This is a genomic window from Arthrospiribacter ruber, assembly GCF_019343195.1.
Lineage (GTDB): Bacteria > Bacteroidota > Bacteroidia > Cytophagales > Cyclobacteriaceae > Arthrospiribacter > Arthrospiribacter ruber.
Genome location: NZ_RPHB01000006.1, coordinates 230,687 through 288,357 on the forward strand (window position 1 = coordinate 230,687; position 57,671 = coordinate 288,357).

The following is a 57,671-nucleotide window of genomic DNA, read 5'->3' on the forward strand; positions in this document are numbered from 1 at the left end:
GGCAATTCCTATTCCCACCACATAGGCCCTGCAGTCGGTCGGGAATAAGGTTTGAGGCCTAAACACAAACTCAAGCCTTTCTGGATGAATGTAGGTTTCCAATGAAATCTCATCAGAAGCAAAGAAATATCCCAATGGTGTATCTTCCGGATCATCCAAATTGATCAGATTCCCTCTGATATTGGCTGGGGGCGGATCAAATACACTACCTGTAAGTCCCACTTGTTGTCCTATCAATGTTAAATGCCTATAAGCATTTTGGGAAACAGAAAGATGCTGAATTTTTACTTTGTAAATTCCTTTGAACCTTAATCCATTGTCCCGGATATAGGCGATTGGTATATTTTGGTAAAGGCCATTGAAATCCGAATCTTCTGCTGTATTGACATTTGGTGGACTCGGTCTTTCGCTGAAATAGCATATCCTACAGCACTCCAGAGGGTTTGGACAGCGGGGACATGTTGGGTGAAAAGGGCTGTTCAAATTCAATTCCGGTTCCGCTACCAATTGAAAATCAGACGGAAGCATATTCCAGAAATAATAATTTTGCTGATCTGGAGGGTCTTGAAAATGGGCAAATATCCTCACCCCAACTTCATCTACAAATGAATTTTCAGAAGCCGTCCTAACCGCTATGTAGCTCAATGAATCCACCAAAGGAGCAGGAGCAACTGTTTCGGGCCGGGAAATAAAGCGACGGCCATCATTACGGATTATTTCAAGATTGTAGGTTTTGCCTACTTCAGCCGCAAAATTTTCTTGGGTCAAGTAGACCCCTGCTGTGGATTCGGTCAACACCTCCACATTACCAAGATTGTCTTTGATAAGAACCTTGGCTAAGGTCTCAGGTCGATTGAGCCCATTAAAATCAGGTGAAAACCTATCCGCTCGCGATAGACGGATGCGATGCACTTTTGGAATGGTTGTGATATACCCTTCTAATGCAAGGATAGGCTCAGGCCTTTCATTTTCGAAAGGAAAAACATCTATACAAGCATAAATCAAGAACAATGAAAACAGAATCAATATGTAGGACGAAAGCTTTTTCATTAGTCTCTTGGAGGATTCCAATCAGAAGGCGGTGTGGTCGGAACCAAAGGGGCCACATAACCTGTCCTAGGGTCTTGGTAAAGAAAATGTATGCAGCATCTGGGCACAATTGTTTGGGGTCTTCTAAAAAACTCCAATTTGCTTTTTTGAATGTAAACTTGAACTTGTTCTATGTCCACTGCAAAAAACTGCCCCAATACCAACTCATCCGGATCATCCAAACTGATCATGTTTCCTCTAATATTCGCTGGTGGAGGGTCAAAAACAGAGCCTGTCAACCTAAGTTGTTGATCTATTAATTGAAGATAACGCTGAGTTTCCTGGGTCACAGACATGTGCTGCAACTCTAATCTATAAGTATCTTTGAACCGTAAACCGTTATCCTCAACAAATGCTATAACCCTGCTTTGGTACAAACCATCAAATTCAGTGTCATCTACAGTAAAAATGTTTCCTGGTTTAGGAAGGTCTTTGTGGTAACAAATTTTTTCACAACATGGAGGACAGGGGGGAAGTCCAGCGGGACCACCACCAATATTTTCTAAATCCGGTTCTGCTATTAACACAAAATCTGATTCCATAGTCCTCCAAAAATAATAATTATCTTGTCCTTTGGGATCTTGAAAATGCCCCAATACCTGAACACCATAATCATCATTTAGCAGGTCAGTACTAGGTATTCTAACAGCCCTATAAGTTACTGAATCAAGCTTTGGTACTTCCCTTACCAACTCGGCTTTTGAAATGTAGCGTTTTTTATTTTGTGTAATAATTTCCAGATTATAGCTTCTCCCTGTTTCTGCGGCAAATATTTCTTCTGTAAGATACAGACCTCTCTGCTCCTGCTCCACCAATCTTGTCACCCTTCCCAGGTCATCTTTGATGAGCACTGTAGCCAAACCTTCAGGCCTATTTATCCCGATATAGTCAGGACCGAAGACTTCTGCCCTCCTCAATCTTATTTCTTGATGGCCGGGAATGGTTGTAATATATCCTTCAACAGCAAGTGCCTGCTCACCTAATTCTGCATTGAAGCCATAAGGGTCAATGCAAGTGCTCAAAAGCACAAGCAATACAAACGGAAAAAAAAATCTTTTCATCTAAACTAAGTCACTTCCGAAAAGCAATATAATTTTTTTACACACAAACTACCTCATCAAATCAAATAAATCACTGATTACCATACAATGTCCTTTGGATAAGACAACAAGTTGAATTTAAACTTTTCCAAAGTTGGATTAAAAGTAAAACAAACATTGTTTACAAATCTGAACTTTGGAAAAGTTAAACTAAACGACATTGGATTACCATATCTCATTAGCTTTTCAAAGTAATAAAAAATAGTTTGAAGGATCTCAAAATGTTAAAAATTACAATACATACGAAAATAATCGTACAAATTCTTGCCTTAAAATATTCCTATGTTAACTTTGTACGAAATAAATCGTATTAAAGATCATGAACGCTAAACCTACTGAATCCGAACTGGAAATTTTGTCCCTCCTCTGGCAGCTAAAAAAAGCCACAGTCAGGGAGATCCACGAAAAGCTTGCAGAATCAAAAGACACGGGCTACACCACCACACTTAAGCTCATGCAAATCATGCATGCTAAGGGCTTGGTCTCACGGGATGACGCAAGCAGGACACATATTTATTACCCATCAGTGGATGAAAAAGCAACGCAAAAGGGCTTAGTCAACAATTTCATGCATGCTGCATTCGGTGGCTCTGCCAAAAACCTGGTCATGCAGGCTTTGGGTCAGGGCAACCCTTCCAAGGAAGAAATAGAAGAAATTCGCGCTTTTCTGGATCAACTTGAAAATGAAAAATAATGGAATGGCTCAATCAATTGCTTTCTGAAAAGTACCTCTTTGCTTTAGGGTGGGTACTGCTTCATGCACTATGGCAAATTGCCGGAGTAGGACTTTTGCTATGGGCAATGCTGAAAATCCAACAAAACAAATCCTCTGCCTACAAATACAGGGCAGGAATGCTTGCGTTACTGATGATCCCTTTATTAGGTATCGCGACGTTCAACTACGAATTGCATCAACAGGGACAGACATCCGCTGCAGCACTAATTCCCATCCATGATTCTGATGAACTACTGTCATTTATTGAGTCCGGTACATCCGTTCCCCTACAAAATGACTTGAAAGCAACATTAAAACCCTACTTACCACAATTGGTCAACTTTTGGTTTGTCGGCGCCATTCTCTTTTTGATCAGGTTGGCAGCAGGGCTATCAGATATCAACCGGCTTAGAAGAAAAACACATGAGCCATTCGATGTAGATTTCGAGGATTTTTTGGTGAAAAAATCAAAGCAACTTAAAATAGATAAAGTTGTAAAACTCTTACACAGTACGCATGTGGACATGCCGGTTACGTTTGGGATCTGGAAACCCATCATCCTTATTCCCACAAGCCTGATCCTTCAGATAAGCCCTCAGCAGCTGGAGGCCATTATAAGCCACGAACTGGCACATATCAAAAGGAACGATTACCTGTTCAACATGATCCAAAGGTACCTTGAGGTCTTCTATTTTTTCCATCCTGTATTTTGGTGGATTAATTCGGAAATCAGAAAATACCGAGAAATGGCCTGCGATGAACTGGCCATCAGCCATGGAACCGAACCAAAAGCTTTAGCTTACGGATTGGCCAATGTGCTCAACCATGCCAAAAACAGCAGTCCTGAATTGGCTTTGGCTGCAGCCAAAAAAGACCCGCCCACACTCATGAGAATTAAAACCATCATGGGAATCAAAACCGACTATTCACAACCAACTTCTTTAACCAGTATTACCATGATAATTACACTATTGATTGGTGCCACACTAATGGTGAGCGCCGAAAGAGAAACCTTCAGCCAAGCTGATGAGCTGGAGCCACAGGTCAGTGCTTCTGACACTACTAAGAATCAGAAAAACATTATTACTGATGAAGGATTGATTTTGCAAATAGACGACCATGGCAACCTCGCGATCATAGATACCACCAAAACCAAAGGCGGCAAAAAACTTTATTTGGACTCATTGTTTGCAGAAAAGCACCAATTGACCCCTGAAGAACTGGAAAGAATTCAAAAAAGCTTCAAATCTGAAGGAGACTGGTTCATTCCTTTCAAGGATCTAGATTTTGAAGCGGAATTTTTTAGCAATATGCCAAGATTGAAACTGGAAGACCTTCCAAAACTTGAGTTGGGAGAGATTCCCCATTTTGACTTTGATGCAGAGGCATTTGAAAAAATGCTTCCAGGTCCGGAGTTTTATGAGAACATGCCAAGATTACTGATACCAGGAGATTCTTCCATGCGAATTTACCGCATGCCTACTTGGCCTTTTGAGGGAGATACCACCAGGCTGGATAGAGAAAAACTCGATCAGATCAGAAAAGAAGCACGTGAAAGGTCCGCCGCATTAAGAATCGCTATTCAAGCCCAAAATGAAGAACGCAAAGCAAAAATAGCAGAGTGGAGAATCGCTCATGAGGAAGAATTGGCCGAATGGAGGGAAAAACAACAGGAGTGGAGGGAAAAGCAGCAAGAGTGGAGGGAACAAAATCTTGCCCAGGTAAGAGAATGGAGGAATCAAAACCAGCCTATGTTGGAGAAGTACAAAATTGAAATCAAAAAATGGGAAGAAGAAAACGGCCCTCAAATGGAGGCTTACAAAAAAGAAATGGAAGAGTGGAAAAAGAACTATGAAGCAGAAATGCTGGAACTCAAAAAACAACTCCAGGAAATGCAGATGAAGCTCAAAGAGCAGTCAGAGAACCAGTAAAAACCACATTGATTTTTAAAACAAAAACGGCCCAATTCTCTGAAAAGCCGTTTTTGCTGGTTTCAGACCTGTCAGATTTTGAAAATCTGACAGGTCTAATCTTATTGTTATGATAATTTCTTCAATAAGTGCTCCTTAAACTGACTATAATCATTACCTAGAGAGCCCGCTTTTTTCTCCCCTTTCATAAACTCCTTCAACCTCTCTGGCAATTCAAGGTCAATTCCTAAAACCCTATCTACGGTGGATTTAAACTTCCCGGGATGGGCTGTCTCCAAAAATACTCCTATATATTCCTCAGGAAACATCCTCATCAGATTCCTAAGTCCCAAATAGCCTACTGCACCATGAGGATCCATGATGTAATTTGTACGGTCCTTAATACTTTGCATCGCTCTGGAAGTATCGGCATCATCGAAATAAAAACCCTTGACCTTTTGCCTAAAAACTGTCTCGTCATTTCCATACAATGCCAGCAACCTATAAAAATTACTTGGATTGCCTACATCCATAGAATTGCTGATCGTAGAAACAGAAGCCTTGGCCTGAAATGCATTTCCATGAAGAAAATCCGGGACAACTTTATTGACATTGGTACTTGCCACAAAAATATCTATAGGCAAACCCATCCTCTCCGCTAAAATGCCGGCGCCCAAATTACCGAAATTTCCACTGGGAACGGAAAAAGCCAGTTTTTTATCACTTTTAGGAAGTCTGGAATAGGCATAAAAATAATACAGACACTGCGGAATCCATCTGGCTATGTTGATGGAGTTGGCAGAAGTGAGTAACATTTCCCTATTAAGTTCTTCATCTAAAAAAGCCTGCTTTACCAAGCTTTGGCAATCGTCAAAGACACCATCCACCTCAAGGCAACTGATGTTTTCACCCAAAGTTGTAAATTGCTTCTCCTGCAGTTCTGACACTTTTCCCTTTGGATACAAAATCACAACCTCCACACCTGGCACTTTATAAAAGCCATTGGCAACCGCAGAACCTGTATCACCTGAAGTAGCTACCAATACCCGCACTTTCCTACTCTCTCCCTCCATCAGCATGGACATCAGCTTGGAGCAAAACCTTGCCCCAAAATCCTTAAATGCCAAAGTAGGTCCATGAAACAATTCAAGACTATAAATATCATCCTCCACCTTTACCAAGGGTGCATCGAAAGCCAAAGTATGATCCACAAGTTGTTTCACTTGCGCCTCGCTCAGGTCATCTCCGAAAATTGCAGAAATGACTTGATAACCAATATCTGCAAAGCTCATCTCTGGAAGACGGCTATAAAAACTTTCCGTCAATACTGGAATAATCTCTGGCATGTAGAGCCCTTGGTCCGGCGCCAAACCTTTGATCACGGCTTCCTTAAGCGGTACTTTATGAGAAGGGTTGTTGGTACTGTAAAAATTCATTTTGATGACGATTAGATTTGATCTTCCAATAAATAAGCTCCTTTGTTGTTGACTTCAGAAATATACACGTCTACTTCCAGACCTATCTTTTCGAACACATCTTCTGCTGCTTTTCCTGCCATAATGGCGATTTCCTTATCTGGGGCAAGCACGAAAATGGTTGGTCCGGAGCCTGAAATACCGGAACCTAAAGCACCTATAGAGCGGATTTCTTCCCTCAGTTCATAAAACCCCGGAATCAACAAAGCACGGGAAGGTTCGGCAATAACATCCCTGAGGGACCTGCTGATCAGCTGAAAATCACCCAAAAACAAGCCTGAAATAAGCCCTGCAATATTTCCCGACTGTACGGTAGAATCTTTGAGCGATATTTCCTTTCTCAGGACTGACCGGGAGTCTGAGGTCTTAAGTTCCAAATGAGGATGCAAAAGTGTGCAGTGTAGGCCAGCCGGTACCGGAAGCTTGACAAGATCCAAGGGATAGTAATCCCTGATCAATACGAAGCCTCCCATCAAACTAGGCGCTACATTGTCTGCATGCCCTGCACCGCAGGCAATCTTTTCTGCTTCCATAGCAAAAGGAACCAATTCTTCTTTAGAGTATGGCGCTCCCAGCAACTCATTGGCTGCCACAAGCGCTGCAGCTGCACTGGCGGCAGAAGAGCCCATCCCTGAGCCTAGGGGAAGTCCTTTTTCCAGCACAATATCAAAACCCTGATCTGATCCGAGATGACTCAGCATGGCCTGAATCGCCACTGAGCAGGTGTTTTTATCGGCTTCCATAGGCAACTTGCCTCCGTCACCTGATATAGACTTCACTTCCAACCTACCGGAGTCATTAGACATAATACTGACCTTGTCTCCCAATTCATCAATGGCAAAACCCAGAATATCAAATCCACAGGACACGTTGGCTACAGTAGCCGGAGCAAATGCAGTTACCTTTTTCATCATCTAGAAAAATTACCCAAACGGATCACATCTGCGAAAACTCCTGCTGCTGTCACATCAGCACCTGCACCTGGCCCGCGAATAATCATCGGGAAGTCATGGTACCTTTCTGTAGTAAACAGAATCATATTGTCACTGCCTTTCAGTTGATAGAAAGGATGGCTTGAATCCAAGGAATTAAGCCCGACTTTGGCTTTCCCATTTTCCAAGGTTGCCATAAACCTCATCTTTTCACCCTTGGATTTGGCTTCCTCCAGGATCGCTTCGAAATCTTTGTCATGAGACTTAAGCTTTTCAAAAAACTCTTCTACATCCTTGGTCTCCACACAGTCCTCAGGAACCATACTCTGAATACTGATGTCCTCAAAATGCAGTTCCTGCTCAGCTTCTCTTCCCAAAATCAGGATCTTCCTACCTACGTCCATTCCGCTCAGGTCATCCCTCGGATCCGGTTCTGTATACCCTTTATCCTTAGCCTGTCTTACTACTTCACTGAAGGGAAGTCCTTTTTCAAACTCAGAAAAAATATAATTCATAGACCCACTGAGGACCGCTTCTATCCTGATCACTTTGTCTCCACTCAACATAAGGTCCTGCAAGGTATTGATTACTGGAAGCCCTGCAGCTACATTCGTTTCATAAAGGAACTTGACACCTCGCTTGTACGCAAGTTTTTTCAATTGTCGGTATTTTTCCAAAGAGCTTGAATTTGCCTTTTTGTTTGGAGTGACAATAGCCACCTTGGCTTCCAAAATCCTCTCATAAGCATCTGCCACATCCTGACTGGCTGTGCAATCCACAAAAACGGTGTTGGAAAAATTCATCAACTCCATCTGATGAAGAAACTTTTCCAAGTCCATGGCCTCTGCTTCCGGAGCATCTTCCGGTGCAGGGCAGTTTTTCAGGTCAAAACCATCTTCATGGAAGGCCATGAACCTACTGTTGGCGATACCATGAATCTGAATATCAAGATCATTTTCACGTTGGAGCTTTTCTCTTTGGTTGGCGATCATTTTGATCAGAGCTTTACCTATCAGACCCACCCCTACCAAAAACAGGTGAAGCACCTTGTTGTCTGAGAGGAAAAAGGCTTCATGGAGTGCATTCAGGGCCTTTTGGAGATCTGCTTGTGATACTACCGCCGAAATATTCAACTCCGAGCTTCCCTGAGCGATGGCAAATACGTTGACGTTGTTGCGTCCAAGGGCCTGAAACATCCTACCGCTGGCACCCGGATTGTGTTTCATGTTTTCTCCAACTGCGGCTACTACTGCCATTTCTGACACAACTGCCACCGGATCCATTTCACCATTTCTGATCTCATAGATAAATTCCCGCTCTATGGCTTCTTTGGCAAGCCCTGCTTCTGTGGTTCTAATGGCCACACATATACTGTGCTCAGAAGAAGCCTGACTGATCAGGATCACATTGACCCCGGCATCTGCCAGTGCACCAAATACCCTTCGGCTGACCCCTACCACTTCAATCAGTCCTGCTCCTTCCACGTTGAGAAGAGAGATTCCTGACATGGAGGAGATTCCTTTAATGATCTTACCATTAGGCGCATCGTTGTTTATGAGCGTTCCTTCATTTTCCGGTTCAAAGGTATTTTTGATGTAAATGGGAATACCTTTTTTCATAGCCGGCTGCATAGTCGCCGGGAAAATGACTTTTGCACCAAAATGTGACAGCTCCATGGCTTCAGCATAACTCAGCTGTGGGATCGTAAAAGCTGTATATACCATTCGGGGATCCGAAGTCATCACTCCTGATACATCTGTCCAGATTTCCAAAGAAGTCGCTTGAAGTGCTGAAGCAAAAATAGCCGCTGTGTAATCAGAACCACTTCGTCCAAGTGTTGTAGTTTCTCCTTTAGCTGTAGAAGCAATAAATCCTGTGATTACTTTCAAACCTGGATTTTGGTGGAAAAAATCCTGTATGAGGTCATTGGTAATGGAAAAATCCACCTTGGCATTCCCGAACCTGTCATTGGTCCGGACCACCTCTCTGGCATCCAAATAAATCGCAGGAAAACCTTCCAGCCTCAACAGCTCAGATAAGATATATGCCGAGAGCCTTTCTCCAAAACTCCCTACATAATCCAAGGTTCTGGCTGAGCATTCTTTGATCAAAAATATCCCATGAAACAGGTCCTCAAGTTCATTGAACCTCAGCTTGATGTATGTCAGTACAGGAGACTGCAGCTTGACAGGGATCATGGACTTTACTACTTCAAAATGCTTATCTTCCAGCAATTTGATATCTTCCACATAAGACTTATCTCCAAGCTTGGCTTTTTCGGCAGATTTCAACAACACTTCCGTAACACCGCCAAAAGCTGAAAATACTACCGCAACTTCTCCTTCTTTACTTCTCTGGTGAAGGATTTCAAAAACCTTTTTGATATTGGTGGGGTTGGCGACGGATGAACCTCCAAACTTGATTATTTTCATGGTTATTTTTGATAAATGAGCGTATGGTTAAAGCATTACAAGGTCCACATGGTGGACTTAAATATACCGGGCTATATGATTGGATAGACGGGATTACCCCGTAATGGTGGTGGTAAAAAAAGACACACCTGTCATCATCATAGCAGAACAACCCGCCATTGAAGCAGGGAGTAGGTAAAGAGAAAATCCAGAGACTGCTAAAGAATTCATTTTCCTGATTTTGACAGGACAATCTTACTCACAAAAAAGGATAAACCAAAAGAGATTTATGGTTTTTTTAAGGTTTGCGAATCTTTATTAATAATAAGGCAAATAAATACCCTAAAAATTAACCGAAAATTAATTCAATGGCTTGAACTTTCAACAAATCATCTGCAGACTTCTGCCCATATTTTAATCGGCCCAAATACATACCTTAAAAATTTAATAATCCTACTTTGTCAAATTAGCAGATTAGGTCAAACCTGCCAGGTTTATAAGCCAAAACAGATTTATTTTTTTCCTTTAGAAAGAAACTTGGCAGGTTTTTTCTTGCCATTTCCTAACCTGACAAAGTAGTACTAATTGTTAACACCAATAAAAGCCCAGTACTTTCTATAAGGTGACAATGCAGTGGTTTTTAGAATTAATTCACTAAATTGATTAAGTCAAAACCTGTACGAGAAGTGATTGACCTGTCACTTACTCTTATGGGGAAAAACAAACACTTTTAATTAAACCCATACAGTCATGAAAAAACTAACAAAAATACTCAGCTTGGTCGCTTTACTGAGCTTCGCTTCCTGTGGAGCAGCGGGGAATTTTAATCCGCTCAGCCTCTTGACAGGTAACAATTGGGTACTATCTACCCTTATGGGAAAAAGTCTTGACGGCAACCTATTTTCATCTGGACTGCCTTTTCTCAATTTCATGGATGAAGGTAGGCTAGCAGGATTTACCGGATGCAATAATTTCAATGGAAGCTTCAATCTTGAAAGTGCAGGAATAAGCTTGGATCCAGGAGCGATGACCAGAAAAGCATGCCCTGGAAATGGTGAGGATCAATTCATAGACGCCTTGAAAAAAGTCAACAATTACAAAGTCTCCAAAAATAAACTAACCCTTTTGGATAAGGGTTCTGAAATAATGAGTCTGGTACCGCAGAGATAAACAATTTACCAAAATTCTATTTGACTTTTAATTATACAAAGTTTTGTATCCTTGTGCCTTCAAGACATTTTCTAATCACGAAAGCACAAGGTACATTTGATTACTCCAGTTAAAGACAATTGTCCTTTCTTCTGGTATCAATCACGTAAGTGATTTTCCAGCCTTCATTTGCACGGATCAATTGAAAAGAATTCACACCGCAATGACTCAGTGACTCATTTACATAAAATTGGTAAGGGGTCCAGGCAGATGCCATATCACCATCAATTTTGATCTGATAATCCAAAATTCTTTCGTCCAAAACCGTGTTGACAGGGGTTGTAGCTATCCTATTGATAAAATCAGCCACGGAGTTCCCTTGCAAGGTTGAAGCTTCTTCACCCTTTACCACAGTGTGCATAATGGCTTTTGGATGGAAAGCATTTTCGAGAAGGGCAGCATCTTTATTTTTCATGCCTTCGAAAAGTGAGGCAATTACTGCTTCGATATCTTTTTCCTCCTGAGCAAAAACATTACTAGCCATAGCCAGAAAAAGAGCAGTCACAAGAATTAGACTTTTCATCTTTTCTGAATACTTCCTCCCGTAGAAGATTTTACCTCCATGCTGCTTGGCGTCCCGCCATAATAAATTTTAGCCGCTGTAGCGGCAGAGCCGGTGATAGATCCAGTAGTATTGAAATGTACCGTAGCAGCTGTATTTGCCAACACATCTACATCAGAAGCCTCCAGTCTTTTTCCATCTATTTCTGCATTGGTGTAAGCCTTGATATTGAGCTCATCCACTTCGCCACTTACCACCACCTTAGAGCTGGTAGCTGCTTCGATATGCAAAACTTCACTGGTAATATCTGCCTCAATGTATCCATTGGTTGCCGCAAAAAGATAAGCTTCAGCTGCTTCAATTGGGTCTTTTGCCACCACACTAGCACTGGTAGTGGCTTCTATTCCCTGAATGTCCCTGTAAGTGATCACCACGTTTACAGTATGGTTTCTAAAGTTACCCCTACCTAGTTTGACTTCTAGTGTCCGGTCTGAAATGTTGGACTCGATTTTATCAAGGTCAATCCCAGTGGCTTTGATTTCGATTTTGTTTTCGCTGCCTTGAACCAATTCTGCCTTGATAGAAGTACTTACTTTTACTGCGTTGAAATTTCCCAACCTTCTTGTTTCATTGCTGGTCTGGGAAAAAACCGTTCCCGCGCTTAAGAAAAACACAAGAAGGGTAAGGTTAAAGAAACTTTTCATATTGTTAAATATTTGGTTTACACTCCTCCATAAAGCTTGAAGGTCATATTCCTTAATGCGGGGTTGTTAACCGCATAATGCATGGCCTCTGCGATTTCTGCCGGTGATACCCATTGGGAGAAATCTTCATTAGGCATGGACTCCCTATTTTCTGGGGTATCTATGACGCTTGGTACAAAGACATGTGACCTCACATTAGTGTCTTTGGCCTCCTCAGCCACATAATCTGCAAGCTCTATGACCATCCTTTTACTCAAAGCGTATGCCACAACACCTTTTCCATCCGAAGGCTGCAGGGCTGGACGGGCACCTACAAAGAGAAAACACCCCGAATCCAGCTTTTTAAGCATGGGAAGGAAGCTTTTAACCATATTATAGGCTGAATAAAAATTGAGGGTAACCATCTTATGGATTTGATCAAGGCTGGTATCTTCAATATTCCCCATTGCAAAACCGCCCACCAATAGTCCGATAGCGTCCACTTCTCCATATTGCAACTGGTATTCCTTGGCAAATTCAGTGACAGATTTTTCATCGGTCACGTCTACTTCATATACATCATCAGCTTCCTCCACCTCTTCATTCGAATCGGGTAAAATAGTAGCGATTACCCTGTATCCTTCTCTCTTGAATTTCTCTACAACTGCCTTTCCCAAGTTACCGGCAGCACCGGTTACAATAATATTTCTTTCCATATTGTTACATTTGTTTAGTTTTAATTCTTCACTATCAAAATTCACATGTCTCAGTCCAAATCTGTTTTTAGAATTGCTGAAAACCGCAAGTTGAGGATATTTATCCTTAAAATCTTCTTATACGGGCTTGTTTTTTATTTGGTCAAGATTTCCCCCACATTCCATCAATGGGGATCCGACTTTAGCGCTATTCCCGATATAATGGGTGCTTTGCTTTTCTTGTTAGGGGGCAATATCATCATCTCCCTCGCCAGAATGATCACTGCCAGACTTTATTTAAGAAAGCAATCGGACGAAAATCTACACGGAAATTTCCTTTTAGGGATCACTTGGATTTCCAATATACTAAATTCAGTGATATTCCTCTCCGCTTTGATCATGGCTTTTGGTTTCAGGCCATTTGAATTTCTCACCAGCCTTACCATAGTCGCGGCTGCCATTGCCATCATTTCCAAAGAGTACATCACCAATACCATCAATGGTCTGATCATCATGTTTACGGACCAGTTTTCTTTAGGGGACACCATCAAAATCAACGAGCAGAAAGGCATTATCAAAGACATCACCTTACTTAATACCGTACTAAAGAGGGATGATGGACTTACTATGATGATCCCCAATAACCTCATGCTGAGCACCCATGTCATCAATTACCGTTTTACAGACAGAAAGGATGTAGAATTTATCTTTGAAATTCCCGTAGAGACACAAATGAGTCTCAAAGAAATAAGAGAGAAAATAGAACCACGGCTTACCCGACGCTTGGCATCCAGAGAAATATCGAAATTCATTGTAGGACTCAGTGGTATTTTCAAAGAAAAGATTGCTTTTAAGATAATTGTAGGAATAGCACCGGAAAAGGAGCCAGAGATCCGGGAAGAGTTTGATGAAATTTTATTGGAAATACTCTATGACAAAAAATAAAGAAAACCACTTTGATCTTGTATATCAAGTGGTAAGGCTTATTCCTGAAGGAAAAGTCACTTCATACGGAGCTATTGCCAACTACCTCGGCTTGAAAAGTGGCGCAAGAATGGTCGGATATGCAATGAACGCTTCCCACACCCAAGAAGACATCCCCGCACACAGGGTAGTCAATAGAAATGGGGTCCTGACCGGAAAGCATCATTTTAGCCATCCCGAAGAAATGCAGAAAAAACTCGAAGCTGAAGGTGTCAAAGTCGAAGGTGACCAAATCCAAAACTTCCAAGCCCACTTTTGGGACCCCAACTCACTGGAATTATGAAATAAACAACCATTTTTTGGTATTTTTTATACAAAATCAATTTTTTATCACTTTTTTTTTGCGCAATGGGGCAAATGTGTATGCTTTTTGCAAAGATTTGTTAAAACAGTAAAAAATATGGATACAGCCCTAAAAAGTAACATCGCAGAAAACCTCAGAAAACACAGAGTATTAAGAGGTTACACGCAGGAATATATTGCGGAGTATTTAGGAAAAAAAGACTATACGGCCTATTCCAGATACGAACAAGGTCGATCCAACCTCAAAATGGAAGATGCTATAAAGTTGTCTGAACTTTATGAAGTGGATGTCCAAGAACTTATTTCTGTAGCTCCTACAGTAAATCATTCTTATGATTTTTCAAAAAAAGCGAATGGGAATCACCAAAACGGGAACGGAAATGGACATGTTTCCGTGTTGGTTGATCTTGATGGTTCGTCTTCGAGCTTGGAGAGCAACATTATCAGATTAAAGAAAATAAACGAGCTGATCGCAAGGCAGGAGCTGTAAGCGATCAGCTTTTTTCTCTCACCAAGTATAGAGCTAAAAACATCAAGAGTCCGTTTAAGATCAATACTTCAAAGCCGAATTTATAGCCCCAAAAAAGCCTTTCGGAGTTTTGACTGATCAAAAATGCCAGCACTGGGGCGCTTATACCTAGGTATGGCACAAACTTATCTTTCACTTTCCATTTGGTAAACAGACCAAAGGAATATAATCCTAGCAGTGGTCCATAGGTATATCCTGCAATGATGAATACCGCATTTATTACAGATTGGTCATTGATCCATCGAAAAAGGAGAATGACCAAAAACATTAGCGCGGTAAACGCCAGGTGAACCTGCTTTCTTACTTTTACCTGATCTTCTTTTTCATACTTTTTTTCTATTTCCAGAAAATCGTAGCAAAATGAAGTAGTGAGTGCAGTCAAGGTGGAGTCAGCACTGGAGTACGCTGCTGCAGTTATCCCTAGTACAAAAACTATCCCTGCAAATGCTGTGAATTCCTGAGTGGCCAAAAGTGGATACAAGTCATCTGTCCTAACAGGAATACTGATACCCTTAGCTTCAGAATAAAGGTAAAGAAGTACACCAAGGCACAGGAAGAGCAGGTTGACAACTACCAGGATTATAGTAAACCAAAACATGTTTTTTTGGGCATCTCCTATGCTTTTGCAAGTAAGGTTTTTTTGCATCATGTCCTGATCCAATCCCGTCATGACTATGGTAATAAATGCTCCTGAAGCAAATTGTTTGAAAAAATTGGTACCTGATTGCCAATCCCAGTTGAAAATCTCAGATCTGGCATCAGAAGATATAGTTTCCACAAAATCTCCAAACCCAAGGATTCCCAAATCTTTGCTGACCAAATAAATGCTTACCCCTACAGCAAGGAGCATAAAAAATGTCTGTAGAGTATCCGTCCAAACCACAGTCTTGATACCTCCTCTGTGGGTATATAACCATATCAGGGAAACAGTAATCAATACCGAAACCCAAAATGGTATCCCCCATTGATCAAATAATATCAACTGAAGTACTCCGGCTACCAAAAAAACCCGCATTGAGGAACCTAATGTCCTGGAGAGAATGAAGAAAAAAGCCCCAGTCTTGTAAGACCAAAATCCAAACCGGTCTTCGAGGTAGGCATAAATAGATACAAGGTTTAGACGGTAATACAAAGGCAAAAGCACCTTTGCGATGGTCAAATATCCCACTGTATATCCCAACACAACTTGGAAATAATGGAAGCTGGTATTGCCCACTTCTCCAGGCACAGAGATAAAAGTAACCCCTGACAATGAGGCGCCTATCATTCCGAAAGCTACCAAAAACCAAGGTGACTGTCGATCTCCAGTAAAAAAAGTATCCTTGGACACATTTCGGGAAGTCAGCCAGGAAATCAAAAACAACAGCCCAAAATATGATGTTATTACGATTAAAACTAAATTTGAATTCATAAGGTATCTGCGGTCAATTTCGCTAAATTGTTGATAATAATTAAATTTGCAAAATGAACAACCAAACACAAGCTTATCCCCATTTGGAAGAAGTTGAGGTATTACTGGAGGAGTTGATAGATACAGATGAGTGTGAACTGGTCGTATACAACGATGATATCAACACCTTTGAACATGTCACCAAAATTCTCATAAAGGTGTGCCAACACACTCCTGAACAGGCAGAACAATGCACTTTGATCATTCATTACAAGGGCAAATGTACCGTCAAAAAAGGAAGCCGAAATAAGTTAAAGCCAATGTGCCAGGCCATTTTGGATGCAGGAATTCAAGCCGCAATTATCTAAATACATCCTGTGAATTTTCCTTCCAAATTGATAGAAAATGCGGTAAATGAAATCAGCCGCTTGCCTGGAATAGGCAAAAAAACAGCGCTAAGGCTTGTTTTGCACCTTCTCAAACAAAATGTGCCCGTAACTGAAGAATTGAGCAATGCACTCCTCAGTCTCAGAAAGGAAATCAAATATTGTAAAAAGTGCCACAATGTCTCCGATACAGACATTTGTAACATCTGTTCAGGTATCCGGCGCGACAAAAGCATAATTTGCGTGGTAGAGGACATTCCTGATGTATTGGCCATAGAAAACACTGCTCAGTACACTGGACTCTACCATGTCTTGGGCGGGGTGATTTCTCCTATTCAAGGAATAGGACCGGACGAACTCAAGATCGAATCACTTATCAAGAGGATAGAAGATTCGAGGACAGAAGATAAAATAGAAGAGGTAATTCTGGCATTACCTGCGACGATGGAGGGAGATACCACTTCATTTTTTATCACCCGAAAACTTAAAGAACTGAATATCAAAGTAAGTACCATCGCAAGAGGCATCCCAATAGGGGGTGAATTGGAATATACGGATGAAGTGACTTTGGGAAGAAGTATTCTTACCCGTGTAAATTATTCGATAGATTGATAAAAAAGATTTGTCCTAAAAAAAACCCTTTCTATATTTGCAGACCTTAAAGGGGGATTAGCTCAGCTGGCTAGAGCGCTACACTGGCAGTGTAGAGGTCATCGGTTCGACTCCGTTATCCTCCACAATAGATACAAGGCTTGCAGAAATGCAGGCCTTTTTTTGACCCCTTGATTAGCTCAGCTGGCTAGAGCGTCCCGACGCAGGTCGGGAAGATCATCGGTTCGACTCCGTTATCCTCCACAATAAACTATAAGACTTGCAGATTTGCAGGTCTTTTTTTTTGGCCTATTTATTAGCTCAGCTGGCCAGAGCGTCCCGACACAGGTCGGGAAGATCATCGGTTCGACTCCGTTATCCTCCACCTAGGTTTACAAAAAATTGCAAACCTTTTTTATTTTTAGGTATGTATACTGTCTATATTTTATATTCCTCCAAAACAAACAAATACTATATTGGATCCACAAATGACATTCAGGCTAGGATAAGACATCACAATTGTGGGGCAACTCCTTCTACTAAATCAGGAGCACCTTTGTGGGTGATAAAATATACTGAAATTCAACCTGATAAAAGTGCAGCAAGAAAAAGAGAATTAGAAATCAAGAATAAAAAATCGCGAAAGTACATTGAATTTCTGATTAGCTCAGCTGGCTAGAGCGTCCCGACGCAGGTCGGCTCTTTTCAAAGCCAAGATTTTTGATTTACCAATTACGAGGATCATTGATTTTCAATCATCTACACCATTTTTCAGCTCTTGTCTCTTGTCTCTTGTTTCTTGTCTCTTGTTTCTTGTCTCTTGTCTCTTGTTTCTTGTCTCTTGTTTCTTGTCTCTTGTTTCAAATCTCTCATCTCCCGTCCCCAATTTTCCAAAAACATGACTTTTATCAGGTTTTGATCAAATTCGCATCATCCTTTTTGAGAAAAAACCACTTCATCTTTGCATTCAAAGAAAATCATATGAATCAGCGCAAAGCTTCTCTGGTAGAAAAGTACAATATACCGGCACCAAGGTATACTTCTTATCCAACTGTTCCATTATGGTCCAATGATCTTAGTGGGGAGTCTTGGAACATCTTGGTAAAAAAAGCTTTTGATGACTTTAATGACTCAGAAGGGGTAACTCTTTACATACACCTGCCTTATTGTGAAAGTCTATGCACCTACTGTGGGTGTAACAAAAGGATCACTAAAAACCATCAGGTAGAAATTCCTTATATAGATGCTGTTATTGAAGAATGGAAACATTACCTGGAAATCTTCGGGAAAAACCCTAATCTATCAGGAATTCATTTAGGTGGAGGCACACCAACTTTTTTTTCGCCAGAATCCTTACAAAAACTTCTGGGGTTTATAAGAGATAGTGCAACTGTGCTACCTCATGCAGAATTCAGCTTTGAAGGCCATCCCAACAATACTACCAGAGAACATTTGCAGACCTTGTACAATTTAGGATTCAGGAGAGTTTCTTATGGAATTCAGGATTTTGACCTTGAGGTACAAAAAACCATTCATAGGATCCAAACCTTCGAAAAGGTGAAAGAGGCCACAGAGTTGGCCAGAGAAATCGGATACACTTCTGTCAATTTTGATTTGATCTACGGTCTACCTCATCAAAATATGGCCACCATTACTGACACTTTCTCTAAAGTTGCCTCCCTCAAACCTGATCGGATTGCCTATTACAGTTATGCCCATCTCCCTTCAGTATTCAAAGCCCAGAAAAGTTTTGAGGCTTTTCTCCCCAATGAAACGGAAAAAAGAAGACTGTATGAAAAAGGAAAGGAAATCCTATCGGATATGGGATATTTTGAAATAGGTATGGATCACTTTGCTGTAGAAAACGAGCCACTTTATGAAGCTAAGCTTGCCAAAAAGCTACATAGAAATTTCATGGGCTATACGACCTCCCCCTCTAGGGTTTTGATAGGCTTGGGCAACAGTTCTATTTCGGATATCTACTATGCTTATGGCCAGAATGACAAAAATATCGATACTTATAAGCAATCCGTTTTGCACAGTCAGTCTCCTATCCAAAAAGGCCATGTGATGTCCGAAACTGACCTCCATACCAAATCCCTGATCTTGGACTTGATTTGCAATCACAGTACAGATTGGTCATACGACTTTTTCACTTCTTTAAACTATCAACAGCTGGAAAAGCTCAATGAATATCAAATGGAAGGCTTGATCAATTACAGTCCGAAAGGCTTGGAAATCCTCAAAGAAGGAATACCTTTTATACGCATTATCTGCATGACATTTGACCAAAGGATGATGGCCAAGAGCGAAAAACAATTTGGATTCAGCAAAGCCATCTAAATCAACGGCACATGGTCATTTCTATTTTTTCATCACCATAATCAAATACCTGAAGCTTGGGGCTTACATAATGGATCCCCAAGCCCAATCCTCTGATGATAAACAATATCCCAATAAACATTGCGAAATAAGGCATTGTCTTGGTGAACTTATTTCTCCAATTGATGGAAACCAACTTCCCGGACAACATGACAACCATTAGCATGGGAATGGTTCCAAGTCCAAAAAAGGACATGTACAGTGCTCCCTGTATCGGACTCTGCAAGGCCATGGAAGCCACTAAAGCAAGGTAAACCATACCGCAAGGCAAAAGCCCGTTTAGCAAGCCTGTCACTACAAATGCAGAACTTCCACCTCTTTTGATGTATTTACCCAAGCTGGACTTCAAGCGGAAGACTGCTCCAAAAAAGCCGGATCCCGCTATTAACTTTTCTGATTTTTTGTAAAAAAAGGCCAGAAGAACTATCAGCGCTCCCATAGTCAATGAGAGCCACTGCTGCACACCTGCCAAAGCCAAAGTAAAACCCAAAAATCCTACTAATCCTCCCAGCAGGGAATAGGTAAATGTCCTTCCCAAGTTATATAGGAGCTTGTTTCTCAAAAAAGCCGAACTGTCTTTGGAAGAAATGGCCATAGCAATAGGACCGCACATTCCCAAACAATGGAATGAACCCAGAAATCCAAGAAGAAATGCTGTCCAAAGCATGGCTTAAATATTTATTTTCTTTTCAAGATAAAATTCCTTACCACCCTCCTTCCAGGTCATTTTCACCCTCCAATAGCCTTCCTTAAGACTTGAAAGATCTACAGAATTGGAGTTGATTTCCAAAATCTCAAAATCTATCTTTCTATCCAGCCGTGCATCTGATGGCCTAAAAAAGTGAAGCGTTCCCACTGAACCTACCTTTAGGTGAAGTGAAAGGGACTTTATCCCTTCATGATATTCAATCGCATTCATATCCAAATGACTTGCATTGATCATTCTGTCAATCTGCTCCTGGTACTTGATCTCCTGTTCGTAGTAATCATGGGTCACCAGGTGTATATCATCCTGCTTGACACAAATGGTTACCATGGTGATCATGATAGCTGCAAATGCTACCAAAGTGAGTGTAATACCTTTTCCCCAATCCATAGCTGTTTCGATTATTGGTTGTTGTGTTGTTTTTGGGGCAATGGCCCCATAAAACTTGTTTTTATTCTATCTATCACTTTTCCGTTTTGCGTGAGCAACAAGACTACCTTATCCTGTACTGACTGAATATCTTCCCCTTGTTTCACCAGAAAAAACCTACCTTCAAATTTACCCTGGGCATCTAAGGTCCAATTTTGGTCTCCTACTATTTCTATTCTATAGGAATCGTTTTCAGGAATGAGATTCACTTCCTGTTTTTCGAAAGTTTTGTTAATAAATGTCACCTCGTACAGGTTGCTGATATCTCCCGTATCCCTAGCTTGATAAGTCATCCCCCTGAAGCGTGTCACAGTAGCAGCCAGATCATCTCTAGTGCTCAGCAAGGCTACAAAGGCCCCAATCAGTACCAAAAGCAAAAATGAATACAGCCTTACTCTAGGAGTCATGAGTTTTTGTGTTTGCTGAAGGACACTATTATCTGAGGCATATCGGATTAATCCTGTAGGCCTGTCGACTTTGAGCATGACTTCATCACAGGCATCAATGCAGGCCGTACAATTGACACATTCCATCTGTACTCCATTTCTGATATCAATACCTGTGGGACACACCTGCACACAGAGTGTACAATCCACGCAATCCCCCTTAGGATCTTCTTCAACCTTGTTTTTTCGGATAGGACCGCGAGGCTCTCCCCTAACATGGTCATAGGTAACATTGATTGAATTGGCATCCAGCAATACTCCCTGAAGCCTACCATAGGGACATACTACAATACAGGCCTGCTCTCTGAACCAAGAGAATACAAAGAGAAATATTCCTGTGAAGGCCATCAATCCGATAAATCCGGCTAAATGCTCTGAAGGCGGTTGACTTACAATTTCCACTACCTGATCTACCCCTATCAGATACGCCATGACTGTATGGGAAATTAATAAGGAGATCAAAACAAAGATGAACATCTTTAGCCCCTTTTTCCTTAATTTTTCTCCATTCCAAGGCATGGCGTTCAACTTTCTTTGCTGATTGGCATCTCCTTCTATCCAATATTCTATTTTCCGGAAAACCATCTCCATAAACAAGGTCTGCGGACATGCCCACCCACAAAATACCCTACCGAATACTGCTGTGAAGAGAATGACAAACACAAAGAAGATCAGCAAAAGAAAAATCAACAGATGCGTATCCTGAGGCCAAAACGCAGCCCCAAAAATGATGAATTTTCTTTCGAATATATTGAACAGCATATAGGGCCTTCCATCGATTTTGATAAAAGGTCCAATAAACAAAATAGCCAGTAATACCCAAGAGAGGTAAGTCCTCCATTGGTAGAACTTGCCACTCACTTTCTTTGGGTAGATCCAGTTTCGTTTACCGTCTGCTTGGACTGTCCCCAAAGAATCCCTGAATGTATCAGGCTGAAGATTTGAGTATTTACTGGCCATTTTTATTTACTTTTCATTCTTTATTATCGACTGAGACTTGTCGTCATTCGGCCTCTTCTACACCTAGCTCTTCTTCACCCAACACATCGATAGGCTCTTCAATAGTAGGCTGATACTTTTCCCCTTGCGGTTCTTTAGGATTGGCAGGTGTAGTATTTGTCAAAGTCATGATGTAGCTGGAAACCTGTTGCATTTCTTCAGGGCTCAGCTGATCTTGCCATGGGATCATCCCCTTTTCAACGACACCATATTTGACCACCGTGAAAATATCCTGAATGCTGCCCCCATGGATCCAATATTCATCGGTAAGGTTAGGACCTACACCACCTCCACCATCCATGGCATGACAGGCAGCACAATTGGCATCATATATTTTCTTCCCTGTAGTCAAAGCTTCGCGCGTTGCATCAAAGACCACCGAGTTTTCATCGATTGAACTGGCAGCCTGTGCTTTATATGCCTCTATTTGAATAGATGCTATGCGAAGTTCTTCTTCATATTCTTCCACTTGTGTCTTTCCCAGACCCAACACGGAGAAATAGGTAAAGTATAACACCCCAAATGCAATGGTAATGTAAAACACATTGGCCAACCAAGGCGGCATGTGGTTGTCCAGCTCTACAATGCCATCATAACTGTGGTCCAACTCCAAATCCCTTTCTTCTTTACTTCCGGCAGGCTTAAGCCTACCGGTAATGTATTTGAGTTTGAATTCATCCCACCAGGATGGTTGATTCGCCAAAGCCGGATTTTGTCTTTTGAAGACTTCTGCCATAAAGCTCATCATGTACACCATCAGCACAAGAAGAATCAGGATAACGAGCAACACCACTCCTACGATAATCAGTAAGGTCAATTGACTGCTGTCCATTTTCCTGAGGTCCTCCACCCATTGCAATTCGCTGCTCTGGGCCATAGCCGGCATGCACATCAACATACCGGCCATCATCATCATTATGGATTTAAACTTTTTCATAGCTGCTGTTTTTTTTGATGTTCTTCGTCAAAAGGCAGATCCTTCATACGACTGATGTAATTTTTATCGGCTCTGATCACCCATATAAACATCCCCACAAAGAAGATCACAAAGATCAAAAGGGAAATGATGGGGTAGATTTCTATATTTTCTATCGAAGTCAAAATATCCTTTTTCATATCAATGAAGGTTATGGGTTAGTAGCTGTCGTTTTTTTGATATCAGTACCCAAGCGCTGCAAATATGCGATCAAGGCCACAATCTCTGAATCGGGCATCACTTCCACTCCCGAAGACTGCAGGTTGGAAACTATCTGTGCAGCTTGTGTATCCAGGTCCGAATTGGCTACCTGATCATATCCATCAGGGTATGGAACACCCAATTTTTGGAGGGTTCTGATTTTGGCCGGCACCTCCGAATGGTCCATGATATTGGTAGCCATCCAAGGATATGGTGGCATCAAGGATCCCGGAGACATACTTCTAGGATCTACCATATGGTGATAATGCCAGCTGTCGGGATATTTACCACCTACCCTATGCAAATCTGGCCCAGTACGCTTGGAGCCCCAAAGAAACGGTCGGTCATAGACAAATTCTCCTGCTTTGGAATATTCCCCATACCTTTCTGTTTCTGACCTGAAAGGTCTGATCATTTGGGAATGACACCCTACACAACCATGGGAAATGTAAAGATCTCTTCCCTGCAATTCTAGGGGAGTATAAGGTTCCACACTACTGATGGTCGGCACGTTGGACTTGACAAGCAATGTTGGGATGATTTCTACCGCACCACCTATCGCAATAGCTATCGTGGCAAGAATGGTGAAGAAAACAGGTTTTCTCTCCCATGCCCTGTGCCAAAACTCACCTTTTTCAGTCACATGGGCCTTGAGCGCAGGAGCTTCATCAGCCTCTTCGGCCATAAACTTACCCTGCTTGGCAGTTTTCACCATGTTATACACCATCAAGAATGCGCCTGAAAGGTATAGTAGGCCACCAAATGCCCTTAACATGTACATGGGTACAATTTGGATCACTGTCTCCAGGAAGTTGGGATATGCCAATCTACCAGCTTCTGTGAATTCTTTCCACATTAATGATTGAGTCAAAGCAGCCACATACATAGGCAATGCGTAGAAAAGGATACCTATTGTGCCCATCCAGAAGTGGGTATTGGCCAGCTTGGTGGAATATAGGTTCGTCTTCCACATTTTTGGCCATAGCCAGTAAAGCATAGCAAAGGTGAAGAAACCATTCCATCCCAAGCCACCGATGTGCACGTGTGCTACTATCCAGTCTGTATAGTGCGCTATGGCATTGACGTTTTTCAAGGAGAGCATTGGGCCTTCAAAAGTCGCCATACCGTATGCGGTCACAGCCACCACCATAAATTTCAGTACAGGATCAACCCTTACCTTATCCCAGGCACCCCTCAAAGTCAAGAGTCCATTCACCATACCTCCCCAAGAAGGGGCTATCAACATGATCGAGAAGACCACGCCAAGTACCTGTGCCCATTCCGGCAAAGCAGTATACAGCAAGTGGTGCGGACCCGCCCAGATATAAAGGAAAATCAAAGACCAAAAGTGGATGATGGATAGCTTGTATGAATATACAGGTCTGTTGGCTGCTTTGGGAAGATAGTAATACATCAATCCCAAAAATGGAGTTGTCAGGAAGAACGCTACCGCATTGTGGCCATACCACCACTGAACCAAAGCATCCTGTACACCAGCATAGGCAGAGTAACTTTTAAAGAAAGAAACTGGCAGTGCGAGGGAATTGAATATGTGTAATACCGCCACCGTGACAAATGATGCCAAGTAAAACCAGATTGCCACATACATGTGCTTTTCTCTCCTTTTGATCAGAGTTCCGATCATATTGGCACCAAAAGCTACCCATACCAATGCGATAAGGATATCGATAGGCCATTCCAGTTCTGCATACTCTTTGGAAGTAGTCAGACCAAGAGGTAAAGTGATGGCTGCCAAAAGTATAATCAGCTGCCAGCCCCAGAAATTGATCCAGCTGAGGGCTTTACTCCACATAGGAGCCTTCAGAAGGCGGGGCATAGAATAATAAATCCCGGCAAAAATCGCATTACCTACGAATGCAAAGATCACAGCATTGGTATGCAATGGCCTGATCCTGCCGAATGTAGTGTAAGGATTGCCCAAGTTGGCTTCAGGGAGAAACAGCTGCGTGGCAGCGATTACCCCGACCAACATTCCGACGAGGCCCCAAGCTATGGTGGCGACCCCGAAGTACTTTACGATCTTATTGTCGTAAGCAAACTTTTCAAGAGTTGTTCCTGACATGTTACTTTGATTTAGGTGTTGGTACTTTTTTGCTATTGTTTGATTGTTTGTTTTCGAAGAGTATCCTGATCGCAGGAGTATGGCTATCTTCAAACTGCCCCCCTTTCATTGCCCTGAAAAACAGAAACAAGAAAGAGCCTGCTAGAATGAGACTGATCGCTATGAGTATGAATATGACTTCCATGTTCAGAATATTTTTTCCTTTAATCCTTTTTTATATGCTATATAATTAGTGCTCAATGTGGTGAAAACCACTACTGAAATACTGCTTATCGGCATCAGAATGGCGCAGAATACCGGACTGACCAAGCCCTGCACAGCGAAGAAAACACCAATGGTATTGTAGGTGAAGCTCAGCCCAAAACTTGCCTTTATAATTTTGCGGCTTGTCTTGGCAAATTCCAGGAAAGCAGGCAGCTTATCCATCACAGAAGCATCCATAATGGCATCAGAGGCAGGTGAAAAATTACTGACCTTGTCTGTAACGGCTATACCTACATGGCTTTCCTGTAATGCTCCGGCATCATTGAGACCATCCCCCACCATGAGGGTGGTGGCGCCTTCATCGTTAAGTGCACTGAGGTAGCAGAGCTTGTCTTTTGGGCTTTGATTGAAATTCAGCTTGACTTCGTCACCAAACAGCCTTTTTAAATGATCTCTTTCATGATCTTGATCACCTGAGAGCAGGTGCACTGTTCTTTCACTTTCCAGATTTTTGACGACCTGATCGATATTTTTTCTGAGGCCGCTCTGTATAAAAAAGTATCCTAACACATTACCTTCTACAGAGAAAAAAACCAGGTTGCCGCCTTCAGGCAAATTTTGACCGGAAGCGCCCACGAATGAAGCCGAACCTAATTTCACTTCCTGATCTTTGTAAACACCTCTAAGACCCTGTCCATGAACTTCTTCCACATTCACCAATTTTTCGGGAATTACATTTTTCATCCAGGCATTGATCCTATTGCTCAAAGCATGGGTAGATTGACTTACCAAACCTTTGATGATAGATTTGGATTCTTGGGACAATTCCTCACCTTGGAAGCTTACCTTCGCCTGAGAAGGAGCTGTCAAGGTTCCTGTTTTATCAAAGACAACCGTGTCTGTTTTTGCAAGTTTTTCGATCACTTGGGCATTTTTGAGGTAGAATTTACCTTGCCCCAAGACCCTAAGTGAGTTTCCCAAAGTAAATGGAGTCGACATGGCAAGAGCACATGGACAGGTAATGATCAATACTGAGGTGAAAGCCAAGATCCCCAAGGAAACTTCTCCTAGATAAAGCCAAAAAGCCAAAGCTGATAATGCAATCAGAATAACTGTAACAGTGAATTTTCCTGAGATTTTGGTGGCTAAAGATTCCAGCCCCTTTTCTTTTGACTTATCAAATGTGTCACTGTTCCACAGGTCAGTGAGATAGCCTTGCGAAGGGGACTTTTGGACTGCCAGCATGATGGCCCCACCTTTTTGTCTGCCGCCAGCATAGATCAGCTCTCCTTTTTTTCTGATCACAGGTACTTCTTCTCCTGTAACAAAACTGTAATCCACTGCTGCTTCCCCATCCAGGAGAATACTGTCAGAGGGGATAAGTTCTTCATTTCTTACCAAAATGATATCTCCAACATTAAGCTTGGAAAGGGGGATTACTTCTTCCCTATCTGCCACTACCCTGCTTACTGCTATTGGGAAATAAGATTTGTAATCCCGGTCAAAAGAAAGCGTGTCATAGGTCTTTTGCTGGTAATATTTTCCTATCAGGAGAAAAAAGAGCAGCCCTCCCAATGTATCCATGTAGCCTTCATTTCCCAAAAGGAAAATGTCATAAAGGCTATAGAAAAACAGGGTCAAAATCCCTATTGCAATGGGCACATCCATATTGATGGCTTTGTTGCGGATAGATATCCAAGCAGACCGATAATAATCTGTCGCGGAGTAAAAAAATACCGGAAGTGCCAGCATGACATTCAGGTAATTGAAGGTCTTTTTGAACCCATTGCCCAATAGCTCAGCTTCCGCAAAGTACTCAGGAAGGCTGAACAGCATCATATTGCCAAAACAAAATCCTGCTACTGCAAGGCGGTATATCAACCTCTTATTGGATGGGGAAACTGTCTTTCTTTCACTGTCCGCAAGGTTGATATGTGGTTCATATCCGATTTTGGAAAGCAATACTACCACTTCCTTAAGGCTGACTTTTTGGTGGGCAAACTTCACTTGCACTTTTTTCTTGATGAAGTCCACTCTGCCTGACACTATTCCCTCATTGAGCTTGTGGAGGTTTTCCAACAGCCAAATGCAGGAAGCGCAATGTATCAAAGGAATATAGAAAGTAATATGGGTTTCGTCTTCATTCCTGAAGTCGACCAGCTTTTTTATGATATCCACATCATCCAGGTAATCAAACCTATTGTCTCGTTTGGCACTGTTCTTTTGATTGATTCCTGGACTATCGGCAATGTCGTAATAGCTACAAAGGTCATTATCACTAAGTACTTCGTATACCAGCTTACAGCCTGTACAACAAAACTCTTTTTGATCAAAATGAAGGATATCTTCCTTGCATGCCTCACCGCAATGGTAGCAAGTATGAGTAGAAATCGGGGTATCAGTTATCTTTCCCATATACTATCCTTCCGATCAAAATGAGAGATAAAAAGAAAGCCTATTGTACCACATTCCACCTTTATAAAAATGGAACAACACCTTAGCCAGATCAGCCTGATAACTTTTGGTAGTGACCAAAAGGGTACACTTATGCTTGACAGCATAGGACCAAAAATCCCCTATCCTGTTGAAATTGAACTTAATAAATGATGTTTCTGCGGTTTTGGAAGCAAGTAGTTGTACGATTTCCTGCTCTTCCCTCTGCTTGGATTTTGGAATAAAACAAGGAGATATGATTGTAGCATTGCTATCATGGATATTTTCTTCAAAAAGCTCCACAAAGTTTCTGATCAATCTGGCTGAAGCCGGAGTACCGTCATAATGAAAAAGCAGTTTGTCGAAGTTCAGCTCATCATCAAACAATAGAACCGGAATATTGCAGGGCTCCTTTTGAAGTGGAAGAGGCTTCTCATGCTGATGCAGCCAATCCAGCACCTTAGGCAAATGGGCGGTATAAAGAGAAGGTCCTTCAAGTGGGCTACAGGAAATTTCTTGACCACCCTGATTGACATGATGCGAAAAGCCGTCCGGCAATCGCTTGCAAAAGTGAGTGGCAATGATTTCCTCCGGAAAAGTAAAGCCTGATTTGTTTTTGATTTCCCCCTGCATGGCATTCTTTGTTTGATGTTACAAATCTAGAGGGGGCAGTATTGGAATAGAGTGACAAATAGAAGGTCTAAACATGATAAAAATCATGTTTAGCATCGGTTGCAAAAAATTCTGGCTTTTTCCCTTCTATTTTTTAATTTAAGGAATGCAAAAACATATTCTTTTACTCTTGGTTCTCGCTTCCTTCAGATTAAAATCTTCTGTAGCCCAAACTCTTTTCAATGGAAAAGAAAGAAGAATCAGAAATCTGACAGAAGGATCAGAGAGGCCTCTCGGGGAATGGAACCAAATGATCATAGACTGCAAAGAAGATCAGATCACTGATTAGGTAAATGGAGACATGGTCAATCATGGATTTAATGCTACTGCTCAAAAGGGCCAGATTGCAATTCAGGCTGAAGGTGCTGAAGTAGAATTCAGAAAAATTGAATTGAATCCATATCCTTAAAATAAAGCTGTCACCTGCATCCTTCCAATATGAACGAGTCTGCCAAGCCCCTCAGAATTTCTGCCCTCATAGACCATGTTCATTTGAAGCCCTTCTCCGATTTTTTGTAACCAGTTCAGGGTCCAAGTGACATTGCTTCCATTGGTAAGGGCCTGAAGCATCTCATAACCGGCAGGCGAGTTAGCTATACCATTGTAATCAATATGAATGTACCTGAAATTGGCATTAATCGTGGTCTTGATGGCCTTTGCATACCTGAAATCCAAACCGGTCTGATGCAACACAGCCCTTTCGTCCAGTTCTGTGTTGGCCAGGTTGATTTTGTCTGTATAGTTGTACGTAAAAGTAGTCCGGAATATACTGCTCGGCTGCCATGCAAATTCCGGACCTATTCCTGATTGCTCAATATTATAATTGCGGTTGTCCAAAAAATCAGAATTTGCAATGCGCTTTCCTGTCTGTCCGATAATCCTGATATTGAGGTTAGGATTTAAGTTGTACCTGGTATTGAGCCTGAGGTCTTTCTGAATCAGGTCATCAAAGCCACCGGCAAGCAACTGCTTATTCTGACTGTCAAATATAGAAAAGTCAAAACCATACTTTGCCGATGCCCTGTTAAAAAAGAAAGAGGAGCGGATGACTTGCCTGACAGAAAGCAGGTCTTCATCGGCAAAGCCTCCGACCAGCGGATTAATCCTGTCCCAAAACTCTGAGGAGGTGATTTTCTTTTCAATACTGACACTGCTATTGTTCGAAAACCGCTGTAAAAACTGACGGATACCGCCTTCCTTGCGCCAAGCATCAGGAAATTTGGCATTGAGCCTGTAGTTGAAAATGGTGGTAAAAGCCTGAACAAAATCTGTGGTGGGCACAAACACTTTGATAAAGTTTTTTTCTTCCGGATTGATCGCTATATAAAACTCGTTTAATTGCTGAATCCCATCTCCATTGTCATCCCTCCATGCATGGGTACCTTCTCCTGTTGGCACGGGCAAAAAGACAAATTCTCTCCTGAATTCCCTCCCATTACCCAAAGCATAGCTAAGCTCATTCCTTACATTTCCATTCCATAGCGTCCCCAGATAGTCAACTTTCCCCAACACAGTGGTTTCCTTTTCTTGGGAAATCCTGACAAACTCCAACTCCCTATAAGTAAATGTAGCACTTAGGTCGTGTCCATTGAACCTTCTTTTCAACCCAAACATGGTCTGGAAAGCCTCTGTATCTGCCCTAAGTTCACCTGCTACAGGAAACTTATCCTCTCTGACCGAAGCATTTATAAAAAATGAGTACGGCAAAGTATCATTGCTGTTGAGGTAGGCTTGATGCTCCAAAAAATTCATGGCCGTACTGACCACAGAATCCCTTTCAGTATCTCTCACCGCATTTCTGTCTAGCATGATCTTATACCCCGGTACCAAAACCTTGGACCTATATTGTATATCACCCGTGTACCTTACCCAAGATGAATTCAAGTCCCTGACATCCGAATCCAGCAGGAAAAAATCATTCCTTACAAAAAAACGTTTGCCCATTTGCTGGTTCCACCTCGCTACATGCTGGGTACCGGAAAGTATGTTTCCCCTGTTCCTAAAGTTAAACCTATAAGAAGCCAAGTTATTGGCATCCTTTTGAAACTCAAACTCAGTATTGAAAAGTCTCTCATGCCCGGCAAGGGCGGCATCTTCAGGAGTGAGACTCCAGTCCCGGTCAAATTCTATATACCTTAATCGGTCAATAAAGCTGAAGTTTGTAGAGTTGTATTCAAATTCAGTCAGAGCATTAAGGGTATATCCTTTGAATTTGTCAAACTTCCTGTTCTGTGAAAGGACTCCGGACTTGATTCCAAAGCCCTGATTGTTTTCGTTATCTATTTCCGAAAAAAGATTATCATCCCTCTGAGATATGGCCAATTCCGTAAATACCTCTTCGTGGCTACTGAGCCTCACCCTTGCCCCAGTGGTAAACATTTGTCGCTTGTTTGGCGCTGGTAATGGCGACATAATAGAATAATTGCCTTGCTGCACTCCATTGATTCTTGGACGAAACAAAAAGACAGGCCCATTGGCGATCTGTCTGTCTCTTACATAATCCCCATTGCCCTGTCCGACTTCACTGAAAGAAACTGCGAAATGCGCCTCTTCGGGATTGGTACTGTATTCAAAAAACTCTATCGGAAGCCCTTGATCGTCCACATCCCTCACTCTTCTGTAAAGCACCCTATTCGGATCAAAAGCAACGCTGTCAACCCTAGGCACAGCAGCAGCATCAATATTATCACCTACAGATGCGAGCAAGGCTTTGTCCGCATCAGAAAACTCAAAAAACAAAGGCCTGTTTCTATTGTCCTGTTCTCGGTAAAAATTCATGTACAAGGTTACCTTATCGGTTTCCTGTATGTGGTTGGCAGAAATGATGGATCTGGAAAAATTCCTCTCCGCATATTCAAAGTCAATTCTCACCCTGGAATATTGGGTAATGAGCACATTGGGTGTGAAAGTAATTTCCCCTTGATTGTAGTCAATCACATAATCATAGTTGAAGCCTCTTTGCAATTGCTTTCCATCCAAAAACACTTTTTCAGAATTTGCCATCACGATCACAAATCTTTCATTTTGAGGTCCTGGAATTCGGTAAGGACCTAATGTTCCTTCACTGATTTCCAGAATAATGGAAGCAAACTTACCTTTGGCCACAGAAGCAGAACCTTGAGTGGATGCCCGCCACTTTTCCCCGATGGTATAATTGCTGGTAAGCTGGGCTCCTTGGACGTTTTTATAATACCTCAAAAACTCCGACTTTCTTTGCTGGAGCACCACATCTCCGGCTGCTAAGTTAAACTTGTCATTGTACAGCTCTACCAGAACATTGTCGAAATCCTGAAGCTGCTGGGTGTTTCCTTCCGGCTGAAAGGGTACATTTTGATCAGTGATACTTGCCCGAATATTCAGGTTGTCGGCCAGTTGCCCATTCATCTGAAGGTTGAGGGATGAATTGACAAAAAGATTTTGTGTATTACCGAAAGAAACGCCTCTAGTAAGGTTCCCTGATTTGTTCAGGTTGGTACTGGGAAAAAACTCCTCACGGAAGTCAAATGCCGGAGCAGCCTGCACCCTGTTGTCTTTGAACATCGCCATGCTGTCATAATCCACCATTAGGGTTCTTTTGGATACTGCCTGATGAAATGCATAAGGAAATGTCCTGTAGCAAAAAAGCAAGGAGTCGGGAATTTCCTGCCACTTTTCCATTAAAAGTTTTCCTGTGCTCAGGGAATACTCAAAGGCATATTCCTTACCCTGAACATCTGTGACTTTGATGGACTCCTTTAGTACACTGAGGGAATCTAGGAAGAATTCTTCATTAATCTCCTGAGCAGGAAGCCACTTACAGTAATCAGACTGAGCGAAAAGAGGTGTCCAACACCCCACACAAAGTATCAACTGAAATAATAGATAACACCCTAACCTGATCATAATCACACGCGAAGACCTTGCTAAGGTAATATTTTCGCTCAAACAATTTCAAACCTAAGACCTGAAACCATCAATTGAGCCTTACCAAGTCAAATTCGAGGAAAAAACGGGTACCTGTACCAACTTGGGTTTCAAACCAGATTCTACCCCCGGCCGTCTCTACACCCCTTTTGGCAATGGCCAGTCCCAATCCTGAGCCTTCGGACTTGGTGCTGAAATTAGGGATGAATATTTTATCTTTCAACTCATCCGGAATGCCCTTACCATTATCCTTTATCATCAACACAACCTTTCCATTATCGACTTTCATGGATACATCGACCACAGGTCTTTTCCTTCCATCCACTGCCTGTATCCCATTGATGATTAGGTTTGAAATTACCCTTCCGAAAAGCTGATCATCTCCCATTACATAAACTGGAATTTCTTCAGTATGGTCAATAAAAGTAACAGTGCCCCTTTCCCTGTTTCTGAACAATTCGATGATCTCCTTCACAACCTTCCTGAAATCCATCAGTTCATTTTTTGGCAGTGGCATTTTAGCAAAAGTAGAAAACGAGGTGGCTATATCACTTAATGTATCTACTTGAGTTATCAAAGTCTCTACTGGCTTTTTCAGCTTTGAAGGATCCTCCAACTTCCCTTCAGCCTGTAGTCTCAAAAGATGCTGTAGTGTAAGCTTCATTGGAGTCAGTGGATTTTTGATTTCATGCGCCACTTGTTTGGCCATTTCCCTCCACGCACTTTCCTTCTCTGTGTTTGCAAGCACATTTTTACTGGCTTCAAGCTTATAGAGCATGTTATTGTATTCATTTACCAAAAGTCCTATTTCGTCATTGGAAGGCCAATACATAGGCTCATTGTTTTCCAGGTCAGTGGCCTTCAGCTTTTGGGTAAGAAGTTTGAATGGAAAAGTCAGGCTTTTTGAAACGAAATAGGAGACAAACAAAAATATGATGAATACCAGCACAAAGATGTTGAGGATATTACTCAGTACATCAGCTATAAGGATATCCAACTCCGTTTCTGATTCAAAGAAAGGAATGGAAATAATAGCCTGTACCTCCTGTCCATCCGAACTCCGAATTGCTGAATAAACGGCTTTATAATTCAATTTGCCTATACTTTCTTCTAAAAGAACAAGATTGTTTTGTCCTTCCAGCAATTCGGCAATTGCTTGGGGATTGACGTATCTGGTGACCACCCTTTTATCAAAAATATTGGGCTGGGAGCTGGTCATCAGGTAACCTGTCCTGTCAAAAACATTTATCTCTATATTGGCAGTCCCTGCAAGGTTATTGACTTCTTCAAAGAAATCCTCCCTATCAGCTACTCCAGCACTTTGCTTTTCCATAATAGCCGATAGATTGTCTTTGACTAAAGTAGCCCTTTGGAAGTATTGCCTGTGAAGCTCGTCCTGGTAAGAATTCGCCAACAACCCTAAGATAATAGCCGAAATAATGAGTATAGGGAAGAAAAATGCAAAATTAAGGTACATCTGTAGCCTTGTGGCATAATTAAAATTAAAGGTTTTGAGCCCTTTCATCAAGGCATAAACCACAACACTCAGCAAGGTCAGCAGAATGTAAAACAGAAAAAACAAGGAAATATCTGCAAGAATATAATAAACCGAATAAATGGGTGAGGAAACAATGACAACCCTGTCCTCATTTCGTACTCCAAGATGGTGGTACTGTTTTTTATATATCCCAGCAGAAAAAAGTGCACCGTTTTCTACGTAATTGTGCAGGTCGGATGCCCTGTAATTAAAAACTCCTACTGCATATTGAAGCTCTCCATCCTGATAAACAGCAAAATCATAGTACCTGTCATTGAAAGAGGCCTGATAATTTTGATCCATAAGAAGCTTCGGAAATACCGAACCAGGAAGAATCCTGATCTGATTGAGTTCTAGGTAGACTGTTCCGATAAACACATCATCCCTGTACAACGGGATAAAAGCGAAGTATTGATTGCTGCCGATCTCTTCCGTGCCTTTGATAAAATACAGGTCACGCACAGAAGTGATGTAATCACTTTTCACATAATTGACCCTAAGATCCTGAAGACTTTCCTCATCTCCCCGCTGAAGCACATTATCTCCTGCAGCATTGAAAACTTTAACTTTCAGGGCATATTGATCAAAGTAATTGGTCATGTGAATCCTCCTGATTTTCCTTTCAATCGGCTCTTTGGCCTGCAGGGGATCTGTGAGTGCATTTTTGATAAAAATATCCTCTGAAATCCTTTTCATGATGTCAGAAAGGAAAAACTCCGCCATTACATCATTTTCAATGAGTTGTTGATTCCCAAAGCGCACTTTGGATTGTTGTTGTCTTTCGAGGTAAACTTGGTGGGCTGCGATTCCAGTGACAATGGCAGAAATCAAACAACCAAAGAAAAAGGTCAGAAAGGTATTGAGGCCTAGCCTGAAGATGTTTTTGTATAACTCAAAGCTGATGATGGAAATCAAAAATAAAAGATGTGTCAGATAAACAAGCAAATAAATCCAATTGATAATCGAAAGCCCTATCACTATTGGGGTAGAAAAAATAAGCAGCACCTGCAATGCGTACACCTTACTATATTGCCTGTACTCAAGCACAAGACTGAGGGCTATGATTGAAAACAGCAAGTATCCTGCACTTCCAAAGAAAACCAATAAAAGACTGATACCCTTAAAATAGTCAAAAGAAGGTATGCTCAAGATATTCAGATCCCATTGAGAATTACTGAGGATATTAATGTATAGAGAATAAAAACCTATCAATAAAACGGTAGAGAAAAAATACGCCAATACGAAAAAATACCATCTTTTGTACTTTTGACTAAACTCCTGAAACCTTTGAATAAAAGCCTGGCCCAGTAGTATGGCCAATATCATTGCAAAAGGAATTATCAGGCATATGACATTAAGAAGTAAATCTCCCAAGCTGGGATTGAGCAGTGAGGAAGCAAAGCGGCTTGAATCAAACAGACTGAAATCGAAATAATCCTGAGGGAAACCGAAAAAAAGCATAAACCCCCGAATAGAAAACAAAATGAGAGATGCATAAAATACAGCAATAAATTTCTGTCCTTTCTTCCAGATGGTTTTTACAAAATCGTATCCTGAAATCAAAATTAAAAAGAGCAGGGAAAAGAAAAATACCATCAGGGGAACATTGTTGGTCTGACCTATTGCCTGGTAACCTGACTCAAAGCTGATTGAAAACAGGTACTCGTTTTTACTCCCCCGAACATCTACAAAACCATTTGCTTCTTCAGCGCTCAACTCTACCCTATCATTCCCAAAAACCGATTTGTTGAATCCCGAAGAAAGAAATTCGTTTTGAATTTCCCGTTTATTGTAAAGAGGATAAACCTGCACCAAAAAGTACCCCTTGTCATTCCTGCTAAACCTCCTGATTTTAGAAAAATAAACCCCTTCTCTATCCTCAAGTAGCCTTTTGTTTTCTTGTACCCTGACGGTTTCGTAATCCGGAATATAGCTGAAATCCGACCAGTAAATCAACTGCCCGTTTTCGTCAAAAAGAAAGTACTCATGGTAGGAATCAATGCTGAGATTTGAAAAAGTCAATGATTCATCAGGCCGGTTGCGCATCAGTATCTCTATGAAGTCAAGGTCAAACTCAGCTTCTACTTGATTGATTTTTTTTGAAATTGGCCTCAAAAACTTGTCATCTCCCTCCCTGTTGCTCAGAATAAAATTCAAAGCCAGGAGCAATCCTATTCCGAGGACGGACAACAAAAGGACAAAGCGCTTTTTCTTCAGCATATATAGCCAAAAGTAAAAAAGCAAAGTCTATAATCAAACTTTGCTTTTTCAGGTCAGAATTTCTCTCCGTGAAAGATATATTTTGATTTCCTTTCCTTGGCCTTTTTATACCAAAGATAGCCGATCACCATTGCGATCAGATATGGCATCACAAAAAGGTATAGAATTCCGGTATTCAACCCAGCTCCGACTGAGGTTTCTCCAGTACTTACATTGTTTTCAACAGTAGCCCTACACATGGCACATTGTGCCCAGGTCTGCACCTGAAAGGATACCATGATAAGTAAGGTAAGCAAAATTTGTTTCAACCGATTCATATCCACACAACGTCTGATTTCAAATATTAGTTTAGAAGTTATAATACGGACTGATCATCAGGTAGACCAACACTCCGGAAATGGTCACATACAACCAGATAGGGTAAGCATACCTGACCACTTTTTTATGTTTTTGTCTCTGATCGGTATAGCCATAATAGTATGCCAGCAATATCGGAAACAAAGCCACTGCAGCCAGGATGATGTGGGTAATCAAAATAAAATAATAAACACTTCGGATAATACCTTCTCCACCAAAAGCAGTACTTTCAGCAGCCGCGTGATAAATCACATAGGAAACCAGAAATATTGCTCCCAAGCCAAAGGCAGTGGTCATAGCTGCCCTGTGAAGTTGTATGTTCTTTTGTTTGATAAAAACCAGACCTGCGATCAAGGCAACTGTCGCTGCTGAATTGATTACAGCATTTAAATGGGGTAGAAAATAAACCCATTCACTTGCTATGTCCAATTTGGATGGCATAAATAAAAGAACCGCAACCACAACTGGAACAGCTATAGCAATCACTGTAATCCACTTGATTATCCCTGAATCCTGGGAAGTCTTCAATGCATTATTTCTTTCCATGTAGCAAAATTTTAGTTTCCAAAATCAACCTGTCCACCTCATCTCTATTGGTTCCGCTGTAATAGCCTCTGATCCTTCCCTGATCATCTACGAGCACAAATTTGTCACTATGAACAAATTCCTCAGGATCACCATAACCATCCAAGGTAGGCAGAATAAACCCACACCTAGCCAAGTTGTAAATATCCTCCTTGTCCCCTGTTAGAAAATGCCATTTATCTTCGTTAGCATTATGCCTTGCTGCATATTCTGCCAGGACTTCTGGAGTATCGTACTCAGGATCTATGGAGATAGAATATATCTGGACATCATCCTGATTCCTGAAAGCATCATCCACTCTTTCCATTTCGGTTGACATAACAGGACAAATACTTGGACAAGACGTGAAAAAGAAATCCACAATAGTGATTTTCCCTTCCATTTCCTTTCTTCCCCTCTTTTCTTCTTTTTGGGTGTAAAGAGAAAATTCAGGGATATAATGCTGCCCCTCTCCTGCAACCTCACATTCCTGAAAAGGGTTTTCTATTCCTTCTTCATAAAGTATGGGGATGTCATAATGATTGGTGCCAAATGATTTCAAAAAAACTATAATCAATACAGGCACCATAAGTACACAAACCAATATCAGCCCCTGTAAAATTCTTAGTCCTTTCATATATTTTTTATCAGTAAACAAAAAAGTAGGTTGAAGTGTCACACCCCAACCTACTTTTTTTTATAAATTATGTGTGATTACCACCTTATCATGAAGATATCACTTCCTTCTCTCATCAAGGCGATTACAAGCCAAACCAAGAAAATCAACGGCACTATTATGGAATAAAACAAAGGCTTTGCTTCTTCGCCAAGGTGCATAAATTCCATCATAATGTATTTTGCTTTCCAAATAGTCAGCCCGATGAATATTGCATAGAGCAACAGGCCTCTAGGAAGGGTGAAAGCAAAAAGAAATTCAATGGAAGTCAAAACCAAAAGAATACCCGCAGTTTTCCAGATTTTCTTGATTTTCTCTTCGTTTCTAGGTATTACTTCAAGAGAAGATTTATTTTCATTAGTTGCCATAATGCTATTTATTAATAAGTTAGATCAAATAGAAGAAGGTAAACACAAATACCCATACTAAGTCTACAAAGTGCCAGTAAAGGCCAATTTTTTCCACCATTTCATAGTGTCCTCTTCTTTCATAAACACCTACTGCTGCCTGATAAAACGCTAAGAACAAGAGGAAAACTCCTATAGTAACGTGAAATCCGTGGAATCCAGTGATAAAAAAGAAAAGTTGGGCAAAAGCTGCAGGTCCGTATTCATTTACAGCAAGATTGGCTCCATATACTGTTTCTGAAACAATCTGACCTAGATTGTTGACGTAAGTCATTAAAGAGCCCCCATCCGTCCCATGTATAAAGTGGGACCATTCCCAAGCCTGACAGCTCAAGAAAGTGATGCCACCAAGAAGAGTCCAAAGCAACCATTTAACCACATCAGGTCTGTCATTTCTGTGACCAGCTTCAACAGCCAAAACCATAGTAACAGAACTCATGATAAGGATAAAGGTCATCAAACCTACAAATGCCAATGGAATATGTACCCCATGAAAAAACGGAATGGCGTCAAATACCATTTCAGGAACAGGCCAGTATTCATTGGAGCCTACAAATACATCCTCAGGCCCGGCATATCCAGGGTAAGATACTCTGATCGCAGCATAAGCTGTCAAAAAGGCGGCAAATGTAAAGATATCTGAAAGAAGGAAAAACCACATCATAAGTTTTCCATAGCTGGCTTTAAGTGGTTCGTTACCACCTCCCCAGATTCCTCTTTTGGAGCTTACTCCAACAGCAGTCGCAGTCGTTGACATATGAGTTAAAATTTACTTTTATTTTTAATGATTCAATAACAAGAACATAAATAGATATAACCAAAGCCCACCAAGAAAGTGCCAATAAGTGACACACATTTCCATGGTATCCATATTTTTGGAATGAACTTTATATCTAAAGGACGAAATTAACACAATAATTAGAAAAATCACACCGCTTATGAGGTGTAATGCATGGAGTCCAGTGAAAACATAAAGAAATGAACCCGCAGGATTACCTACGAAAAACACATCTCTGTCTACCAAAGCCACCCAACTGTACCATTGACCTACTAAGAAGGCTAACCCTAGAACAGAGGTCAATATCATACCCAACCTAACTTTTGATAGCTCATCTTTCTTGGCAGAAACATAAGCAAAATGAAGTGTTATGCTACTCAATATTATAATACCGGAAGTATAATAGAAAATATCAGGCAGCTGAAACTCCAGCCAATTGCCTTCTGCTTGACGGACTATGTAAGCACTCGTCAAAGAAGCAAATATCATCACCACAGTAACTATAAAAAGCCACAGGGCAAATTTTTTGGGATGCATGGAAATAGGTTGTTCCGCTCCCTCTATGTATGCAAATTTCTCTTCCATGTTTTAAATTTTATCCAGCAAGAATGCTATCTGTACAATAGGAAGGTACAAGAATGAACCAAACATAATTTTCAGAGCAGATTTTCTGGAACAATCTCTCATTAAGGAGAAAGTCTGTGCCAAAAACAAAACCCCACAGATGGTAACCACTACGGCAGAATTGATCCCAGTAAGTCCAAAATACATTGGCAATAGACCAAGAGGTATCAGGAAAAGCGTATAAATCATTATCTGAATAGCAGTATTAAGATCTTTTTTGCCGCCACTAGGCAATAGCTTGAATCCAGCCCTTTTGTAATCTTCATCACTCACCCAAGCAATTGCCCAGAAATGAGGAAACTGCCAGATAAATTGTATTCCAAAGATTATCAGCGCTTCAACACTGATTTGTCCGGTAGCAGCTGTCCATCCCAACAGAGGAGGCATTGCTCCTGGAATCGCTCCAACAAATACTGCTATAGGACCAACTCTTTTAAGCGGTGTATAAACGAACACGTATAAAACCATGCTTACTACTCCAAGCAATGTAGTAAGAGGATTGGTAAACAGCCAAAGAATGCTGATCCCAAGAAATGCAGTAATGAAAGTAAACCAATATGCTTCCTGAACAGAGATCTGCTTCATCGGTAAAGGTCGCTTTTCAGTTCTTTTCATCAACTTATCATATTCCTTCTCCAATATTTCATTGGCTGCACCAGAAGCACCGGTTATTAGGAAACCTCCTGTCATCAAGGCGAAGAAAGCTCCCCAGGAAAACAAGGTGCCTGAATCTCCCAGAATAAAACCAAATACAGCAGAGAAAGTGACCAAAGCAGATAGCCTAAGCTTTATCAACTCTAGGTAGGCTTTTGCTCTAAAGGAAATCGCCTCGAATAAGGCCTGTTCTGAAATATTAATTGTTCTCATGAACCTTTTCTAATTGTAATTTTTGTTGGTCTTTCAATTGCAATAATAACACGAATTGAACCCCAATAATCAATGAACCAAACAACAGGTGAACAGGCTGAAGAAAAGCTGGAATTCCAAAGTATGCCATGGCAACACCTGAAACTATTTCCAGACCTATAAAGCCGATTAGAATCAAAGACCAGTTGTAAAGCATTGTATTCCTCATGGAATACTTGTAAACTTTATAAATGAAAAGAAGGTGGATACCCAATAGAAGCAAGGAGAAAGACCTATGGATGTAGAATGTCAACCCTAACTGATCAATCCACTCATTTCTGAGTAGATACCCATATTCAAAGGCAACTTTATCAATTTCTTCTCTGACCTGCGTACCAAAGACAACCTGCACGAGCATTAGAATAAAACCCACCGTAAGAATATAAAACAAGCGCTTAGGCATTTCAGTCGCATATCCGGTACGAACAGCCAATCTATATGATCTGTAGTAGGTATACAGCAACAAGCAGACAATCACCAAGGCCAAAACCATATGAAGAGTAATCATCCAAGGCAACAGATTGGTAGAAACCACTATAGAACCTATCCAAGCTTGGAACAATACCAAAAAGAGGTTGAATACCGAGATAAGGGTTATGGTCTTATCCGTTTTCCACAAAGCCAAAGACCTGTACACCGTAAACAGAACCAGCAGACCTATTACAGCTCCTACCAACCTATTTAGGTATTCAATCCAGGTTTTAACCGGATTAAACTCCTCCTCAATCAGAATGGTCTTGTCATTTCGGATCTCATCTGCTTTTTGATGAAATCCAAGAGCATCGAGTTGAGCAACAAACTTTTCATTTTTCTTAACCCTTTTGGCTAAGTATATGTCCTGATAATCGTTTGGGAGCTGGTCCACACTTGTAGGTGGAACCAAACTCCCAAAACATTTTGGCCAGTCGGGACAGCCCATTCCTGAGCCTGTACTTCTAACGATCCCGCCGACTAATATCAGAAAATAAACAGCTATCACAGTAATCAAAGCTATACTGCGAAAGCTGTTAATTGATTTAAGAATTTGTGGATTCATTGGCGACCAATACAGCCTCTTCTTCAGCAATAATCTCTTTTTCCAATTTCACCAACTCCTGCTCATGAGGAAGATTGGATTCTGGAGTAGCTGACAAAGGCACAGTCTGAGGAATGAAATCTTCTGGAGCACCAGGCTTAGAATAATCGTAAGGCCATCTGTAAACAGAAGGTATTTCTCCAGGCCAGTTACCATGTCCTGGATGAAGTGGAGTAGTCCATTCCAGTGTATTAGATCTCCAAGGGTTAAGAGGAGCTACCCTTCCCCTGTACATAGAATAGAAGAAGTTGAATAGGAATATCAACTGTGCACCAAATGTAAGAATGGCTGCAATTGAGACAAACATATTCAAATCTGTATACATGTTGGAAAATTCAAATCCGGTCCACGTATAATATCTTCTTGGGAAACCGGCAATACCGATATAGTGCATTGGGAAAAACACTAAATAAACTCCAATGAAAGTTGCCCAGAAGTGAATGTATCCCAGCTTGGCATCCATCATTCTTCCAAACATCTTAGGGAACCAATGGTATACACCCGCCATCAATCCAAAGAAAGAGGCAGAACCCATTACCAAGTGGAAGTGAGCTACTACAAAGTAGGTATCATGCAATTGAATATCGATAGCCGAGTTTCCTAGGAAAATCCCTGTAAGACCACCCGATATAAAGAAGGACACCAGACCTATAGAGAATAACATTCCCGGAGTGAAAATCAAGTTACCCCTCCAAAGTGTAGTAAGGTAATTGAATACCTTAACCGCAGATGGAATCGCAATGATCAATGTCAAGAACATGAAAATTGAACCAAGGAAAGGATTCATACCTGACACAAACATGTGATGCGCCCATACTACGAATGAAAGAATAGTGATTCCCAACATGGAAATGATCATGGCCTTGTAACCAAAGATAGGCTTTCTGGAATTGGTAGCGATGATCTCTGAAGTAATACCTAATGCTGGCAACAATACAATGTATACTTCAGGGTGTCCCAAGAACCAGAACAAATGTTGATATAAAACAGGACTACCACCTGTGTTTGGCAATGCCTCACCACCAATGTAGATATCTGCTAAGTAAAAGCTTGTTCCAAAGCTCCTGTCAAATACCAAAAGTAATGCTGCTGAGAACAATACAGGAAAGGACAATAAACCAATAACTGCTGTTAAGAAAAAGGCCCATATGGTCAATGGAAGCCTGGAAAATGACATGCCTTTGGTCCTTAGGTTGATAACAGTAGTAATGTAATTGATACCACCCAACAAAGAAGAAGCAATAAAGAAAGTCATTGATATCAACCACAAAGTCATTCCCAATCCTGAACCGGGAATAGCCTGTTCAAGAGCTGAAAGTGGAGGGTATACTACCCATCCTCCTGCTGCAGGTCCGGTTTCAATAAATAAGGAAATAAACATGATCACACCGGAAACAAAAAAGAACCAATATGAAAGCATGTTCATAAATCCGGAAGCCATATCTCTTGCTCCGATTTGAAGTGGAATTAAATAATTGGAGAAGGTACCTGAAAGACCAGCAGTCAAAACAAAGAATACCATAATAGTTCCGTGCATGGTTACCAATGCAAGGTAGAACTCAGGATCCAAGGTACCTGTTTCATCAATCCACCCTCCAAGAATCGGCTTCATGAAAGACATATCCATTTCAGGAAAACCTAATTGTAGTCGGAATATTAGGGAAAGTAAACCACCAATAATTGCCCAAAACATACCGGTAATTAAAAACTGCTTACCGATCATTTTATGGTCAGTACTGAAAATGTACTTGGTGATAAAATTATCGTGGTGCTCATGATCATGATGATCATGTGCAGCACCACTATGAGAAGCTACACTAGCTGTTGCCATAATTATTTAATTTAATTACTTATACTCGCTGATGGTTATTTCAGCCAATTCTTTTAAGTCTGCAGGAAGATTTTCTACCAGAGAAGGATTATTTACAATATAAGGCTTTTGATCGGCCAACCACTTTCTGTATTCCTCTGGTTCCACTACACGAATTTCTTTTCTCATAGAATTGTGACCACGGCCACAAATCTCTGTACATGCAATTTCATAAACGAATTCATCATTGCCTGTTTCTCTCCTCATTTCTTCGGTGGTCTTGGTTGGAGTAAACCAAAATCTTGTAGGCATACCTGGTACTGCATCCATCTTAAGCCTCATGTGTGGAGCAAATACAGAGTGAAGTACATCTCTTGCTCTGATTTTGAAGAGAACAGGTTCACCTTTTGGGATTACCACTACAGGTGAAGAGAAGTCGTCCAAAGCATTTTTATCAGAAAAATCCACGCCAGAAACATTCGTTGCAGATGTCAACCTATAATCATGCTCACCAAGCACATTGTCCATGCCGGGATATCTCACCTCCCATGCAAACTGATACCCAAGAATTTCAACAACATGAGAGTTTTCAGGAGCTGGTGCAGTTATATCAGACCAGGCTCTCCATCCTCCTATCACCAAAACGGTAAGGGCTATAGCAGGAACAATTGTCCAAATCACCTCAAGTTTGTTGTTGTCAGGATAAAATGAAGCTACTCTATCTTCCTTCCACTGATATTTATAAGGGAACCAGAATAACAATACGTGGGTAATAAGAAATACCACACCTGTTACTGCCATAGTGATCCAAAACAATTGATCGGTTACTACACCGTGTTCGGAAGCTACAGGCAATTGATAATTGTCAAACTCCTTAATAGAATACCAAAACATAAGAATGGTAGCTCCAACCAAGAAGAACACAAACATCAAAGCATTAATTTTATTGCTACCTGAAGCGATTTTTTTATCACTTCCTTTAACAACTGATACTAGGGTTTGAATCCTGTACACCATCCAAATAATGGATAGTAACAACAAAGCGCCTACTGCAATTAGAAATCCGTACATAATTTTAAATTTTTCGGATAATTAAATATGATGATGATAACTCTCTTCCAACATCGGATGATTTTTGGCTACCAAAGGTCTTTTGGCCAAATTGCTCAATACTACTAAGGCTACAGCTGAGCCATAAAGTAAGAACATGCCTATTTCCATCAAACCAAATCCACCATTCTGTCCCAATGTTCCAGGCTGTACCATCAAGAAGAAATCAAACCAGTGTCCAAGAATGATCAAAGAACAAACTACCTTCAAGAAAATAGCATGTCTTTTTGCATCTCTAGTCATAAGAACAAGGAAGGGAAGAAAGAAGTTTAGCACTAGATTTACAAAAATGAACGGGCTATACACGTCGCTCTCCAATCTTTCAATAAAGTAAACTGATTCTTCAGGGATATTGGCATAATAGATCAACAAAAACTGTGAGAACCAGATGTATGTCCAGAATATAGAAAAGGCAAATACAAATTTTCCGAGGTCATGAACGTGGTTTTCATTTACCATTTCCAAGTATCCATTTTCTCTAAGGTAAACTACCACTAAAGTAATCGCAGATAGACCTGCTACAAACCAAGAGGCAAACACATACCAACCAAACATGGTAGAGAACCAGTGCGTGTCAATAGACATGACCCAATCCCAAGCTGATATAGAAGAAGAAACAGCAAAGAAAACTAAAAACAGGGCTGACCAAGTTCTGATTTTTCTCCAATAATCTGTTCCTCCATGAATGTCTTCTTCATAAGCCAATGTTCTTAGCTTGTTGAAAAAGAACACCCAGAATCCAAAGAAAACAACCAATCTAATTACAAAGAAGATCGGAAAACTTCCTTTTTCCAGAGGCCAATAGAAGTAACCACCTTTTCCATCAATGATTTTGTCATAATGAGAATCATTTGGATCAAACAGGTCACTGTGCGTCCAGTGGAAAATATCATGATTTACTATAAAAAAGCTCACGATCATCAATACAGCTGCAAATGGCAACCAGTACCCAAATGATAACATTACTCTTAGAATCCCAGCAGACCAACCAGCTTGCGCAGCATATTGGATGGCAAAAAAGAATACTCCAATAACAGCTATTCCTGTAAAATACACATTATTGATCCAGAGGTTGGCGAACAACCTTTGATACCAATGATATCCATGATCTCCTCCTTCGGCATGGTCATGACCGCCACCAAGCATGGCAGTGATAATTCCAATCGCAAGGATTACGGCACCGATCACCAATACCGTCATAATTGACTTCTTCAGCGCAGCTGTGAACTCAAATTTTTGATCCAAATTGTAGTTTGTAGTGCTATGAGCCATGATTATTGTTTCTGAATTTCTTGTTTAACATAGTGAACAATTTTCCAGATTCTTTCCTGTGGAATCTGAGAACCGTGTGCACCCATACGGCCTTTACCTTTCATGATCACGTGGAAAATGTGACCTTCCGGAAGGTCTATGTAAGCGCCACCTTTTAGGTTTGCCACACCACCAACTACTTCACCGGCTTTACCATCTCCTTCACCACCAGCTCCATGGCAAGTAGCACAATATTGGGTATAAAGAACCCTACCTTCAGCAATCACCTCATCTGTAGCTTCAATTGGGCTCTTCAGTTCAGCGGCTTTTTCAAGTTCAAAAGCTTTAAGTCTGTAAGGAAGGTATCCGTCTCTGGTTCTTGGAACGGTATTCTCAACAGGTTCTCTCATGTTCATTCCATGAGGGTTGTTAGGATTACTATTAAAAAACTCTCCTTTACCATCTTCTCTGCTGGAAAGCCAACTTCCTTCATCTTCATTCTTGATCTGAGAAAGAGGCTCATAGGCAACTGAATTATACATTTGTGGTGCATATTCATATCCAGGGTGATCTCCTGACGCACCGCAGGAGGCTACTCCGAAAGCAACACCTGCCATGGCGATTGTATATAGATATCTTTTGATTTTCATGACTTCAATTTACCTATTCAAAACTTTTTTTATTGACTTCAGTAGCTCCCGAAAGTTTCAATACTTCGGCAAGCTTTTCTTCTCCAATACCTGCATTGGTAGCCAAATCAATGGCCATTACATGCTTGTCATCCGTGATTCTTAAGTCAAATATTCTTACTTGCCCCCATGGCTTCAAGTTGGAAGACACCATAAATACACCCACCATCCCGAAAGCAGCCAATAGTACAGTCAGCTCAAAGGTAACCGGAATAAATGCCGGGAATGCAGCATGGTCCTTACCACCTATGATCATTGGCCAGTCAAACTTCATCATGTAAAACTGCATAGTAAGCGCTAGCGTAGTACCCAGCATCCCGAACAAAAAGGCTGCTATTGGCAAGCGGCTTCTTTTATATCCAAGCACTTCATCCAAACCATGAACAGGGAAAGGAGAATATACTTCTTGTATCTTGACCCCACTGTTTCTTACCTGAGTCACTGCATTTAATAATACATCCTCATCGTCAAACACACCGAGGATAAAATTCTTATCTCTTTCCATGATTATTTAGCTTCTTTAGTGGATGAAGATTTAATGATAGATTTGATTTCAAACATGTTGATTACCGGAAAGAACTTCGCGAAAAGGAAGAACAAGGTAAAGAACAGTCCGAATGTGAAAAGGTAAACCCCAACATCAGCCCAAGTCGGATAAAACATCGCCCAAGATGAAGGAAGGAAATCTCTATGCAATGAAGTTACGATAATCACAAACCTCTCAAACCACATCCCGATGTTTACTACCAATGAGAGGATGAAAGTCAACACAATGGAGGTTCTGATTTTCTTGAACCAGAATAGCTGAGGAGAAATTACATTACAGGTCATCATTGCCCAATATGCCCACCAATAAGGTCCAAATGCCCTATTGACAAATGCATACTGCTCTGCTTCTACTCCAGAATACCATGCGATGAAAAATTCAGTGATATAGGCTATACCGACAATCGAACCTGTAATGATGATTACAATGTTCATCAATTCGATGTGGCCAATGGTAATGTAGTCTTCCAACTTGAATACCTTTCTGGTCACAATCATCAGCGTCAATACCATCGCAAATCCAGAGAAAATTGCACCCGCCACAAAGTACGGAGGGAAGATGGTAGTGTGCCATCCCGGAATAACTGAAGTCGCAAAGTCAAAGGATACAATGGTGTGTACTGAAAGTACAAGAGGCGTAGCCAAACCAGCCAAAATCAAGGAAACAGTTTCAAATCTGCTCCAGGTTTTTGCTGCTCCATCCCATCCGAATGCCAATCCACTATAAATTACTTTTCTCAATCCTGTGGCTCTATCTCGGATAGTAGCAAAATCAGGAATCAATGCGATGTACCAGAAAACCAATGATACTGAAAAATAAGTAGAGATCGCAAAAACGTCCCAAAGAAGTGGAGAGTTGAAGTTTACCCAAAGTGATCCAAAGGTGTTTGGCAATGGAAGTGCCCAATAAGCACCCAACCAAGGCCTACCCATGTGGATAATAGGGAACATGGCAGCACAGATTACGGCAAAAATCGTCATCGCTTCCGCAGCTCTGTTGATGGCCATTCTCCATTTTTGTCTGAAAAGCAGCAATACTGCTGAGATCAATGTACCTGCGTGACCGATACCAACCCACCATACGAAGTTGGTAATATCCCAAGCCCAACCAATGGTCTTGTTAAGGCCCCACATTCCGATACCTTCCCAAAGTGTGGCTGCCAAGGCGATAAAGCCAAGCGCCAATGCACCTACAGATACAAGCAATGCCAGAAGCCAAAGCATACTAGGCTTGCCTTCTACTTGCCTTGATATATCATGAGTGACGTCCTTGAGGGTCTTCCCGCCTGTAATCAGCGGTTCACGTACGGATGAAGTAACTTGCATATCTTATAAAATTATTATTACGCTTCTGATTTTTCCTTATTTCTGATTTTGGTAAAATACCATACGTTTGGACTCACATTGATCTCTTCCAATACGTGATATGCTCTCTCTTCATTCACTTCTTTCACTGCGGAAGTAGTGTTTTCTTCGATCTTGAGCATTTTGGTGATTTTACTTTCCGGATCGTTCATGTCACCAAATACAATCGCATCAGTAGGACATGCCGCAGCACATGCAGTGTTGATCTCTCCGTCCTGAACTTTTCTTGCTTCTTTCTTAGCAGTAAGTTTTCCAAGTTGGATTCTCTGCACACACATGGAGCATTTTTCAATCACACCTCTAGCCCTAACGGTAACATCAGGGTTAAGAACCATTTTACCCAAATCATCATTTTGAGCAACGTTAACCGTAGAGAAGTCCTTGTTGTCATGATATTTGAACCAGTTGAACCTTCTTACTTTATATGGACAGTTATTAGCACAATATCTTGTACCTATACATCTGTTGTAAGTCATTTGGTTTAGACCTTCGGAAGAGTGAGTGGTTGCAGCTACAGGACATACTGTCTCACAAGGAGCGTTGTTACAGTGCTGACACATCATAGGCTGGAAGGTAACTTCAGGATTATCTGCAGCTTTTTCCAATTCACTGTTTGAACTTGCACCTTCAGGAGAACTGTAATACCTGTCTATCCTTATCCATGCCATCTCTCTTCTGTTGAGAACCTCCTGCTTGCCTACTACAGCCACGTTGTTTTCAACCTGACAGGCAACCGTACAGGCACCACAACCAATACAAGAGTTCATGTCTATCGCCAATCCCCAGTGGTGTTGGCTGTATTTGTGACCTTTCCACAAGGAAACCTTTGAAGGTTTTACAAATTCACCTTCTTTGTAGATTTTTGGTTGGTATCTGCCTGCTGAAGCATCTTTTTTGTAATCAGCCAATGTAGCTTCCTGGATCACAAAGTCCCTGCCCATGTAAGTTTGGTGTGTCTGAGTCTGTGCGATCTTGTAAGCATCCGAAGTGATTTCAACACTTACTCCTTCTGTGATGTCATAGTTGACAAAACCTTTGGATAGGTCAAGCAACTCATATGCATTTACACCTACTCCGTTAGCAACCCTGCCCGCTTTGGTTCTACCATATCCAAGTGCAAGACCAAAAGTACCATCGGCTTGACCAGGCTGTACCAAAACAGGAACTACCAAAGACTTATCGCCAACAGTAATTTTAGCTTTCTTGGTAGCACCTTCTACCATTTTTACATTATTGTCTTTGGCCCATTTCTGAGATACTGTAAGGTAGTTGTCCCAAGTAGCTTTGGAAATAGGATCTGACATCTCCTGAAGCCAAGGGTTGTTGGCATAGGTTCCGCTTCCAATTCCTACCTTGGTGTATATAGAAAGTTCTGCACCTGCATTGTCCGCCTTATAAGACCTTCCAATAGCAGTAGCAGCAGCGGATACATCTACAGATCCACTTACCTCTTCACTTTCAGAACCATCAGAATACACACCATTATATAATGATCTGTCCCAGAATTCCTGACTGTCAGAAATTTCGGATTGTGTTCCCATCAGGGATTCAGACCAGTTATCTTTCAAGAAATCAAAGTAATTGCTTGATTCACCTGCCCATACCAAGAAAGACTCCTGAGCCTGTCTGGTATCAAAAAGTGGGGAGATAGTAGGCTGGGATAAGCTGTATTCTCCGCTTCTAGGATTAAAATCATTCCAAGATTCCAAGTAATGATGATCCGGAGCTACAAATTTCACCAAAGAAGCTGTTTCATCCATGGTGCTGTTGGTAGATACGGAAACTTTTGCTTTAGAAATGCCTTCTTCCACATCAGCGCCTTTTGCAAAATCATACACAGGGTTACAGTTGTAGAAAACTACTCCGCCAACTCTTCCTGCTTTTAGATCAGTTACAAACTTGTTCATTTTCTCGTCATCACCTTTTCTAAAATAAGAAGGCTTGGAGAAATCTACAGTCTTACCATTATTCCCCAAAAGGTCATTGATTGCGTTGATCACAATCTGAACATTTGGATCATTGGAACCTGAAACCACAATAGAATTTCCTCTATTGGACCAAAGTTCATTAGCAGCCTGATCGATATTGGCTATTTCAACACTGGCACCTGACACTGTAGCAGCACCACCTTTTCTTGCAAGGGCATTGTAAAGCGCAAGAACCGCAAGTCCAGACTGGGACGGCTTGATAGGAGTTCTGTAATCAGCATTGGCGCCGGTCAAAGATAAATTTGACTCAAATTGGAAATGCCTTGACATATTAGGGTTTTCCTTGGTAATCTTTCTTCCCTTTACATATTGCCTTGCAAATTCAGTCGGAGAAATCCATGTACCTAAAAAGTCTGCTCCAAAACTTACAATAACCTTGGCATTGTCAAATTTATAAGTAGGCAACCCACTTACTCCATAGGAGGTCTCAGCTGCTTTAAGTATACCATAGTTGGATACGGGATCGTAAGTAATGATTTCCCCACCTACAGACTCAGCAAATTTATCCAATGCCTTCTGGGTAGAAGGTGAAAGGATAGTGTTGGTTACAATTTTCACAGAACCTGCTGACCCAAGAGCTGATTTCAACTGGCTGTCCAAAGTAGACCAATCAGTCAGTTCCCCATCAATATGAGGACCTTTAAGTCTTTGCTTGTCATAAAGTGACAATACAGAAGCCTCTACAATGGCATTGACACCTTTTCCATTAATAGGAGAAAGTTCGTTACCATCAATTTTAATAGGTCTGCCTTCTCTGGTTTTTACTACAATGGAGGCATAATCACCACCTGAAGCAAAAGTAGAAGCATAGTAGTTCGGAATGGAAGGGTTTACATCAACAGGCTTGTTGACATAAGGGATGGCTTTTCTTACCGGTGCCTCACAGGCTGCAAGAGAAGCCGCGGCCAAGCTGAATCCCATCAATTTGAGGAAATCTCTCCTGGAAGCCCCTTCTTCTCCACCCAAAACAGATGGTGCCTCAGGGAATTCCCTTTCAGCATTCTTTACAAACTCCGGCTGGTTTGTCAATTCCTCTAGCCCTTTCCAATAGGTCTTTTTATTTTCCTTCATTTTATATTCAAGAAAAGTAAGTTCTGAATTTATTTAGATTAATAGTGGCATTTGGCACATTCCAAGCCGCCAATGTCTTTTACTTTCAAAGGCTCTTTGGAATCTTTGTGCAACTGCACCAACTTGTCGTAGTACTCGTTTTTCTCAAAACGGATATTGGTCTGTCTGTGACAGTCTATACACCAACCCATGGTCAATGAACTGTGCTGATAAACCACTTCCATTTCCTCTATCGGACCGTGGCAAGTCTGACATTCCACACCCCCAACCACAACGTGCTGTGCGTGGTTGAAGTAAGAAAGGTCAGGAAGGTTATGGACCCTTACCCATTCTATTGGCTGATCATTGTCTACAGCATTATAGATCTTTTGTATCTCAGGAGAGATTCCGTCTTTTCCACCTACATTTTGGATATGCATGTGGCAGTTCATACAAATATTCGCGGACGGGATATTGGCAGACTTGCCTAGCTCAACACCTGTGTGGCAATACTGACATTGGATTTCATATTGCCCTGCATGAAGTTCATGGGAAAAAGCAATTGGCTGCTTTGGCGCATAGCCTTGCTGTACACCCACGGTGTAAAGCTCATCAATTGCTGTCTTGGCCACCAAAGCAATCACAATGGTTGTTATGATGATAATAAAAGCATCTGACTTCAGGATCTTTCCGAAATCATATTTCTGATTGACAAATTGCTTATCATCTTCTTCCAATTTCTGGGTATCCAGATACTTGTTAAGAATAGAAATGATCAGGCCCAATACTACTAGAATCAGGAAAAGCACCAAAACCAAGACTCCCAAAATTATAGTCAGGTATTCACTTGGTACTCCAGTACCTCCGGCAACTCCTTCTCCACCTTCTCCACCAGCAGCTGCGGCAGAAGCATCAGCTTTGTCGCCATATTCAATGTAGGCAAGCAAATCCAGTAACTCATCATCAGAAAGGAATTCATGTGATGGCATTGCCAGCTGATTGTACTCATTGTAAATAGCCACAGCTTCAGCATCTCCTGAAGCAATAAGAGCCTGGGAATTTCGGATAAATCTTTTTGTCCAATCGATGGAATGACGGTCGGTAACGCCTCTTAATGCCGGTCCGACATTTTTCTGGTCTAACCTGTGACAAGTCCTACAATTGGCGTTGAAAATCGACTTACCTGCTGCAATGGCTTCTTCAGCATCAGAAACATCAGGGTGAGCCGCAAAGACTTGTGTCCCAAAACTCAGGAAGAATAGCATCACCAGGGTGCTAATTTTCATCGGAACACGTGATAACGAGCGATTGATCGACATATTTATACTTGATTAAACAGTTTTTTGCACGGTTTTGAATAAACATTGCAAATGTACTACCCCGATTCTATATTTCAAACTTAACAGAAATACGAGTGCCGTATATGTAAACATGCGTATACTTATTGTAAGCCTTTGTTTGACAGAAGTTTACAAAGATTAAGATTTCAGTCCAAATAATTTAGAAACATTATAAATAAACCAAAAACTGGTACCTTTTATACCAATGGCCACTCCTGGAATTCAGCAGATTAATTTCGGGATGATTTTTCCTCAAGACATTTGGATTAATATCATTAAAATTTTATCACTCACATACTTTTGTAAAAAAGCCGAATATCCATACATTTGCATTCCGATTGGCACAGGGTCGCGTGGCCGAGCGGTTAGGCAGAGGTCTGCAAAACCTTGTACAGCGGTTCGAATCCGCTCGCGACCTCCACATAAAAGCATCTCTGTATAGGGATGCTTTTTATTTTTAGAAAAAATAACCTGCAACCCAAACCATTCTCTGGAATTCATTTTTGACAAATGTTCAGATTTTGAGACTATCGAAAAACCTGCTGGATAAATGAAGTCCCATAAGGCCACCACAAAAATGCAATAGTTCATAGCTCCCAATTAATAATCGAAATTAACTTCTCACTCAATTACAGGGCTTTGTCTCAATCATATTGTCTAAATTCCTTCTTAATAAAATGAATTCACTATGAAAAAACTGGCCTGTACCTTCACCATTCTATTTATTTTTACTTCCTGTGAACTTGTCGAAGAACTACTGAATACATCCTATTCCACGACATTCAAAGAGTCTTTTGATGTTCAGATTCCTGCTGGGGAGTACACAAGCGATTCACCATTTTTGATCCTGAAAGAAGAAGATATTGATCTTACAGATGATGACTTTCCCCAAGATGTCCGAACCGGTGTTTCTGAATTGCTTGACATTCAATTCAAATCTGTAGAATTACTTTTTAAAGGAGAGGTTGCTTCAGAAAGTGGAAAAATATTGGAAAGTGAGGGAGTGATCAGCGGAACAATACTTTTTTCGAACCCCGATGACCCTACCCAAAACGTAGAAGTGGTAGTACCTCCAGTTTCTTCTTTGAGCACAGAGCCTGTAAGCCTTCCTCTCCCTGATAATGTAGCCAATTCCATTACCCAATTGTTTTTTGGAAGCCCTAGGGTACAATTTATAATGAACCTCCAGTATGTAGGACCTGCACCTTTTGAGGGAGAAGTGGTCATGGAGATCCCCATGGAGATTTCTATAGGCTTGATCTAATAATTTTGTTTCTCTTGTAGGCGGTCAAAATATAGGGCCTTCTGTCCTCATACTTTTGGATACTCTTCTGATAATGGCTAATTTATCGGAAGATTAACCGGACCCCTTATGCCTATCAAGCTAAAAGTAAATGGAACTGCCCGTTCTTTGGAAGTGGAGAGTGATGAGCCATTGTTGTATGTATTGAGAGATGAATTTGGACTGAATGGTGCCAAATTCGGTTGTGGATTGCAGCAGTGCGGTACCTGCATGGTGTTGGCCGACGGAGAAGCTGTTCCCACCTGTGTTCAGCCTTGCAAAAACTTTGAGGAAATGGAAATCCAGACCATAGAAGGTCTGGCTAATGGAGACAATCTCCACCCTATTCAAGAGAGTTTTTACAAAGAACAGGCCGCCCAATGTGGATATTGCCTCAATGGCATGCTGATAGCCGGATTGGCCCTGCTCAAAAAAAACAGCAATCCGGATGAAGAAGAAGTGAGAAGTGCTCTGGATAAGGTGATCTGTCGCTGCGGTACACACAATAGGTTTATCCGTGCTATATTGAAAACAGCAGAAACCAACTCCAAATTCTAAGCCATGGCAATACCAAAACCAAGCCGAAGGGATTTCCTAAAAACTTCCGGGCATCTATTAATAGGTTTCAACCTTCTCCCTCTGGCCTATTGCCAACCCAAAGATGAAGAAGGGCTTGGGTATTCCACCTACGAAGGAATTCCCGAAAGGCCTCATTTGGATAAGAATCTTATTGATTCCTGGATCAGACTTGATGCGGATGGCCACGTCACCGTGTTGACTGGGAAACAGGAACTAGGCCAGGGGATCCGCACCGCACTGTTACAAATAGCAGCTGAAGAACTGGATGTGGACATAGATAGGTGCCATATCATCAACGGTGATACAGGGCAAACAGCCAACGAAGGCTATACCGCGGGAAGTAATTCTGTAGAAGGAAGTGGCAAAGCCATACGTGAAGCGGCAGCTACAGCCAGAAATTACATGCTCTCCCTTGCTTCTGTAAATTGGGACATCGATATCGAGAGTTTGGAAGTGAAAAATGGAGAAATTCTAGGCCCCAGTGGTCAAAAGGCAAGCTATTGGGAACTTTTGGATGGCAAATACCTAGAATCTAAAGTAGATAATAAAATAGCTTTCAAAGACGCTAAAAACCATCAGGTAATCGGCAATTCCATTCTCAGAGAGGATATCCTGAATATGGTTTTGGGAAAAACCCACTTCGTCCATGACCTGAGGCTTCCCGGAATGCTACATGCCAGAATCGTCCACCCTCCCAGCTATAGTGCCAGACTGGTGTCAGTAGATGTGGAGTCGGCAATCAGCCTTCAAGGGGTGCTCAAAGTTATCCAAGACGGCTCCTTTTTGGCTGTAGTGGCAAAAAGGGAATACCAGGCCATCAGAGCCTGGGAAAAACTCAAAGAGCTCTCAACTTGGGAAAGCGAAAAAATAACGGTTTTGCCTGATCAGCTTTTTGAAGACCTGAAGCGCAAAAGCCAATCGCCACAGACAATTGAGCAAAACAACAGCATTCTGTCCAAAATCAATCAATCCAATAAAAAACACCGGGCTTCATTTTTCAGACCCTATCACATGCATGGCTCTACGGGACCTTCTTGTGCATTGGCAAAATGGGAAGCCGGGAAGCTGACAGTTTGGTCACCCACCCAAGGAGTGTATCCCCTTAGAAATACCCTTGCGGATCTGTTTGACATAAACGAAGAAAGTATCCGCTGTATTGGACTTCCCGGCTCGGGCTGCTATGGGCACAACGGGGCCGATGATGTATCTGCCGAGGCTGCCTTGATTGCCAAAGCTTTTCCCAATGTACCCATTCGCCTGCAATGGATGAGAGAAAATGAGCATATGTGGGAACCCTATGGTTCAGCGATGCGGATAGAGCTCAGTGCAGGAATGGATGCCCAAGGCCTGATCACGGCTTGGGATACTCAGATATGGTCCGACACCCACAGCACAAGACCCCGAGGCGACGCTGGCAATTATGTTTCTGCCAGACATCTCGAGAATCCCTTCACTTTTGACAAGGGAGGTTTTTCTGGTGGCTCTTATAGAAATGCCACACCTCTATATAATATAAGCGATAAAAGGCTGCTATTGCACAATTACGATGGTCCGCTCAGAACATCAGCCTTGAGAGGCCTTGGGGCCTATGGGAATATTTTTGCTCTGGAATCTTTTATAGATGAACTGTCTCACTTGGCAGATCAGGATCCGCTTAATTTCCGCAAAAACAACCTAGATGATCCAAGAGCAATAGCTGTCTTGGATAAATTGGCCAAAGAAACAGGCTATCATGACAGGATTAAAAAAAGTGATACCGGGTATGGCTTGGCTTTTGCCAAGTACAAAAATTCAGCTGCTTACCTGGCTGTGCTAGCAGAGGTAACGGTATTTAAGGATAAAAAAAGCTTTCACCTCAAGAGACTGACGGCCGTGATAGACGCGGGTCTCTGTATCAATCCTGATGGACTGATCAACCAGACAGAAGGCGGAATGATACAGTCTGCCAGTTGGACACTGTTGGAAGAAGTCCATTATGATGAAAACGGCATTTTGAGCAAAGACTGGAATTCATACCCGATATTGCGCGCAATGAAAACCCCAGAAGTAAAAGTGCATGTGATCAACCGTCCCGAGGAAAAACCTCTAGGTGCTGGAGAAGCTGCGCAAGGTCCAGTGGCAGCAGCCATTGCCAATGCTGTTTTTGACGGAACAGGAACAAGGGTGAGGGACTTGCCAATTAAGGCTGAGAAGATTGATTGGTGAAAAACTGAACCTTTCTCTTTATAGACCATCCAACAAATGAATGGACCTTAATTATTCCACTTTTCAAAAACCCGTTTATTTTCTTTGCAAGTGCAACTTATAAAAAGTGATATAATCCTGCTCCTCTCCAAGAAAATCATCATCACGAATTGCATAAAAGGGTTTATCCAAACCTTCAATGTTTAGAATCGCCCCTATTTTGTAAGGCACTACGATTTCATTCGAAAGTGAAGAGTCAGGAAGAACTATTTTCATAACCTTATTTTGGAAATTTTTGTATTTAGGGAAGTTCATTGGTTCTTTCAGTTCATTTTGCATAAATGTATCTTCATCTATTCCTTCAAGGTAAATCAAGACAACTCCCATTTCAGTTACAAATAGCTGTCGGATATTCCCATCCAGCATTCTGGTTCTGGAGATGTACTGATATTTTTCTGAATGCTCCCCATTATCCAAAAATTTAGATGGCTTAAAATCCACTGAATTTAAATATTTCCCTCCTTTGCTCAAGTCATAAGTATGGATTAGAGTCTCATTGTTTAAAACCAAATGAAGCATATCCCCAGATATCCCAAATTGAATCCAGGCCCTTTCATAGTATTTATCAGAAGAGTATCTGGAAGTATTTGGGATACGGATTATAGGAACCGATGCTCCTGTGTTTGGGTCAATTTTTTCCAAAAGAAAATTATCTCTGATAAAGTGGGGATCATAAGGATTGACACCGCCTCTGCCAGGGTAATAGCTGATCAGAGAATCATTCCAGTGCCCAAGGTTCTGAATAAAGCCTCCCCCGTCTTTTGCCAAAGTTGGAAAAGAAAGCTCAATTTGTTGTTTAAGGCTAAGGTCTGAATTTAACTCATACAACCAACCCATAAAGCTAGCCGCAAAAAGCCCCCCCTCTTCAGTAAATTTCAACTGTGTAGGGTATTCTACACGGCCTGGTCCGTCTTTTGGGTAGGAGGATTCTTGGA

General features: G+C 41.4%; 51 protein-coding genes and 3 tRNA genes (2 of these 54 running past the window's edge). 17 read left to right on the top strand and 37 right to left on the bottom strand.

Annotation, left to right across the window (positions count from 1 at the left end):
• Positions 1-1,050, bottom strand: partial view of a DUF4249 domain-containing protein gene (locus EGN73_RS13900; protein WP_219290948.1) — the 5' portion only. Its footprint begins 51 nt before the window's first position; the window shows 1,050 of its 1,101 coding nt (coding positions 1-1,050); it begins with the start codon at positions 1,048-1,050; its stop codon lies beyond the left edge, outside the window.
• A complete protein-coding gene (locus EGN73_RS13905) occupies positions 1,050-2,150 on the bottom strand; it encodes a DUF4249 domain-containing protein (RefSeq protein ID WP_219290952.1) in 1,101 nt (366 codons plus the stop codon). The genes EGN73_RS13900 and EGN73_RS13905 overlap by 1 nt, the downstream gene beginning before the upstream one ends.
• A gap of 358 nt (positions 2,151-2,508) precedes the next feature.
• Here EGN73_RS13905 and EGN73_RS13910 point away from each other — a divergent pair, with 358 nt between their 5' ends.
• Both EGN73_RS13910 and EGN73_RS13915 read left to right on the top strand, forming a co-directional pair.
• On the top strand, positions 2,509-2,883 hold the full coding sequence (locus EGN73_RS13910) for a BlaI/MecI/CopY family transcriptional regulator (RefSeq protein ID WP_219290955.1): 375 nt from the start codon (positions 2,509-2,511) through the stop codon (positions 2,881-2,883).
• Positions 2,883-4,835, top strand: a complete 1,953-nt coding sequence (locus EGN73_RS13915) for a M56 family metallopeptidase (RefSeq protein ID WP_219290958.1) — start codon at positions 2,883-2,885, stop codon at positions 4,833-4,835. Before EGN73_RS13910 ends, EGN73_RS13915 begins: the two co-directional genes overlap by 1 nt.
• Positions 4,836-4,942: 107 nt before the next feature.
• Here the strand turns inward: EGN73_RS13915 and thrC are convergent, their stop codons facing one another.
• The 3 genes from thrC to thrA are packed head-to-tail and all read right to left on the bottom strand — an operon-like array spanning position 4,943 to position 9,653.
• The gene (gene thrC, locus EGN73_RS13920; protein ID WP_219290961.1) at positions 4,943-6,250 is read right to left on the bottom strand and encodes a threonine synthase; all 1,308 of its coding nucleotides are present in this window, start codon (positions 6,248-6,250) and stop codon (positions 4,943-4,945) included.
• An 11-nt stretch (positions 6,251-6,261) separates the two neighbouring features.
• A complete protein-coding gene (locus EGN73_RS13925) occupies positions 6,262-7,200 on the bottom strand; it encodes a homoserine kinase (RefSeq protein ID WP_219290965.1) in 939 nt (312 codons plus the stop codon).
• A complete protein-coding gene (thrA, locus tag EGN73_RS13930) occupies positions 7,200-9,653 on the bottom strand; it encodes a bifunctional aspartate kinase/homoserine dehydrogenase I (RefSeq protein WP_219290968.1) in 2,454 nt (817 codons plus the stop codon). Before thrA ends, EGN73_RS13925 begins: the two co-directional genes overlap by 1 nt.
• Positions 9,654-10,382: 729 nt before the next feature.
• On the opposite strand from thrA, the gene EGN73_RS13935 reads away from it, so the two are divergent.
• The gene (locus tag EGN73_RS13935) at positions 10,383-10,802 is read left to right on the top strand and encodes an META domain-containing protein (RefSeq protein ID WP_219290970.1); all 420 of its coding nucleotides are present in this window, start codon (positions 10,383-10,385) and stop codon (positions 10,800-10,802) included.
• Between the two features lie 109 nt (positions 10,803-10,911).
• On the opposite strand, the gene EGN73_RS13940 is transcribed toward EGN73_RS13935, so the two are convergent.
• The 3 genes from EGN73_RS13940 to EGN73_RS13950 are packed head-to-tail and all read right to left on the bottom strand — an operon-like array spanning position 10,912 to position 12,742.
• Positions 10,912-11,364 (bottom strand): nuclear transport factor 2 family protein, encoded by a 453-nt coding sequence (locus EGN73_RS13940; protein ID WP_219290973.1) that lies wholly within the window; start codon positions 11,362-11,364, stop codon positions 10,912-10,914.
• A complete protein-coding gene (locus EGN73_RS13945) occupies positions 11,361-12,047 on the bottom strand; it encodes a head GIN domain-containing protein (RefSeq protein WP_219290976.1) in 687 nt (228 codons plus the stop codon). Before EGN73_RS13945 ends, EGN73_RS13940 begins: the two co-directional genes overlap by 4 nt.
• A 17-nt stretch (positions 12,048-12,064) precedes the next feature.
• Positions 12,065-12,742 carry an SDR family NAD(P)-dependent oxidoreductase gene (locus EGN73_RS13950; protein WP_219290979.1) on the bottom strand — a complete coding sequence of 226 codons (678 nt, stop codon included), beginning with the start codon at positions 12,740-12,742 and terminating at the stop codon, positions 12,065-12,067.
• Between the two features lie 45 nt (positions 12,743-12,787).
• On the opposite strand from EGN73_RS13950, the gene EGN73_RS13955 reads away from it, so the two are divergent.
• From EGN73_RS13955 to EGN73_RS13965, 3 genes are all read left to right on the top strand, one after another.
• Entirely contained in the window at positions 12,788-13,666 is an 879-nt protein-coding gene (locus tag EGN73_RS13955; protein ID WP_219290982.1) for a mechanosensitive ion channel family protein, read from the top strand.
• The gene (locus EGN73_RS13960; RefSeq protein ID WP_219290984.1) at positions 13,653-13,988 is read left to right on the top strand and encodes an MGMT family protein; all 336 of its coding nucleotides are present in this window, start codon (positions 13,653-13,655) and stop codon (positions 13,986-13,988) included. The genes EGN73_RS13955 and EGN73_RS13960 overlap by 14 nt, the downstream gene beginning before the upstream one ends.
• Before the next feature lie 117 nt (positions 13,989-14,105).
• On the top strand, positions 14,106-14,498 hold the full coding sequence (locus EGN73_RS13965; RefSeq protein ID WP_219290989.1) for a helix-turn-helix domain-containing protein: 393 nt from the start codon (positions 14,106-14,108) through the stop codon (positions 14,496-14,498).
• A gap of 4 nt (positions 14,499-14,502) precedes the next feature.
• Here the strand turns inward: EGN73_RS13965 and EGN73_RS13970 are convergent, their stop codons facing one another.
• Positions 14,503-15,948: a sodium:solute symporter gene (locus tag EGN73_RS13970; RefSeq protein WP_219290992.1), complete on the bottom strand. Its 1,446-nt coding sequence runs from the start codon at positions 15,946-15,948 to the stop codon at positions 14,503-14,505.
• 53 nt (positions 15,949-16,001) lie between these two features.
• Here EGN73_RS13970 and EGN73_RS13975 point away from each other — a divergent pair, with 53 nt between their 5' ends.
• From EGN73_RS13975 to hemN, 6 genes are all read left to right on the top strand, one after another.
• Entirely contained in the window at positions 16,002-16,295 is a 294-nt protein-coding gene (locus EGN73_RS13975; RefSeq protein WP_219290995.1) for an ATP-dependent Clp protease adaptor ClpS, read from the top strand.
• A gap of 9 nt (positions 16,296-16,304) precedes the next feature.
• Positions 16,305-16,925 (top strand): recombination mediator RecR, encoded by a 621-nt coding sequence (gene recR, locus EGN73_RS13980; RefSeq protein WP_219290997.1) that lies wholly within the window; start codon positions 16,305-16,307, stop codon positions 16,923-16,925.
• 51 nt (positions 16,926-16,976) lie between these two features.
• A tRNA-Ala gene (locus EGN73_RS13985) sits at positions 16,977-17,050 on the top strand.
• A 47-nt stretch (positions 17,051-17,097) separates the two neighbouring features.
• A tRNA-Cys gene (locus EGN73_RS13990) sits at positions 17,098-17,168 on the top strand.
• Between the two features lie 163 nt (positions 17,169-17,331).
• Positions 17,332-17,583, top strand: coding sequence for a GIY-YIG nuclease family protein (locus EGN73_RS13995; RefSeq protein WP_219290999.1), 252 nt, complete (start codon positions 17,332-17,334; stop codon positions 17,581-17,583).
• Between the two features lie 302 nt (positions 17,584-17,885).
• Complete coding sequence (gene hemN, locus EGN73_RS14000; RefSeq protein ID WP_219291001.1) at positions 17,886-19,247, top strand: oxygen-independent coproporphyrinogen III oxidase; 1,362 nt, start codon at positions 17,886-17,888, stop codon at positions 19,245-19,247.
• A gap of 1 nt (position 19,248) precedes the next feature.
• On the opposite strand, the gene EGN73_RS14005 is transcribed toward hemN, so the two are convergent.
• From EGN73_RS14005 to EGN73_RS14045, 9 genes are read right to left on the bottom strand one after another with little or no spacing between them, the layout of a single operon-like run.
• Positions 19,249-19,953 carry a sulfite exporter TauE/SafE family protein gene (locus EGN73_RS14005; protein ID WP_219291004.1) on the bottom strand — a complete coding sequence of 235 codons (705 nt, stop codon included), beginning with the start codon at positions 19,951-19,953 and terminating at the stop codon, positions 19,249-19,251.
• A gap of 3 nt (positions 19,954-19,956) precedes the next feature.
• Positions 19,957-20,382 carry a FixH family protein gene (locus tag EGN73_RS14010; protein WP_219291006.1) on the bottom strand — a complete coding sequence of 142 codons (426 nt, stop codon included), beginning with the start codon at positions 20,380-20,382 and terminating at the stop codon, positions 19,957-19,959.
• 11 nt (positions 20,383-20,393) lie between these two features.
• Entirely contained in the window at positions 20,394-21,827 is a 1,434-nt protein-coding gene (gene ccoG / locus EGN73_RS14015) for a cytochrome c oxidase accessory protein CcoG (RefSeq protein ID WP_219291008.1), read from the bottom strand.
• A gap of 43 nt (positions 21,828-21,870) precedes the next feature.
• A complete protein-coding gene (locus tag EGN73_RS14020; RefSeq protein WP_219291010.1) occupies positions 21,871-22,803 on the bottom strand; it encodes a cbb3-type cytochrome c oxidase N-terminal domain-containing protein in 933 nt (310 codons plus the stop codon).
• The gene (locus EGN73_RS14025; RefSeq protein WP_219291012.1) at positions 22,800-22,982 is read right to left on the bottom strand and encodes a cbb3-type cytochrome c oxidase subunit 3; all 183 of its coding nucleotides are present in this window, start codon (positions 22,980-22,982) and stop codon (positions 22,800-22,802) included. Before EGN73_RS14025 ends, EGN73_RS14020 begins: the two co-directional genes overlap by 4 nt.
• An 11-nt stretch (positions 22,983-22,993) precedes the next feature.
• Complete coding sequence (ccoN, locus tag EGN73_RS14030; RefSeq protein WP_219291015.1) at positions 22,994-25,126, bottom strand: cytochrome-c oxidase, cbb3-type subunit I; 2,133 nt, start codon at positions 25,124-25,126, stop codon at positions 22,994-22,996.
• A gap of 1 nt (position 25,127) precedes the next feature.
• Positions 25,128-25,310: a cbb3-type cytochrome oxidase assembly protein CcoS gene (ccoS, locus tag EGN73_RS14035; protein ID WP_219291018.1), complete on the bottom strand. Its 183-nt coding sequence runs from the start codon at positions 25,308-25,310 to the stop codon at positions 25,128-25,130.
• Positions 25,311-25,312: 2 nt separating this feature from the next.
• Positions 25,313-27,745 (bottom strand): heavy metal translocating P-type ATPase, encoded by a 2,433-nt coding sequence (locus EGN73_RS14040; protein WP_219291021.1) that lies wholly within the window; start codon positions 27,743-27,745, stop codon positions 25,313-25,315.
• 15 nt (positions 27,746-27,760) lie between these two features.
• The gene (locus EGN73_RS14045; RefSeq protein ID WP_219291023.1) at positions 27,761-28,396 is read right to left on the bottom strand and encodes a hypothetical protein; all 636 of its coding nucleotides are present in this window, start codon (positions 28,394-28,396) and stop codon (positions 27,761-27,763) included.
• Between the two features lie 145 nt (positions 28,397-28,541).
• Between EGN73_RS14045 and EGN73_RS22750 the strand changes: the two genes are divergently transcribed.
• Positions 28,542-28,724, top strand: coding sequence for a hypothetical protein (locus EGN73_RS22750; RefSeq protein WP_343207112.1), 183 nt, complete (start codon positions 28,542-28,544; stop codon positions 28,722-28,724).
• 116 nt (positions 28,725-28,840) lie between these two features.
• Here EGN73_RS22750 and EGN73_RS14055 read toward each other — a convergent pair whose 3' ends face one another.
• The 18 genes from EGN73_RS14055 to EGN73_RS14140 form a co-directional block, all read right to left on the bottom strand.
• Entirely contained in the window at positions 28,841-32,317 is a 3,477-nt protein-coding gene (locus EGN73_RS14055; RefSeq protein ID WP_219291363.1) for a hypothetical protein, read from the bottom strand.
• Between the two features lie 70 nt (positions 32,318-32,387).
• Entirely contained in the window at positions 32,388-36,095 is a 3,708-nt protein-coding gene (locus EGN73_RS14060; protein ID WP_219291025.1) for an ATP-binding protein, read from the bottom strand.
• A 53-nt stretch (positions 36,096-36,148) separates the two neighbouring features.
• Positions 36,149-36,373, bottom strand: a complete 225-nt coding sequence (locus EGN73_RS14065) for a hypothetical protein (protein ID WP_246611596.1) — start codon at positions 36,371-36,373, stop codon at positions 36,149-36,151.
• A gap of 70 nt (positions 36,374-36,443) precedes the next feature.
• Entirely contained in the window at positions 36,444-36,998 is a 555-nt protein-coding gene (locus EGN73_RS14070; RefSeq protein ID WP_219291030.1) for a DUF420 domain-containing protein, read from the bottom strand.
• Complete coding sequence (locus EGN73_RS14075) at positions 36,985-37,653, bottom strand: SCO family protein (RefSeq protein WP_219291033.1); 669 nt, start codon at positions 37,651-37,653, stop codon at positions 36,985-36,987. The genes EGN73_RS14070 and EGN73_RS14075 overlap by 14 nt, the downstream gene beginning before the upstream one ends.
• A 77-nt stretch (positions 37,654-37,730) precedes the next feature.
• Entirely contained in the window at positions 37,731-38,060 is a 330-nt protein-coding gene (locus EGN73_RS14080; protein ID WP_219291036.1) for a cytochrome C oxidase subunit IV family protein, read from the bottom strand.
• 19 nt (positions 38,061-38,079) lie between these two features.
• A complete protein-coding gene (locus tag EGN73_RS14085) occupies positions 38,080-38,856 on the bottom strand; it encodes a cytochrome c oxidase subunit 3 (protein ID WP_219291039.1) in 777 nt (258 codons plus the stop codon).
• A gap of 24 nt (positions 38,857-38,880) precedes the next feature.
• Complete coding sequence (locus tag EGN73_RS14090) at positions 38,881-39,462, bottom strand: cytochrome c oxidase subunit 3 (RefSeq protein WP_219291041.1); 582 nt, start codon at positions 39,460-39,462, stop codon at positions 38,881-38,883.
• A 3-nt stretch (positions 39,463-39,465) separates the two neighbouring features.
• Positions 39,466-40,368 (bottom strand): heme o synthase, encoded by a 903-nt coding sequence (gene cyoE / locus EGN73_RS14095; RefSeq protein ID WP_219291043.1) that lies wholly within the window; start codon positions 40,366-40,368, stop codon positions 39,466-39,468.
• Positions 40,355-41,443, bottom strand: coding sequence for a COX15/CtaA family protein (locus EGN73_RS14100; protein ID WP_219291045.1), 1,089 nt, complete (start codon positions 41,441-41,443; stop codon positions 40,355-40,357). Before EGN73_RS14100 ends, cyoE begins: the two co-directional genes overlap by 14 nt.
• Entirely contained in the window at positions 41,424-43,313 is a 1,890-nt protein-coding gene (locus tag EGN73_RS14105; RefSeq protein WP_219291048.1) for a cytochrome c oxidase subunit I, read from the bottom strand. The genes EGN73_RS14100 and EGN73_RS14105 overlap by 20 nt, the downstream gene beginning before the upstream one ends.
• 15 nt (positions 43,314-43,328) lie before the next feature.
• Positions 43,329-44,363, bottom strand: a complete 1,035-nt coding sequence (locus EGN73_RS14110) for a cytochrome c oxidase subunit II (RefSeq protein ID WP_219291051.1) — start codon at positions 44,361-44,363, stop codon at positions 43,329-43,331.
• A gap of 21 nt (positions 44,364-44,384) precedes the next feature.
• Entirely contained in the window at positions 44,385-45,674 is a 1,290-nt protein-coding gene (locus EGN73_RS14115) for a quinol:cytochrome C oxidoreductase (protein WP_219291054.1), read from the bottom strand.
• A gap of 2 nt (positions 45,675-45,676) precedes the next feature.
• Complete coding sequence (locus tag EGN73_RS14120; protein ID WP_219291057.1) at positions 45,677-46,303, bottom strand: c-type cytochrome; 627 nt, start codon at positions 46,301-46,303, stop codon at positions 45,677-45,679.
• A 13-nt stretch (positions 46,304-46,316) separates the two neighbouring features.
• Entirely contained in the window at positions 46,317-46,847 is a 531-nt protein-coding gene (locus tag EGN73_RS14125; RefSeq protein ID WP_219291060.1) for a DUF3341 domain-containing protein, read from the bottom strand.
• Between the two features lie 2 nt (positions 46,848-46,849).
• Positions 46,850-48,214 (bottom strand): NrfD/PsrC family molybdoenzyme membrane anchor subunit, encoded by a 1,365-nt coding sequence (nrfD, locus tag EGN73_RS14130; protein WP_219291063.1) that lies wholly within the window; start codon positions 48,212-48,214, stop codon positions 46,850-46,852.
• Positions 48,215-48,231: 17 nt separating this feature from the next.
• A complete protein-coding gene (locus tag EGN73_RS14135) occupies positions 48,232-51,312 on the bottom strand; it encodes a TAT-variant-translocated molybdopterin oxidoreductase (protein WP_219291066.1) in 3,081 nt (1,026 codons plus the stop codon).
• 38 nt (positions 51,313-51,350) lie between these two features.
• Positions 51,351-52,610 (bottom strand): c-type cytochrome, encoded by a 1,260-nt coding sequence (locus tag EGN73_RS14140; RefSeq protein ID WP_219291069.1) that lies wholly within the window; start codon positions 52,608-52,610, stop codon positions 51,351-51,353.
• Positions 52,611-52,978: 368 nt separating this feature from the next.
• Between EGN73_RS14140 and EGN73_RS14145 the strand changes: the two genes are divergently transcribed.
• From EGN73_RS14145 to EGN73_RS14160, 4 genes are all read left to right on the top strand, one after another.
• Positions 52,979-53,052: transfer RNA gene (locus EGN73_RS14145), tRNA-Cys, on the top strand.
• Positions 53,053-53,319: 267 nt separating this feature from the next.
• The gene (locus EGN73_RS14150; RefSeq protein ID WP_219291071.1) at positions 53,320-53,895 is read left to right on the top strand and encodes a hypothetical protein; all 576 of its coding nucleotides are present in this window, start codon (positions 53,320-53,322) and stop codon (positions 53,893-53,895) included.
• Between the two features lie 108 nt (positions 53,896-54,003).
• On the top strand, positions 54,004-54,471 hold the full coding sequence (locus EGN73_RS14155; protein WP_219291074.1) for a (2Fe-2S)-binding protein: 468 nt from the start codon (positions 54,004-54,006) through the stop codon (positions 54,469-54,471).
• 3 nt (positions 54,472-54,474) lie between these two features.
• Positions 54,475-56,697: a xanthine dehydrogenase family protein molybdopterin-binding subunit gene (locus EGN73_RS14160; protein WP_219291077.1), complete on the top strand. Its 2,223-nt coding sequence runs from the start codon at positions 54,475-54,477 to the stop codon at positions 56,695-56,697.
• 75 nt (positions 56,698-56,772) lie between these two features.
• On the opposite strand, the gene EGN73_RS14165 is transcribed toward EGN73_RS14160, so the two are convergent.
• A protein-coding gene (locus EGN73_RS14165; protein WP_219291080.1) for a hypothetical protein crosses the window boundary here: on the bottom strand, positions 56,773-57,671 show its 3' portion. The gene runs 235 nt beyond the window's last position; the window shows 899 of its 1,134 coding nt (coding positions 236-1,134); its start codon lies off the right edge, out of view; the stop codon is at positions 56,773-56,775.

What these genes read in the sequence shown, in the direction of transcription:
- EGN73_RS13905 (WP_219290952.1), bottom strand. Translation starts at nt 2,150, where the DNA reads ATGAAAAGATTTTTTTTTCCGTTTGTATTGCTTGTGCTTTTGAGCACT.
- EGN73_RS13910 (WP_219290955.1), top strand. Translation starts at nt 2,509, where the DNA reads ATGAACGCTAAACCTACTGAATCCGAACTGGAAATTTTGTCCCTCCTC.
- EGN73_RS13915 (WP_219290958.1), top strand. Translation starts at nt 2,883, where the DNA reads ATGGAATGGCTCAATCAATTGCTTTCTGAAAAGTACCTCTTTGCTTTA.
- thrC (WP_219290961.1), bottom strand. Translation starts at nt 6,250, where the DNA reads ATGAATTTTTACAGTACCAACAACCCTTCTCATAAAGTACCGCTTAAG.
- EGN73_RS13925 (WP_219290965.1), bottom strand. Translation starts at nt 7,200, where the DNA reads ATGAAAAAGGTAACTGCATTTGCTCCGGCTACTGTAGCCAACGTGTCC.
- thrA (WP_219290968.1), bottom strand. Translation starts at nt 9,653, where the DNA reads ATGAAAATAATCAAGTTTGGAGGTTCATCCGTCGCCAACCCCACCAAT.
- EGN73_RS13935 (WP_219290970.1), top strand. Translation starts at nt 10,383, where the DNA reads ATGAAAAAACTAACAAAAATACTCAGCTTGGTCGCTTTACTGAGCTTC.
- EGN73_RS13940 (WP_219290973.1), bottom strand. Translation starts at nt 11,364, where the DNA reads ATGAAAAGTCTAATTCTTGTGACTGCTCTTTTTCTGGCTATGGCTAGT.
- EGN73_RS13945 (WP_219290976.1), bottom strand. Translation starts at nt 12,047, where the DNA reads ATGAAAAGTTTCTTTAACCTTACCCTTCTTGTGTTTTTCTTAAGCGCG.
- EGN73_RS13950 (WP_219290979.1), bottom strand. Translation starts at nt 12,742, where the DNA reads ATGGAAAGAAATATTATTGTAACCGGTGCTGCCGGTAACTTGGGAAAG.
- EGN73_RS13955 (WP_219290982.1), top strand. Translation starts at nt 12,788, where the DNA reads ATGTCTCAGTCCAAATCTGTTTTTAGAATTGCTGAAAACCGCAAGTTG.
- EGN73_RS13960 (WP_219290984.1), top strand. Translation starts at nt 13,653, where the DNA reads ATGACAAAAAATAAAGAAAACCACTTTGATCTTGTATATCAAGTGGTA.
- EGN73_RS13965 (WP_219290989.1), top strand. Translation starts at nt 14,106, where the DNA reads ATGGATACAGCCCTAAAAAGTAACATCGCAGAAAACCTCAGAAAACAC.
- EGN73_RS13970 (WP_219290992.1), bottom strand. Translation starts at nt 15,948, where the DNA reads ATGAATTCAAATTTAGTTTTAATCGTAATAACATCATATTTTGGGCTG.
- EGN73_RS13975 (WP_219290995.1), top strand. Translation starts at nt 16,002, where the DNA reads ATGAACAACCAAACACAAGCTTATCCCCATTTGGAAGAAGTTGAGGTA.
- EGN73_RS13995 (WP_219290999.1), top strand. Translation starts at nt 17,332, where the DNA reads ATGTATACTGTCTATATTTTATATTCCTCCAAAACAAACAAATACTAT.
- hemN (WP_219291001.1), top strand. Translation starts at nt 17,886, where the DNA reads ATGAATCAGCGCAAAGCTTCTCTGGTAGAAAAGTACAATATACCGGCA.
- EGN73_RS14005 (WP_219291004.1), bottom strand. Translation starts at nt 19,953, where the DNA reads ATGCTTTGGACAGCATTTCTTCTTGGATTTCTGGGTTCATTCCATTGT.
- EGN73_RS14010 (WP_219291006.1), bottom strand. Translation starts at nt 20,382, where the DNA reads ATGGATTGGGGAAAAGGTATTACACTCACTTTGGTAGCATTTGCAGCT.
- ccoG (WP_219291008.1), bottom strand. Translation starts at nt 21,827, where the DNA reads ATGGCCAGTAAATACTCAAATCTTCAGCCTGATACATTCAGGGATTCT.
- EGN73_RS14020 (WP_219291010.1), bottom strand. Translation starts at nt 22,803, where the DNA reads ATGAAAAAGTTTAAATCCATAATGATGATGATGGCCGGTATGTTGATG.
- EGN73_RS14025 (WP_219291012.1), bottom strand. Translation starts at nt 22,982, where the DNA reads ATGAAAAAGGATATTTTGACTTCGATAGAAAATATAGAAATCTACCCC.
- ccoN (WP_219291015.1), bottom strand. Translation starts at nt 25,126, where the DNA reads ATGTCAGGAACAACTCTTGAAAAGTTTGCTTACGACAATAAGATCGTA.
- ccoS (WP_219291018.1), bottom strand. Translation starts at nt 25,310, where the DNA reads ATGGAAGTCATATTCATACTCATAGCGATCAGTCTCATTCTAGCAGGC.
- EGN73_RS14040 (WP_219291021.1), bottom strand. Translation starts at nt 27,745, where the DNA reads ATGGGAAAGATAACTGATACCCCGATTTCTACTCATACTTGCTACCAT.
- EGN73_RS14045 (WP_219291023.1), bottom strand. Translation starts at nt 28,396, where the DNA reads ATGCAGGGGGAAATCAAAAACAAATCAGGCTTTACTTTTCCGGAGGAA.
- EGN73_RS22750 (WP_343207112.1), top strand. Translation starts at nt 28,542, where the DNA reads ATGCAAAAACATATTCTTTTACTCTTGGTTCTCGCTTCCTTCAGATTA.
- EGN73_RS14055 (WP_219291363.1), bottom strand. Translation starts at nt 32,317, where the DNA reads ATGATCAGGTTAGGGTGTTATCTATTATTTCAGTTGATACTTTGTGTG.
- EGN73_RS14060 (WP_219291025.1), bottom strand. Translation starts at nt 36,095, where the DNA reads ATGCTGAAGAAAAAGCGCTTTGTCCTTTTGTTGTCCGTCCTCGGAATA.
- EGN73_RS14065 (WP_246611596.1), bottom strand. Translation starts at nt 36,373, where the DNA reads ATGGTATCCTTTCAGGTGCAGACCTGGGCACAATGTGCCATGTGTAGG.
- EGN73_RS14070 (WP_219291030.1), bottom strand. Translation starts at nt 36,998, where the DNA reads ATGGAAAGAAATAATGCATTGAAGACTTCCCAGGATTCAGGGATAATC.
- EGN73_RS14075 (WP_219291033.1), bottom strand. Translation starts at nt 37,653, where the DNA reads ATGAAAGGACTAAGAATTTTACAGGGGCTGATATTGGTTTGTGTACTT.
- EGN73_RS14080 (WP_219291036.1), bottom strand. Translation starts at nt 38,060, where the DNA reads ATGGCAACTAATGAAAATAAATCTTCTCTTGAAGTAATACCTAGAAAC.
- EGN73_RS14085 (WP_219291039.1), bottom strand. Translation starts at nt 38,856, where the DNA reads ATGTCAACGACTGCGACTGCTGTTGGAGTAAGCTCCAAAAGAGGAATC.
- EGN73_RS14090 (WP_219291041.1), bottom strand. Translation starts at nt 39,462, where the DNA reads ATGGAAGAGAAATTTGCATACATAGAGGGAGCGGAACAACCTATTTCC.
- cyoE (WP_219291043.1), bottom strand. Translation starts at nt 40,368, where the DNA reads ATGAGAACAATTAATATTTCAGAACAGGCCTTATTCGAGGCGATTTCC.
- EGN73_RS14100 (WP_219291045.1), bottom strand. Translation starts at nt 41,443, where the DNA reads ATGAATCCACAAATTCTTAAATCAATTAACAGCTTTCGCAGTATAGCT.
- EGN73_RS14105 (WP_219291048.1), bottom strand. Translation starts at nt 43,313, where the DNA reads ATGGCAACAGCTAGTGTAGCTTCTCATAGTGGTGCTGCACATGATCAT.
- EGN73_RS14110 (WP_219291051.1), bottom strand. Translation starts at nt 44,363, where the DNA reads ATGTACGGATTTCTAATTGCAGTAGGCGCTTTGTTGTTACTATCCATT.
- EGN73_RS14115 (WP_219291054.1), bottom strand. Translation starts at nt 45,674, where the DNA reads ATGGCTCATAGCACTACAAACTACAATTTGGATCAAAAATTTGAGTTC.
- EGN73_RS14120 (WP_219291057.1), bottom strand. Translation starts at nt 46,303, where the DNA reads ATGAAAATCAAAAGATATCTATATACAATCGCCATGGCAGGTGTTGCT.
- EGN73_RS14125 (WP_219291060.1), bottom strand. Translation starts at nt 46,847, where the DNA reads ATGGAAAGAGATAAGAATTTTATCCTCGGTGTGTTTGACGATGAGGAT.
- nrfD (WP_219291063.1), bottom strand. Translation starts at nt 48,214, where the DNA reads ATGCAAGTTACTTCATCCGTACGTGAACCGCTGATTACAGGCGGGAAG.
- EGN73_RS14135 (WP_219291066.1), bottom strand. Translation starts at nt 51,312, where the DNA reads ATGAAGGAAAATAAAAAGACCTATTGGAAAGGGCTAGAGGAATTGACA.
- EGN73_RS14140 (WP_219291069.1), bottom strand. Translation starts at nt 52,610, where the DNA reads ATGTCGATCAATCGCTCGTTATCACGTGTTCCGATGAAAATTAGCACC.
- EGN73_RS14150 (WP_219291071.1), top strand. Translation starts at nt 53,320, where the DNA reads ATGAAAAAACTGGCCTGTACCTTCACCATTCTATTTATTTTTACTTCC.
- EGN73_RS14155 (WP_219291074.1), top strand. Translation starts at nt 54,004, where the DNA reads ATGCCTATCAAGCTAAAAGTAAATGGAACTGCCCGTTCTTTGGAAGTG.
- EGN73_RS14160 (WP_219291077.1), top strand. Translation starts at nt 54,475, where the DNA reads ATGGCAATACCAAAACCAAGCCGAAGGGATTTCCTAAAAACTTCCGGG.